51 protein-coding genes and 7 tRNA genes (2 of these 58 running past the window's edge) are annotated in these 57,671 nt (G+C 50.7%); 41 read left to right on the forward strand and 17 right to left on the reverse strand.

Translation table 11 applies throughout. From position 1 onward, the window contains the following. Nucleotides 1–468, reverse strand: partial view of a citrate synthase gene (gene gltA, locus ACJHX4_RS02520; protein ID WP_000785832.1) — the 5' portion only. Its footprint begins 816 nt before the window's first position; the window shows 468 of its 1,284 coding nt (coding positions 1–468); it begins with the start codon at nt 466–468; the stop codon falls past the left edge of the window. 205 nt (nt 469–673) lie between these two features. Continuing rightward, entirely contained in the window at nt 674–781 is a 108-nt protein-coding gene (locus tag ACJHX4_RS02525; RefSeq protein WP_001305582.1) for a hypothetical protein, read from the reverse strand. A 380-nt stretch (nt 782–1,161) separates the two neighbouring features. Between ACJHX4_RS02525 and sdhC the strand changes: the two genes are divergently transcribed. The 8 genes from sdhC (at nt 1,162) to sucD (ending at nt 10,929) form a co-directional block, all read left to right on the forward strand. Continuing rightward, complete coding sequence (gene sdhC, locus ACJHX4_RS02530; RefSeq protein WP_000263355.1) at nt 1,162–1,566, forward strand: succinate dehydrogenase cytochrome b556 subunit; 405 nt, start codon at nt 1,162–1,164, stop codon at nt 1,564–1,566. Further along, entirely contained in the window at nt 1,560–1,907 is a 348-nt protein-coding gene (gene sdhD, locus ACJHX4_RS02535; protein ID WP_000254365.1) for a succinate dehydrogenase membrane anchor subunit, read from the forward strand. Before sdhC ends, sdhD begins: the two co-directional genes overlap by 7 nt. Continuing rightward, on the forward strand, nt 1,907–3,673 hold the full coding sequence (gene sdhA, locus ACJHX4_RS02540) for a succinate dehydrogenase flavoprotein subunit (RefSeq protein WP_000775540.1): 1,767 nt from the start codon (nt 1,907–1,909) through the stop codon (nt 3,671–3,673). The genes sdhD and sdhA overlap by 1 nt, the downstream gene beginning before the upstream one ends. A 15-nt stretch (nt 3,674–3,688) precedes the next feature. Further along, the gene (gene sdhB, locus ACJHX4_RS02545) at nt 3,689–4,405 is read left to right on the forward strand and encodes a succinate dehydrogenase iron-sulfur subunit SdhB (protein ID WP_001235263.1); all 717 of its coding nucleotides are present in this window, start codon (nt 3,689–3,691) and stop codon (nt 4,403–4,405) included. Nucleotides 4,406–4,766: 361 nt separating this feature from the next. Then, on the forward strand, nt 4,767–7,568 hold the full coding sequence (gene sucA, locus ACJHX4_RS02550; RefSeq protein WP_001181475.1) for a 2-oxoglutarate dehydrogenase E1 component: 2,802 nt from the start codon (nt 4,767–4,769) through the stop codon (nt 7,566–7,568). A gap of 14 nt (nt 7,569–7,582) precedes the next feature. Beyond that, nucleotides 7,583–8,800, forward strand: coding sequence for a 2-oxoglutarate dehydrogenase complex dihydrolipoyllysine-residue succinyltransferase (odhB, locus tag ACJHX4_RS02555; RefSeq protein ID WP_000099866.1), 1,218 nt, complete (start codon nt 7,583–7,585; stop codon nt 8,798–8,800). Between the two features lie 93 nt (nt 8,801–8,893). Then, nucleotides 8,894–10,060: an ADP-forming succinate--CoA ligase subunit beta gene (gene sucC, locus ACJHX4_RS02560; protein ID WP_001048602.1), complete on the forward strand. Its 1,167-nt coding sequence runs from the start codon at nt 8,894–8,896 to the stop codon at nt 10,058–10,060. Continuing rightward, nucleotides 10,060–10,929 carry a succinate--CoA ligase subunit alpha gene (gene sucD / locus ACJHX4_RS02565; RefSeq protein ID WP_000025458.1) on the forward strand — a complete coding sequence of 290 codons (870 nt, stop codon included), beginning with the start codon at nt 10,060–10,062 and terminating at the stop codon, nt 10,927–10,929. Before sucC ends, sucD begins: the two co-directional genes overlap by 1 nt. 103 nt (nt 10,930–11,032) lie before the next feature. On the opposite strand, the gene mngR is transcribed toward sucD, so the two are convergent. Continuing rightward, nucleotides 11,033–11,755, reverse strand: a complete 723-nt coding sequence (mngR, locus tag ACJHX4_RS02570; protein ID WP_000509910.1) for a mannosyl-D-glycerate transport/metabolism system transcriptional repressor MngR — start codon at nt 11,753–11,755, stop codon at nt 11,033–11,035. 168 nt (nt 11,756–11,923) lie between these two features. On the opposite strand from mngR, the gene mngA reads away from it, so the two are divergent. The 23 genes from mngA to pnuC all read left to right on the forward strand — a co-directional run bounded on the left by mngA (nt 11,924) and on the right by pnuC (nt 31,347). Next, nucleotides 11,924–13,840, forward strand: a complete 1,917-nt coding sequence (gene mngA / locus ACJHX4_RS02575) for a PTS 2-O-a-mannosyl-D-glycerate transporter subunit IIABC (protein WP_001531490.1) — start codon at nt 11,924–11,926, stop codon at nt 13,838–13,840. Nucleotides 13,841–13,857: 17 nt separating this feature from the next. Beyond that, nucleotides 13,858–16,491, forward strand: coding sequence for a mannosylglycerate hydrolase (gene mngB, locus ACJHX4_RS02580; protein ID WP_000648958.1), 2,634 nt, complete (start codon nt 13,858–13,860; stop codon nt 16,489–16,491). Between the two features lie 197 nt (nt 16,492–16,688). Continuing rightward, entirely contained in the window at nt 16,689–17,882 is a 1,194-nt protein-coding gene (locus ACJHX4_RS02585; RefSeq protein WP_000725054.1) for a tetratricopeptide repeat protein, read from the forward strand. 1,542 nt (nt 17,883–19,424) lie between these two features. Next, entirely contained in the window at nt 19,425–20,993 is a 1,569-nt protein-coding gene (gene cydA, locus ACJHX4_RS02590) for a cytochrome ubiquinol oxidase subunit I (protein ID WP_000884361.1), read from the forward strand. A 15-nt stretch (nt 20,994–21,008) separates the two neighbouring features. Further along, nucleotides 21,009–22,148, forward strand: coding sequence for a cytochrome d ubiquinol oxidase subunit II (cydB, locus tag ACJHX4_RS02595; RefSeq protein ID WP_000568275.1), 1,140 nt, complete (start codon nt 21,009–21,011; stop codon nt 22,146–22,148). Nucleotides 22,149–22,162: 14 nt separating this feature from the next. Beyond that, entirely contained in the window at nt 22,163–22,276 is a 114-nt protein-coding gene (gene cydX / locus ACJHX4_RS02600; RefSeq protein WP_000270282.1) for a cytochrome bd-I oxidase subunit CydX, read from the forward strand. Beyond that, nucleotides 22,276–22,569: a cyd operon protein YbgE gene (gene ybgE / locus ACJHX4_RS02605; protein ID WP_000034597.1), complete on the forward strand. Its 294-nt coding sequence runs from the start codon at nt 22,276–22,278 to the stop codon at nt 22,567–22,569. The genes cydX and ybgE overlap by 1 nt, the downstream gene beginning before the upstream one ends. A gap of 149 nt (nt 22,570–22,718) precedes the next feature. After that, the gene (ybgC, locus tag ACJHX4_RS02610) at nt 22,719–23,123 is read left to right on the forward strand and encodes a tol-pal system-associated acyl-CoA thioesterase (RefSeq protein ID WP_001098384.1); all 405 of its coding nucleotides are present in this window, start codon (nt 22,719–22,721) and stop codon (nt 23,121–23,123) included. Beyond that, the gene (gene tolQ, locus ACJHX4_RS02615) at nt 23,120–23,812 is read left to right on the forward strand and encodes a Tol-Pal system protein TolQ (protein WP_000131310.1); all 693 of its coding nucleotides are present in this window, start codon (nt 23,120–23,122) and stop codon (nt 23,810–23,812) included. Before ybgC ends, tolQ begins: the two co-directional genes overlap by 4 nt. Nucleotides 23,813–23,815: 3 nt before the next feature. Beyond that, nucleotides 23,816–24,244 (forward strand): colicin uptake protein TolR, encoded by a 429-nt coding sequence (tolR, locus tag ACJHX4_RS02620; RefSeq protein WP_000090097.1) that lies wholly within the window; start codon nt 23,816–23,818, stop codon nt 24,242–24,244. A gap of 64 nt (nt 24,245–24,308) precedes the next feature. Then, nucleotides 24,309–25,619 carry a cell envelope integrity protein TolA gene (gene tolA / locus ACJHX4_RS02625; RefSeq protein WP_000030659.1) on the forward strand — a complete coding sequence of 437 codons (1,311 nt, stop codon included), beginning with the start codon at nt 24,309–24,311 and terminating at the stop codon, nt 25,617–25,619. Between the two features lie 132 nt (nt 25,620–25,751). Continuing rightward, nucleotides 25,752–27,044, forward strand: a complete 1,293-nt coding sequence (tolB, locus tag ACJHX4_RS02630; RefSeq protein ID WP_001295307.1) for a Tol-Pal system beta propeller repeat protein TolB — start codon at nt 25,752–25,754, stop codon at nt 27,042–27,044. A 34-nt stretch (nt 27,045–27,078) separates the two neighbouring features. After that, entirely contained in the window at nt 27,079–27,600 is a 522-nt protein-coding gene (pal, locus tag ACJHX4_RS02635; RefSeq protein WP_001295883.1) for a peptidoglycan-associated lipoprotein Pal, read from the forward strand. A 9-nt stretch (nt 27,601–27,609) separates the two neighbouring features. Next, nucleotides 27,610–28,401 (forward strand): cell division protein CpoB, encoded by a 792-nt coding sequence (cpoB, locus tag ACJHX4_RS02640; protein WP_000097576.1) that lies wholly within the window; start codon nt 27,610–27,612, stop codon nt 28,399–28,401. 164 nt (nt 28,402–28,565) lie between these two features. Next, nucleotides 28,566–28,641: transfer RNA gene (locus ACJHX4_RS02645), tRNA-Lys, on the forward strand. 35 nt (nt 28,642–28,676) lie between these two features. After that, nucleotides 28,677–28,752: transfer RNA gene (locus ACJHX4_RS02650), tRNA-Val, on the forward strand. Between the two features lie 2 nt (nt 28,753–28,754). Next, nucleotides 28,755–28,830: transfer RNA gene (locus tag ACJHX4_RS02655), tRNA-Lys, on the forward strand. A gap of 51 nt (nt 28,831–28,881) precedes the next feature. Continuing rightward, a tRNA-Val gene (locus ACJHX4_RS02660) sits at nt 28,882–28,957 on the forward strand. A 3-nt stretch (nt 28,958–28,960) separates the two neighbouring features. Next, nucleotides 28,961–29,036, forward strand: a tRNA-Lys gene (locus tag ACJHX4_RS02665). A gap of 48 nt (nt 29,037–29,084) precedes the next feature. Further along, nucleotides 29,085–29,160 (forward strand) — tRNA-Lys (locus ACJHX4_RS02670). A gap of 33 nt (nt 29,161–29,193) precedes the next feature. Next, nucleotides 29,194–29,269, forward strand: a tRNA-Lys gene (locus ACJHX4_RS02675). A 277-nt stretch (nt 29,270–29,546) separates the two neighbouring features. Next, a complete protein-coding gene (gene nadA, locus ACJHX4_RS02680) occupies nt 29,547–30,590 on the forward strand; it encodes a quinolinate synthase NadA (protein WP_000115261.1) in 1,044 nt (347 codons plus the stop codon). Between the two features lie 37 nt (nt 30,591–30,627). Beyond that, nucleotides 30,628–31,347: a nicotinamide riboside transporter PnuC gene (pnuC, locus tag ACJHX4_RS02685; RefSeq protein ID WP_000345405.1), complete on the forward strand. Its 720-nt coding sequence runs from the start codon at nt 30,628–30,630 to the stop codon at nt 31,345–31,347. Here pnuC and zitB read toward each other — a convergent pair. Further along, a complete protein-coding gene (gene zitB / locus ACJHX4_RS02690; protein WP_000951272.1) occupies nt 31,344–32,285 on the reverse strand; it encodes a CDF family zinc transporter ZitB in 942 nt (313 codons plus the stop codon). The two genes, pnuC and zitB, sit on opposite strands and share 4 nt — an antisense overlap. 113 nt (nt 32,286–32,398) lie before the next feature. Then, nucleotides 32,399–32,779: a YbgS-like family protein gene (locus ACJHX4_RS02695; protein ID WP_000784348.1), complete on the reverse strand. Its 381-nt coding sequence runs from the start codon at nt 32,777–32,779 to the stop codon at nt 32,399–32,401. 315 nt (nt 32,780–33,094) lie between these two features. On the opposite strand from ACJHX4_RS02695, the gene aroG reads away from it, so the two are divergent. Then, complete coding sequence (gene aroG / locus ACJHX4_RS02700) at nt 33,095–34,147, forward strand: 3-deoxy-7-phosphoheptulonate synthase AroG (RefSeq protein ID WP_001109194.1); 1,053 nt, start codon at nt 33,095–33,097, stop codon at nt 34,145–34,147. A gap of 166 nt (nt 34,148–34,313) precedes the next feature. Here the strand turns inward: aroG and gpmA are convergent, their stop codons facing one another. From gpmA to modE, 7 genes are all read right to left on the reverse strand, one after another. Then, on the reverse strand, nt 34,314–35,066 hold the full coding sequence (gene gpmA / locus ACJHX4_RS02705) for a 2,3-diphosphoglycerate-dependent phosphoglycerate mutase (protein ID WP_001295305.1): 753 nt from the start codon (nt 35,064–35,066) through the stop codon (nt 34,314–34,316). 202 nt (nt 35,067–35,268) lie between these two features. Then, nucleotides 35,269–36,309 (reverse strand): galactose-1-epimerase, encoded by a 1,041-nt coding sequence (gene galM, locus ACJHX4_RS02710; protein WP_000931396.1) that lies wholly within the window; start codon nt 36,307–36,309, stop codon nt 35,269–35,271. Next, nucleotides 36,303–37,451 carry a galactokinase gene (gene galK / locus ACJHX4_RS02715; protein ID WP_000053415.1) on the reverse strand — a complete coding sequence of 383 codons (1,149 nt, stop codon included), beginning with the start codon at nt 37,449–37,451 and terminating at the stop codon, nt 36,303–36,305. Before galK ends, galM begins: the two co-directional genes overlap by 7 nt. Nucleotides 37,452–37,454: 3 nt before the next feature. Continuing rightward, the gene (galT, locus tag ACJHX4_RS02720) at nt 37,455–38,501 is read right to left on the reverse strand and encodes a galactose-1-phosphate uridylyltransferase (protein ID WP_000191512.1); all 1,047 of its coding nucleotides are present in this window, start codon (nt 38,499–38,501) and stop codon (nt 37,455–37,457) included. A 9-nt stretch (nt 38,502–38,510) separates the two neighbouring features. After that, nucleotides 38,511–39,527, reverse strand: coding sequence for a UDP-glucose 4-epimerase GalE (gene galE / locus ACJHX4_RS02725; protein WP_001265440.1), 1,017 nt, complete (start codon nt 39,525–39,527; stop codon nt 38,511–38,513). Nucleotides 39,528–39,789: 262 nt separating this feature from the next. Further along, nucleotides 39,790–41,262, reverse strand: a complete 1,473-nt coding sequence (modF, locus tag ACJHX4_RS02730; RefSeq protein WP_000096849.1) for a molybdate ABC transporter ATP-binding protein ModF — start codon at nt 41,260–41,262, stop codon at nt 39,790–39,792. 67 nt (nt 41,263–41,329) lie between these two features. Further along, nucleotides 41,330–42,118 (reverse strand): molybdenum-dependent transcriptional regulator, encoded by a 789-nt coding sequence (modE, locus tag ACJHX4_RS02735; RefSeq protein WP_001147439.1) that lies wholly within the window; start codon nt 42,116–42,118, stop codon nt 41,330–41,332. 128 nt (nt 42,119–42,246) lie between these two features. Between modE and acrZ the strand changes: the two genes are divergently transcribed. From acrZ to modC, 4 genes are all read left to right on the forward strand, one after another. Continuing rightward, on the forward strand, nt 42,247–42,396 hold the full coding sequence (gene acrZ / locus ACJHX4_RS02740; protein ID WP_000891515.1) for a multidrug efflux pump accessory protein AcrZ: 150 nt from the start codon (nt 42,247–42,249) through the stop codon (nt 42,394–42,396). Between the two features lie 166 nt (nt 42,397–42,562). Continuing rightward, nucleotides 42,563–43,336 carry a molybdate ABC transporter substrate-binding protein gene (gene modA, locus ACJHX4_RS02745; RefSeq protein WP_000113014.1) on the forward strand — a complete coding sequence of 258 codons (774 nt, stop codon included), beginning with the start codon at nt 42,563–42,565 and terminating at the stop codon, nt 43,334–43,336. Continuing rightward, the gene (gene modB, locus ACJHX4_RS02750; RefSeq protein WP_000604037.1) at nt 43,336–44,025 is read left to right on the forward strand and encodes a molybdate ABC transporter permease subunit; all 690 of its coding nucleotides are present in this window, start codon (nt 43,336–43,338) and stop codon (nt 44,023–44,025) included. The genes modA and modB overlap by 1 nt, the downstream gene beginning before the upstream one ends. A 2-nt stretch (nt 44,026–44,027) precedes the next feature. Beyond that, a complete protein-coding gene (modC, locus tag ACJHX4_RS02755) occupies nt 44,028–45,086 on the forward strand; it encodes a molybdenum ABC transporter ATP-binding protein ModC (protein ID WP_000891663.1) in 1,059 nt (352 codons plus the stop codon). Here modC and ybhA read toward each other — a convergent pair whose 3' ends face one another. Beyond that, entirely contained in the window at nt 45,087–45,905 is an 819-nt protein-coding gene (gene ybhA / locus ACJHX4_RS02760; RefSeq protein ID WP_001295884.1) for a bifunctional pyridoxal phosphate/fructose-1,6-bisphosphate phosphatase, read from the reverse strand. 154 nt (nt 45,906–46,059) lie between these two features. Between ybhA and pgl the strand changes: the two genes are divergently transcribed. Continuing rightward, on the forward strand, nt 46,060–47,055 hold the full coding sequence (pgl, locus tag ACJHX4_RS02765) for a 6-phosphogluconolactonase (protein ID WP_000815435.1): 996 nt from the start codon (nt 46,060–46,062) through the stop codon (nt 47,053–47,055). A 40-nt stretch (nt 47,056–47,095) separates the two neighbouring features. On the opposite strand, the gene ACJHX4_RS02770 is transcribed toward pgl, so the two are convergent. Next, the gene (locus tag ACJHX4_RS02770) at nt 47,096–48,049 is read right to left on the reverse strand and encodes a LysR family transcriptional regulator (RefSeq protein WP_001295885.1); all 954 of its coding nucleotides are present in this window, start codon (nt 48,047–48,049) and stop codon (nt 47,096–47,098) included. 183 nt (nt 48,050–48,232) lie between these two features. Between ACJHX4_RS02770 and ACJHX4_RS02775 the strand changes: the two genes are divergently transcribed. The 3 genes from ACJHX4_RS02775 to ACJHX4_RS02785 all read left to right on the forward strand — a co-directional run bounded on the left by ACJHX4_RS02775 (nt 48,233) and on the right by ACJHX4_RS02785 (nt 53,238). Then, nucleotides 48,233–49,285 carry a 4-oxalomesaconate tautomerase gene (locus ACJHX4_RS02775; protein ID WP_000723652.1) on the forward strand — a complete coding sequence of 351 codons (1,053 nt, stop codon included), beginning with the start codon at nt 48,233–48,235 and terminating at the stop codon, nt 49,283–49,285. A gap of 75 nt (nt 49,286–49,360) precedes the next feature. After that, on the forward strand, nt 49,361–50,794 hold the full coding sequence (locus tag ACJHX4_RS02780; RefSeq protein WP_001036491.1) for an anion permease: 1,434 nt from the start codon (nt 49,361–49,363) through the stop codon (nt 50,792–50,794). Between the two features lie 182 nt (nt 50,795–50,976). Further along, on the forward strand, nt 50,977–53,238 hold the full coding sequence (locus tag ACJHX4_RS02785) for a hydratase (RefSeq protein WP_000593914.1): 2,262 nt from the start codon (nt 50,977–50,979) through the stop codon (nt 53,236–53,238). A 140-nt stretch (nt 53,239–53,378) separates the two neighbouring features. On the opposite strand, the gene ACJHX4_RS02790 is transcribed toward ACJHX4_RS02785, so the two are convergent. From ACJHX4_RS02790 to bioA, 3 genes are all read right to left on the reverse strand, one after another. Next, nucleotides 53,379–54,662 (reverse strand): putative acyl-CoA thioester hydrolase, encoded by a 1,284-nt coding sequence (locus tag ACJHX4_RS02790; protein WP_001091562.1) that lies wholly within the window; start codon nt 54,660–54,662, stop codon nt 53,379–53,381. Nucleotides 54,663–54,813: 151 nt separating this feature from the next. Next, on the reverse strand, nt 54,814–55,290 hold the full coding sequence (locus ACJHX4_RS02795; protein WP_000767411.1) for a kinase inhibitor: 477 nt from the start codon (nt 55,288–55,290) through the stop codon (nt 54,814–54,816). A gap of 58 nt (nt 55,291–55,348) precedes the next feature. Then, entirely contained in the window at nt 55,349–56,638 is a 1,290-nt protein-coding gene (gene bioA / locus ACJHX4_RS02800) for an adenosylmethionine--8-amino-7-oxononanoate transaminase (protein ID WP_001295886.1), read from the reverse strand. Between the two features lie 86 nt (nt 56,639–56,724). Here bioA and bioB point away from each other — a divergent pair, with 86 nt between their 5' ends. Continuing rightward, on the forward strand, nt 56,725–57,671 hold the 5' portion of the coding sequence (bioB, locus tag ACJHX4_RS02805) for a biotin synthase BioB (protein WP_000951213.1). 94 nt of this gene lie beyond the right edge of the window; only the first 947 of its 1,041 coding nucleotides appear in the window; its start codon is at nt 56,725–56,727; its stop codon lies off the right edge, out of view.

Raw genomic sequence — 57,671 nt, forward strand, 5'->3', positions numbered from 1 at the left:
ACGAGGATTGTTAACATCCAGCGAGTCGTGATAGAACGCTGCCAGCGCGCCGGTAATACCACACATGACTGCCATTGGATGCGAGTCGCGACGGAAAGCATGGAACAGACGGGTAATCTGCTCGTGGATCATGGTATGACGGGTCACCGTAGTTTTAAATTCGTCATACTGTTCCTGAGTCGGTTTTTCACCATTCAGCAGGATGTAACAAACTTCCAGGTAGTTAGAATCGGTCGCCAGCTGATCGATCGGGAAACCGCGGTGCAGCAAAATACCTTCATCACCATCAATAAAAGTAATTTTAGATTCGCAGGATGCGGTTGAAGTGAAGCCTGGGTCAAAGGTGAACACACCTTTTGAACCGAGAGTACGGATATCAATAACATCTTGACCCAGCGTGCCTTTCAGCACATCCAGTTCAACAGCTGTGTCCCCGTTGAGGGTGAGTTTTGCTTTTGTATCAGCCATTTAAGGTCTCCTTAGCGCCTTATTGCGTAAGACTGCCGGAACTTAAATTTGCCTTCGCACATCAACCTGGCTTTACCCGTTTGTTATTTGGCTCGCCGCTCTGTGAAAGAGGGGAAAACCTGGGTACAGAGCTCTGGGCGCTTGCAGGTAAAGGATCTATTGATGACGAATAAATGGCGAATCAAGTACTTAGCAATCCGAATTATTAAACTTGTCTACCACTAATAACTGTCCCGAATGAATTGGTCAATACTTCCACACTGTTACATAAGTTAATCTTAGGTGAAATACCGACTTCATAACTTTTACGCATTATATGCTTTTCCTAGTAATGTTTGTAACAACTTTGTTGAATGATTGTCAAATTAGATGATTAAAAATTAAATAAATGTTGTTATCGTGACGCAGATCACTGTTCGGGATAAAACCCGACAAACTATATGTAGGTTAATTGTAATGATTTTGTGAACAGCCTATACTGCCGCCAGGTCTCCGGAACACCCTGCAATCCCGAGCCACCCAGCGTTGTAACGTGTCGTTTTCGCATCTGGAAGCAGTGTTTTGCATGACGCGCAGTTATAGAAAGGACGCTGTCTGACCCGCAAGCAGACCGGAGGAAGGAAATCCCGACGTCTCCTGGTAACAGAAAGTTAACCTCTGTGCCCGTAGTCCCCAGGGAATAATAAGAACAGCATGTGGGCGTTATTCATGATAAGAAATGTGAAAAAACAAAGACCTGTTAATCTGGACCTACAGACCATCCGGTTCCCCGTCACGGCGATAGCGTCCATTCTCCATCGCGTTTCCGGTGTGATCACCTTTGTTGCAGTGGGCATCCTGCTGTGGCTTCTGGGTACCAGCCTCTCTTCCCCTGAAGGTTTCGAGCAAGCTTCCGCGATTATGGGCAGCTTCTTCGTCAAATTTATCATGTGGGGCATCCTTACCGCTCTGGCATATCACGTCGTCGTAGGTATTCGCCACATGATGATGGATTTTGGCTATCTGGAAGAAACATTCGAAGCGGGTAAACGCTCCGCCAAAATCTCCTTTGTTATTACTGTCGTGCTTTCACTTCTCGCAGGAGTCCTCGTATGGTAAGCAACGCCTCCGCATTAGGACGCAATGGCGTACATGATTTCATCCTCGTTCGTGCTACCGCTATCGTCCTGACGCTCTACATCATTTATATGGTCGGTTTTTTCGCTACCAGTGGCGAGCTGACATATGAAGTCTGGATTGGTTTCTTCGCCTCTGCGTTCACCAAAGTGTTCACCCTGCTGGCGCTGTTTTCTATCTTGATCCATGCCTGGATCGGCATGTGGCAGGTGTTGACCGACTACGTTAAACCGCTGGCCTTGCGCCTGATGCTGCAACTGGTGATTGTCGTTGCACTGGTCGTTTACGTGATTTATGGATTCGTTGTGGTGTGGGGTGTGTGATGAAATTGCCAGTCAGAGAATTTGATGCAGTTGTGATTGGTGCTGGCGGCGCAGGTATGCGCGCGGCGCTGCAAATTTCCCAGAGTGGCCAGACCTGTGCGCTGCTCTCTAAGGTCTTCCCGACCCGTTCCCATACCGTTTCTGCGCAAGGTGGTATTACCGTTGCGCTGGGTAATACCCATGAAGATAACTGGGAATGGCATATGTACGACACCGTAAAAGGGTCGGACTATATCGGTGACCAGGACGCGATTGAATATATGTGTAAAACCGGGCCGGAAGCGATTCTGGAACTGGAACATATGGGCCTGCCGTTCTCGCGTCTTGATGATGGTCGTATCTATCAACGTCCGTTTGGCGGTCAGTCGAAAAACTTCGGCGGCGAGCAGGCGGCACGTACTGCGGCGGCAGCTGACCGTACCGGTCACGCACTGTTGCACACGCTTTATCAGCAGAACCTGAAAAACCACACCACCATTTTCTCCGAGTGGTATGCGCTGGATCTGGTGAAAAACCAGGATGGCGCAGTGGTCGGTTGTACCGCACTGTGCATCGAAACTGGTGAAGTGGTTTACTTTAAAGCTCGCGCGACAGTGCTGGCGACTGGCGGGGCAGGGCGTATTTATCAGTCCACCACCAACGCCCACATTAACACTGGCGACGGTGTCGGCATGGCTATCCGTGCAGGCGTACCGGTGCAGGATATGGAAATGTGGCAGTTCCACCCGACCGGTATTGCCGGTGCGGGCGTACTGGTCACCGAAGGGTGCCGTGGTGAAGGCGGTTATCTGCTGAACAAACATGGCGAACGCTTTATGGAGCGTTATGCGCCGAACGCCAAAGACCTGGCGGGCCGTGACGTGGTGGCGCGTTCCATCATGATCGAAATCCGTGAAGGTCGCGGCTGTGATGGTCCGTGGGGGCCACACGCAAAACTGAAACTTGACCATCTGGGGAAAGAAGTTCTCGAATCCCGTCTGCCGGGTATTCTGGAACTCTCCCGTACCTTCGCTCACGTCGATCCGGTGAAAGAGCCGATTCCGGTTATCCCAACCTGTCACTACATGATGGGCGGTATTCCGACCAAAGTGACCGGTCAGGCGCTGACGGTGAATGAGAAAGGCGAAGATGTGGTTGTTCCGGGGCTGTTTGCCGTTGGTGAAATCGCTTGTGTATCGGTACACGGCGCTAACCGTCTGGGCGGCAACTCGCTGCTGGACCTGGTGGTATTTGGTCGTGCGGCAGGTCTGCATCTGCAAGAGTCTATCGCCGAGCAGGGCGCACTGCGCGATGCCAGCGAGTCTGATGTAGAAGCGTCTCTGGATCGCCTGAACCGCTGGAACAATAACCGTAACGGTGAAGATCCGGTGGCGATCCGTAAAGCACTGCAAGAATGTATGCAGCATAACTTCTCGGTCTTCCGTGAAGGTGATGCGATGGCGAAAGGGCTTGAGCAGTTGAAAGTTATCCGCGAGCGTCTGAAAAATGCCCGTCTGGATGACACTTCCAGCGAGTTCAACACCCAGCGCGTTGAGTGCCTGGAACTGGATAACCTGATGGAAACGGCGTATGCAACGGCTGTTTCTGCCAACTTCCGTACCGAAAGCCGTGGCGCGCATAGCCGCTTCGACTTCCCGGATCGTGATGATGAAAACTGGCTGTGCCACTCCCTGTATCTGCCAGAGTCGGAATCCATGACGCGCCGAAGCGTCAACATGGAACCGAAACTGCGCCCGGCATTCCCGCCGAAGATTCGTACTTACTAATGCGGAGACAGGAAAATGAGACTCGAGTTTTCAATTTATCGCTATAACCCGGATGTTGATGATGCTCCGCGTATGCAGGATTACACCCTGGAAGCGGAAGAAGGTCGCGACATGATGCTGCTGGATGCGCTTATTCAGCTGAAAGAGAAAGATCCCAGCCTGTCGTTCCGCCGCTCCTGCCGTGAAGGTGTGTGCGGTTCCGACGGTCTGAACATGAACGGTAAGAATGGTCTGGCCTGTATTACCCCGATTTCGGCACTCAACCAGCCGGGCAAGAAGATTGTGATTCGTCCGCTGCCAGGTTTACCGGTGATCCGCGATTTGGTGGTAGACATGGGACAATTCTATGCGCAATATGAGAAAATTAAGCCTTACCTGTTGAATAATGGACAAAATCCGCCAGCTCGCGAGCATTTACAGATGCCAGAGCAGCGCGAAAAACTCGACGGGTTGTATGAATGTATTCTCTGCGCATGTTGTTCAACCTCTTGTCCGTCTTTCTGGTGGAATCCCGATAAGTTTATCGGTCCGGCAGGCTTGTTAGCGGCATATCGTTTCCTGATCGATAGCCGTGATACCGAGACTGACAGCCGCCTCGACGGTTTGAGCGATGCATTCAGTGTATTCCGCTGTCACAGCATCATGAACTGCGTCAGTGTATGTCCGAAGGGGCTGAACCCGACGCGCGCCATCGGCCATATCAAGTCGATGTTGTTGCAACGTAATGCGTAAACCGTAGGCCTGATAAGACGCACAAGCGTCGCATCAGGCAACCAGTGCCGGATGCGGCGTGAACGCCTTATCCGGCCTACAAAAGAAATGCAGAAACCGTAGGCCTGATAAGACGCGCAAGCGTCGCATCAGGCAAACAGCGCCGGATGCGGCGTGAATGCCTTATCCGGCCTACAAAAGAAATGCAGGAAATCTTTAAAAACTGCCCCTGACACTAAGACAGTTTTTAAAGGTTCCTTAGCGGACGCAGAAAACACGACAAGTCCGCAACAAGTGAACCCCGGCACGCACATCAGATATGAAATGTGCGTGGTAGTATCCACGGCGAAGTAAGCATAAAAAAGATGCTTAAGGGATCACGATGCAGAACAGCGCTTTGAAAGCCTGGTTGGACTCTTCTTACCTCTCTGGCGCAAACCAGAGCTGGATAGAACAGCTCTATGAAGACTTCTTAACCGATCCTGACTCGGTTGACGCTAACTGGCGTTCGACGTTCCAGCAGTTACCTGGTACGGGAGTCAAACCGGATCAATTCCACTCTCAAACGCGTGAATATTTCCGCCGCCTGGCGAAAGACGCTTCACGTTACTCTTCAACGATCTCCGACCCTGACACCAATGTGAAGCAGGTTAAAGTCCTGCAGCTCATTAACGCATACCGCTTCCGTGGTCACCAGCATGCGAATCTCGATCCGCTGGGACTGTGGCAGCAAGATAAAGTGGCCGATCTGGATCCGTCTTTCCACGATCTGACCGAAGCAGACTTCCAGGAGACCTTCAACGTCGGTTCATTTGCCAGCGGCAAAGAAACCATGAAACTCGGCGAGCTGCTGGAAGCCCTCAAGCAAACCTACTGTGGCCCGATTGGTGCCGAGTATATGCACATTACCAGCACCGAAGAAAAACGCTGGATCCAACAGCGTATCGAGTCTGGTCGCGCGACTTTCAATAGCGAAGAGAAAAAACGCTTCTTAAGCGAACTGACCGCCGCTGAAGGCCTTGAACGTTACCTTGGCGCAAAATTCCCTGGCGCAAAACGCTTCTCGCTGGAAGGCGGTGACGCGTTAATCCCGATGCTTAAAGAGATGATCCGCCACGCTGGCAACAGCGGCACCCGCGAAGTGGTTCTCGGGATGGCGCACCGTGGTCGTCTGAACGTGCTGGTGAACGTGCTGGGTAAAAAACCGCAAGACTTGTTCGACGAGTTTGCCGGTAAACATAAAGAACACCTCGGCACGGGCGACGTGAAATACCACATGGGCTTCTCGTCTGACTTCCAGACCGATGGCGGCCTGGTGCACCTGGCGCTGGCGTTTAACCCGTCTCACCTTGAGATTGTAAGCCCGGTCGTTATCGGTTCTGTTCGTGCCCGTCTGGACAGACTTGATGAGCCGAGCAGCAACAAAGTGCTGCCAATCACCATTCATGGTGACGCCGCAGTGACCGGGCAGGGCGTAGTTCAGGAAACCCTGAACATGTCGAAAGCGCGTGGTTATGAAGTTGGCGGTACGGTACGTATCGTTATCAACAACCAGGTTGGCTTCACCACCTCTAACCCGCTGGATGCCCGTTCGACGCCGTACTGTACTGATATCGGTAAGATGGTTCAGGCACCGATTTTCCACGTTAATGCGGATGATCCGGAAGCCGTTGCCTTTGTGACCCGTCTGGCGCTCGATTTCCGTAACACCTTTAAACGTGATGTCTTCATCGACCTGGTATGCTACCGCCGTCACGGCCACAACGAAGCCGACGAGCCGAGCGCAACCCAGCCGCTGATGTATCAGAAAATCAAAAAACATCCGACGCCGCGCAAAATCTACGCTGACAAGCTGGAGCAGGAAAAAGTCGCGACGCTGGAAGATGCCACCGAGATGGTTAACCTGTACCGCGATGCGCTGGATGCTGGCGATTGCGTTGTAGCAGAGTGGCGTCCGATGAACATGCACTCTTTCACCTGGTCGCCGTACCTCAACCACGAATGGGACGAAGAGTACCCGAACAAAGTTGAGATGAAGCGCCTGCAGGAACTGGCTAAACGCATCAGCACGGTGCCGGAAGCGGTTGAAATGCAGTCTCGCGTTGCCAAAATTTATGGCGATCGCCAGGCGATGGCAGCCGGTGAGAAACTGTTCGACTGGGGCGGCGCGGAAAACCTCGCTTACGCCACGTTGGTTGACGAAGGCATTCCGGTTCGCCTGTCGGGTGAAGACTCCGGTCGCGGTACCTTCTTCCACCGCCACGCGGTGATCCACAACCAGTCTAACGGTTCCACTTACACGCCGCTGCAACATATCCATAACGGCCAGGGCGCGTTCCGCGTCTGGGACTCTGTACTGTCTGAAGAAGCCGTACTGGCGTTTGAATACGGTTATGCCACCGCAGAACCACGCACCCTGACCATCTGGGAAGCACAGTTCGGTGACTTCGCCAACGGTGCACAGGTGGTTATCGACCAGTTCATCTCCTCTGGCGAACAGAAATGGGGCCGGATGTGTGGCCTGGTGATGTTGCTGCCGCACGGTTACGAAGGGCAGGGGCCGGAGCACTCCTCCGCGCGTCTGGAACGTTATCTGCAACTTTGCGCTGAGCAAAACATGCAGGTTTGCGTACCTTCTACCCCGGCACAGGTTTACCACATGCTGCGTCGTCAGGCGTTGCGCGGGATGCGTCGTCCACTGGTCGTGATGTCGCCGAAATCCCTGCTGCGTCATCCGCTGGCGGTTTCCAGCCTCGAAGAACTGGCGAACGGCACCTTCCTGCCAGCCATCAGTGAAATCGACGAGCTTGATCCGAAGGGCGTGAAGCGCGTAGTGATGTGTTCTGGTAAGGTTTATTACGATCTGCTGGAACAACGTCGTAAGAACAATCAACACGATGTCGCCATTGTGCGTATCGAGCAACTCTACCCGTTCCCGCATAAAGCGATGCAGGAAGTGTTGCAGCAGTTTGCTCACGTCAAGGATTTTGTCTGGTGCCAGGAAGAGCCGCTCAACCAGGGCGCATGGTACTGCAGCCAGCATCATTTCCGTGAAGTGATTCCGTTTGGGGCTTCTCTGCGTTATGCAGGCCGCCCGGCCTCCGCCTCTCCGGCGGTAGGGTATATGTCCGTTCACCAGAAACAGCAACAAGATCTGGTTAATGACGCGCTGAACGTCGAATAAATAAAGGATACACAATGAGTAGCGTAGATATTCTGGTCCCTGACCTGCCTGAATCCGTAGCCGATGCCACCGTCGCAACCTGGCATAAAAAACCCGGCGACGTAGTCGTACGTGATGAAGTGCTGGTAGAAATCGAAACTGACAAAGTGGTACTGGAAGTACCGGCATCAGCAGACGGCATTCTGGATGCGGTTCTGGAAGATGAAGGTACAACCGTAACGTCTCGTCAGATCCTTGGTCGCCTGCGTGAAGGCAACAGCGCCGGTAAAGAAACCAGCGCCAAATCTGAAGAGAAAGCGTCCACTCCGGCGCAACGCCAGCAGGCGTCTCTGGAAGAGCAAAACAACGATGCGTTAAGCCCGGCGATCCGTCGCCTGCTGGCTGAACATAACCTCGACGCCAGCGCCATTAAAGGCACGGGTGTGGGTGGTCGTCTGACCCGTGAAGATGTGGAAAAACATCTGGCGAAAGCCCCGGCGAAAGAGTCTGCTCCGGCAGCGGCTGCTCCGGCGGCGCAACCGGCCCTGGCTGCACGTAGCGAAAAACGTGTGCCGATGACTCGCCTGCGTAAGCGTGTGGCAGAGCGTCTGCTGGAAGCGAAAAACTCCACCGCCATGCTGACCACGTTCAACGAAGTCAACATGAAGCCGATTATGGATCTGCGTAAGCAGTACGGTGAAGCGTTTGAAAAACGCCACGGCATCCGTCTGGGCTTTATGTCCTTCTACGTGAAAGCGGTGGTTGAAGCCCTGAAACGTTACCCGGAAGTGAATGCGTCTATCGACGGCGATGATGTGGTCTACCACAACTATTTCGACGTCAGTATGGCGGTTTCTACGCCGCGCGGCCTGGTGACGCCGGTTCTGCGTGATGTCGATACCCTCGGCATGGCAGACATCGAGAAGAAAATTAAAGAGCTGGCAGTTAAAGGCCGTGACGGCAAGCTGACGGTTGAAGATCTGACTGGTGGTAACTTTACCATCACCAACGGTGGTGTGTTCGGTTCCCTGATGTCTACGCCTATCATCAACCCGCCGCAGAGCGCAATTCTGGGTATGCACGCTATCAAAGATCGTCCGATGGCGGTGAATGGCCAGGTTGAGATCCTGCCGATGATGTACCTGGCGCTGTCCTACGATCACCGTTTGATCGATGGTCGCGAATCCGTGGGCTTCCTGGTAACGATCAAAGAGTTGCTGGAAGATCCGACGCGTCTGCTGCTGGACGTGTAGTAGTTTAAGCTTCACCTGCACTGTAGACCGACGTGGATAGGGGGTCGGTCTACGGTTTAAAAGATAACGATTACTGAAGGATGGACAGAACACATGAACTTACATGAATATCAGGCAAAACAACTTTTTGCCCGCTATGGCTTACCAGCACCGGTGGGTTATGCCTGTACTACTCCACGCGAAGCAGAAGAAGCCGCTTCAAAAATCGGTGCCGGTCCGTGGGTAGTGAAATGTCAGGTTCACGCTGGTGGCCGCGGTAAAGCGGGCGGTGTGAAAGTTGTAAACAGCAAAGAAGACATCCGTGCTTTTGCAGAAAACTGGCTGGGCAAGCGTCTGGTAACGTATCAAACAGATGCCAATGGCCAACCGGTTAACCAGATTCTGGTTGAAGCAGCGACCGATATCGCTAAAGAGCTGTATCTCGGTGCCGTTGTTGACCGTAGTTCCCGTCGCGTGGTCTTTATGGCCTCCACCGAAGGCGGCGTGGAAATCGAAAAAGTGGCGGAAGAAACTCCGCACCTGATCCACAAAGTTGCGCTTGATCCGCTGACTGGCCCGATGCCGTATCAGGGACGCGAGCTGGCGTTTAAACTGGGTCTGGAAGGTAAACTGGTTCAGCAGTTCACCAAAATCTTCATGGGCCTGGCGACCATTTTCCTGGAGCGCGACCTTGCGCTTATCGAAATCAACCCGCTGGTTATTACCAAACAGGGCGATCTGATTTGCCTCGACGGCAAACTGGGCGCTGATGGCAACGCACTGTTCCGCCAGCCTGATCTGCGTGAAATGCGTGACCAGTCGCAGGAAGATCCGCGTGAAGCACAGGCTGCACAGTGGGAACTGAACTACGTTGCGCTGGACGGTAACATCGGTTGTATGGTTAACGGCGCAGGTCTGGCGATGGGTACGATGGACATCGTTAAACTGCACGGCGGCGAACCGGCTAACTTCCTGGACGTTGGCGGTGGCGCAACCAAAGAACGTGTAACCGAAGCGTTCAAAATCATCCTCTCTGACGACAAAGTGAAAGCCGTTCTGGTTAACATCTTCGGCGGTATCGTTCGTTGCGACCTGATCGCTGACGGTATCATCGGCGCGGTAGCAGAAGTGGGTGTTAACGTACCGGTCGTGGTACGTCTGGAAGGTAACAACGCCGAACTCGGTGCGAAGAAACTGGCTGACAGCGGCCTGAATATTATTGCAGCAAAAGGTCTGACGGATGCAGCTCAGCAGGTTGTTGCCGCAGTGGAGGGGAAATAATGTCCATTTTAATTGATAAAAACACCAAGGTTATCTGCCAGGGCTTTACTGGTAGCCAGGGGACTTTCCACTCTGAACAGGCCATTGCATACGGCACTAAAATGGTTGGCGGCGTAACCCCAGGTAAAGGCGGTACTACCCACCTCGGCCTGCCGGTGTTTAACACCGTGCGTGAAGCTGTTGCTGCCACTGGCGCTACCGCCTCTGTTATCTACGTACCAGCACCGTTCTGCAAAGACTCCATTCTGGAAGCTATCGATGCAGGCATCAAACTGATTATCACCATCACTGAAGGCATCCCGACGCTGGATATGCTGACGGTGAAAGTGAAACTGGATGAAGCAGGCGTTCGTATGATCGGCCCGAACTGCCCAGGCGTTATCACCCCGGGGGAATGCAAAATCGGTATCCAGCCGGGTCACATTCACAAACCAGGTAAAGTGGGTATCGTTTCCCGTTCCGGTACGCTGACCTATGAAGCGGTTAAACAGACCACGGATTACGGTTTCGGTCAGTCGACCTGTGTTGGTATCGGCGGCGACCCGATCCCTGGCTCTAACTTTATCGATATTCTCGAAATGTTCGAAAAAGATCCGCAGACTGAAGCGATCGTGATGATCGGTGAGATCGGCGGTAGCGCTGAAGAAGAAGCGGCTGCGTACATCAAAGAGCACGTCACCAAGCCAGTTGTGGGTTACATCGCTGGTGTGACTGCGCCGAAAGGCAAACGTATGGGCCACGCGGGTGCCATCATTGCCGGTGGTAAAGGTACTGCGGATGAGAAATTCGCTGCTCTGGAAGCCGCAGGCGTGAAAACCGTTCGCAGCCTGGCTGATATCGGTGAAGCACTGAAAACTGTTCTGAAATAAATATCTGTAATAAGAAATAGCCCTCGCCGCTTCCCCCTACAGGAAGGGCGAAGGGCTGTCGGTTTCGACATGGTTGGCCATCTTATGATGGCCTTTTTTATGCTTATCGCGGCGATTTTCGCTGCGCTATCAGGGTAAATTTATAGTCATCAGTATTAAAAGCGTTGCGGCTATATTCAAACACCTGGCCATCAACTAAATATCCACGCGATACTTTTTCAAGAATCGGCTTAGTCTGGCTGATATTAAGCAGACGGCTCATCTCTTCCGTGGGCATCAGGGGAATTATCTCCTGTTCGCTACGATCGATAACCATCTTCTTCACTTCTTCAATAAAGTGATATTTCGAATTTTCCATGACCTGCCAGGTGAGATCCGGGAATAATGCAAGCGGCATCCAGGTTTCTTCCAGCGCCACCGGCTTTTGCTTGCGATAGCGCACGCGCTTCACATGCCACACACGATCCTGCTCGCTAATTTGCAGCTGCTGCTGAAGAAAATTGTCAGCCGGAATTACTTCAAATATCAGGACTTCACTATGTGTTTCGACGTGACGGTCCGACAGTTTTTCATCAAAACTGGTTAACTGAAAAATATCGTAATTGACCCGCTCTTCTTTGACGTAAGTCCCGCTGCCCTGGATGCTTTCGAGGATCTGCTGCTCGACTAACTGGCGCAAAGCCTGGCGCACCGTAACCCGGCTGACGCCAAACTCTGTTTGTAATGCCGATTCAGTGGGTAACGCATCGCCAGGTTTTAGCTCGCCGCACGTAATCTGCTCACGAATGCGATCGGCAATCTGCCGGTATAAGGGTTTGTGTCCCATTTCTAGTATCTCATTAATACGAATTTAGCCATTATGCTCGATAAATTCATCTTGTAAATAATACAAATTTAATACAAATAGTATCTTGTAAGTGAAAGTGATCACGTAAATGTATTGTTTTATCAGGCACACTTGCGCGACTATAAAAATGATCAAGTGAGAACCATGATGAACCTGACGACTCTGACCCACCGCGATGCGCTGTGTCTGAATGTGCGCTTTACCAGCCGTGAAGAGGCCATCCACGCGTTGACTCAACGTCTTGCTGCTCTGGGGAAAATTTCCAGTACTGAGCAATTTCTGGAAGAAGTGTATTGCCGTGAAAGCCTCGGCCCGACCGCCTTAGGTGAAGGGCTGGCCGTGCCGCATGGCAAAACTGCTGCGGTAAAAGAAGCGGCGTTTGCGGTCGCCACACTCAGCGAGCCGCTTCAGTGGGAAGGCGTGGATGGCCCGGAAGCGGTTGATTTAGTGGTATTGCTGGCCATTCCTCCCAATGAAGCAGGTACTACGCATATGAAACTGCTTACCGCGCTGACCACGCGCCTGGCGGATGATGAGCTCAGGGCGCGTATTCAGTCGGCAACGACGCCCGATGAATTGCTCTCGGCGCTGGATGACAAGGGGGACGCGCAACATACTGCCTCTTTTTCTTATGCGCCAACTATCGTCTGCGTAACGGCCTGCCCGGCGGGTATTGCTCACACCTACATGGCTGCGGAATATCTGGAAAAAGCCGGACGCAAACTCGGCGTGAATATCTACGTTGAAAAGCAAGGTGCTAACGGCATTGAAGAGCGTTTAACGGCGGAGCAACTCAATAGTGCAACCGCCTGTATTTTTGCGGCGGAAGTCGCTATCAAGGAGAGCGAGCGTTTTAACGGCATTCCCGCGCTTTCTGTGCCTGTTGCCGAGCCGATTCGCCATGCAGAAGCGTTGATTCAACAAGCGCTTACCCTCAAGCGTAGCGATGAGACGCGTACCGTACAGCAAGATACGCAACCGGTGAAAAGTGTCAAAACGGAGCTGAAGCAGGCACTGTTGAGCGGGATCTCTTTCGCCGTGCCGCTGATTGTCGCGGGTGGCACGGTGCTGGCGGTCGCGGTATTACTGTCGCAAATCTTCGGGCTACAAGATTTGTTTAATGAAGAAAACTCCTGGTTGTGGATGTACCGCAAGCTGGGCGGCGGGATGCTCGGGATTTTGATGGTACCGGTGCTCGCAGCCTATACCGCCTATTCACTGGCTGATAAACCGGCGTTAGCGCCAGGCTTTGCGGCAGGGCTTGCCGCCAACATGATTGGTTCCGGGTTTCTCGGCGCGGTCGTTGGCGGATTGATAGCCGGTTATCTGATGCGCTGGGTGAAAAATCATCTACGTCTTAGCAGTAAATTCAACGGATTCCTGACTTTCTATCTCTACCCGGTGCTCGGTACGTTGGGGGCGGGTAGTCTGATGCTGTTTGTAGTAGGGGAACCTGTCGCATGGATCAATAACTCGCTTACCGCCTGGCTGAACGGTCTGTCAGGAAATAACGCACTGTTGTTGGGCGCCATTCTCGGTTTTATGTGTTCCTTTGACCTTGGTGGGCCAGTGAACAAAGCCGCTTATGCATTCTGTCTGGGGGCAATGGCGAACGGCGTTTACGGCCCGTATGCCATTTTCGCCTCCGTCAAAATGGTTTCGGCATTTACCGTAACCGCTTCCACGATGCTCGCACCGCGCCTGTTTAAAGAGTTTGAAATTGAAACCGGGAAATCCACCTGGCTGTTAGGATTGGCAGGTATCACCGAAGGGGCGATCCCGATGGCGATTGAAGATCCGCTGCGGGTTATTGGTTCGTTTGTGCTGGGATCTATGGTAACGGGCGCTATCGTCGGTGCGATGAATATCGGCCTTTCGACACCCGGTGCCGGCATTTTCTCGCTCTTTTTACTTCATGATAATGGCGCGGGTGGTGTTATGGCGGCAATTGGTTGGTTTGGTGCGGCGTTGGTGGGGGCTGCAATCTCGACTGCAATTCTCCTGATCTGGCGGCATCATGCGGTAAAGCATGGAAACTATCTGACTGATGGCGTAATGCCATAAACAAAAAGGAAACGACGATGAAAGCGGTATCTCGCGTTCACATCACCCCGCATATGCACTGGGATCGGGAGTGGTATTTCACCACAGAAGAGTCTCGCATTCTGCTGGTCAATAATATGGAAGAGATCCTGTGCAGACTGGAACAGGACAACGAATACAAATATTACGTACTCGACGGGCAAACGGCGATCCTCGAAGATTATTTCGCTGTCAAACCGGAGAACAAAGATCGTGTGAAGAAGTTGGTCGAGGGCGGGAAATTAATTATCGGTCCCTGGTATACCCAGACCGATACCACGATTGTTTCTGCTGAATCCATAGTCCGTAATCTGATGTACGGAATGCGTGACTGCCTCGCGTTTGGCGAGCCGATGAAAATAGGTTATTTACCGGATTCCTTTGGCATGTCCGGGCAACTGCCACATATATACAATGGATTTGGCATTACCCGCACCATGTTCTGGCGCGGATGTTCTGAGCGCCACGGTACTGATAAAACCGAGTTTTTGTGGCAAAGCAGTGACGGTAGCGAAGTGACGGCGCAGGTGCTGCCGCTGGGCTACGCCATCGGTAAGTACTTACCTGCGGACGAAAATGGATTACGTAAACGCCTCGACAGTTATTTTGACGTGCTGGAAAAAGCGTCAGTAACCAAAGAAATTTTATTGCCGAATGGTCATGACCAGATGCCCTTGCAGCAAAATATCTTCGAAGTGATGGAGAAACTGCGCGAAATTTATCCTCAACGAAAGTTTGTGATGAGCCGCTTTGAAGAGGTATTCGAGCAGATTGAAGCGCAGCGTGAAAGTCTGGCCATCCTGAAAGGTGAATTCATCGATGGCAAATATATGCGCGTGCATCGCACCATCGGTTCCACGCGCATGGATATCAAAATTGCCCACGCACGCATTGAAAATAAGATTGTTAATCTGCTGGAACCGTTGGCAACGCTGGCCTGGACTTTAGGTTTTGATTATCACCACGGCTTGCTGGAGAAGATGTGGAAAGAAATTTTAAAAAACCACGCCCATGACAGCATCGGCTGCTGCTGCAGTGATAAAGTTCATCGCGAGATTGTCGCCCGCTTCGAACTGGCAGAAGACATGGCGGATAATCTAATTCGGTTCTATATGCGCAAAATAGCAGACAACATGCCGCAGAGCGACGCCGACAAACTCGTCCTGTTTAACCTGATGCCCTGGCCGCGTGAAGAAGTTATCAACACAACTGTTCGACTGCGCGGTAGCCAGTTTAATTTGCGAGACGGTCGCGGTCAGCCTGTGCCATATTTTATTCGACATGCCCGTGAGATCGATCCCGGCCTTATTGATCGGCAAATAGTTCATTACGGCAATTATGATCCCTTTATGGAGTTTGATATTCAGATCAGCCAAATTGTCCCTTCTATGGGGTATCGCACGCTCTATATAGAAGCGAATCAGCCTGGCAATGTGGTCACGCCAAAAAGTAAAACAGAGGGAATACTGGAAAATGCTTTCTGGCAAATTGCACTCAATGAGGATGGTTCACTTCGTCTGGTTGATAAAGATAGTGGCGTGCGCTATGACCGGGTGTTTCAAATTGAAGAAGGTTCCGATGATGGGGATGAATATGATTATTCGCCAGCAAAAGAAGAGTGGGCCATTACCTCAGCGAATGCGAAACCGCAATACGATATTATTCATGAAGCCTGGCAGAGTAGGGCCATAATTCGCTATGAAATAGCGGTGCCGCGTAATCTGTCAGAGCGTCGCGCAAAGCAATGTTCTGGCAGGGTAGGGGTGGAGACGGTGATCACTCTTAGCCATAACAGCAGACGCATTGATGCGGATATTAATCTTGATAACCAGGCCGATGATCACCGTATTCGTGTATTGATTCCCACGCCTTTTAACACAGATGTTGTTCTTGCGGATACGCAGTTTGGTTCATTGACGCGGCCAGTGAAGGATTGCGCAATGAATGTCTGGCAGCAAGAAGGCTGGAAAGAAGCGCCGGTTCCGGTATGGAATATGCTCAACTATGCTGTCTTACAGGAAGGGCGTAACGGCATAGCCGTTTTTAGCGAAGGATTACGTGAATTTGAAGTCATTGGAGAAGAGAATAAAACCTTTGCTATTACGTTGTTGCGTGGTGTGGGATTACTGGGAAAAGAAGATTTACTTTTAAGGCCAGGGCGTCCTTCAGGAATTAAAATGCCTGTGTCCGATTCACAATTACGCGGATCATTTTCCTGTCGTCTGAGTTTATTTAGTTATATCGGTACTCCCGTAACTGCCGGTGTAGCCCAGCAGGCACGCGCATGGCTGACGCCAGTTCAGTGTTATAACAAAATCCCGTGGGATGCGATGAAGCTTAATAAAGCCAAATTCAATGTGCCGGAAAGCTATAGTTTGCTGAAAATGCCACCAGTGGGATGTCTGATCAGCGCGCTAAAAAAAGCAGAAGACAGACAGGAATTAATATTGCGGCTGTTTAATCCGGCTGAATTGACAAGCTGTGATGCGACCGTCGCGTTTAGCAGGAAGGTGATGACGTGTACAGAAACCATGATGAATGAACGCTTTAATACAGAAAAAAATGAGGTTTTAAAAGAATTAGCTCTCTTTTTACCGGGACAGTCGCGGACATTTAGCTACCGAATAGTCTGAATGGTGTGTAATAAAGCAAACCACATGAAAAAACAGCGTTTCTCAGAAAGTTCAGGTCATCTCCGGATGGCCTTTTTGTTTCAAGGTGAGTGGGTGTTAATCTGAAAAGTGTACTTATTTCTTTTTTTTCACCTTTTAACACGATAATAATAACTGGGAAATTTCCACCTTACATTCATTAAAAAAAGGATTTATACATGAAGAAAATTGTTTTGCCAGTTGCTCTCGCGCTGTTGGGCATGAATGCAGGTGCTTATGCCGCCGATGTAAGCATTGATATTTTAAGTGCGACAGTGAAAGATAAACGCATTGAAGGGGCATCGGTGACGCTGCAACGCAATGGTGCACAATCTGTTTCTGGTATCACAAATACTTCGGGCAGCATTAGTTTGGGGACTTCATTTGCTGATAATAAAGATGCTCTATTAATCGTCAAAAAAGAGGGGTATTCCAATCTGGTGGTCAAATGTCCGTGCGCTGGCATGACTTATGCTATCAGTCCGGTGATGACGAATCTGGATGGCATGCGTGTAGTTTTGAGCTGGGGCGAAAAGCCTTTTGATCTTGATTCGCATTTGATCTTCCCTGGCGGACATATCTATTTTGATAGTAAAGAGGGAACTGATGCCAATCTGGATGTTGATGATACGGATAGCTATGGACCAGAAACTGTCACTATCAGCAAAAAGCATTTTGGTGAAAGTTACATCTATGCCGTGCAGGACTATAGCAATAAAGGGCTGCCCAACAGTAATTATCTCTCTGCCAGTAAGGCAAAAGTGTTTGTTTATGTAGGGAGCTCCCTGGTACGTAGTTATAGTGTCCCTGCAGGAAAACGAGGGAACATCTGGACCGTGTTTAAACTCAATCCAAACGGCGAGTTTGAAGATATCAACTCTGTTACCAGCGCCAATTTTAACGGCACCACATTAGACGTCAGGGATTTAGCCACTGTGATAATGCCTGCGACGGACTCTTCAGCTCCGGCTTCGCCTGCGATGCAAAACAGTGGAGATACTCAACTGGCAAGAAAATATAATCGCGAAGGTGAAGCTGTTTATAAAACCGGTCAACTTGAGCAAGCCATTCAACTCTTCCAACAGGCAACAGAATTAGACGGCAATTACGGACAGGCATTTAGTAACCTGGGTCTGGCGTATCAGAAAAATGGCAACATAGCGGAAGCAATTTGGGCAAATCGTAAAGCGATCTCGTTAGCGAGTGGGGTAAATGCGGCGACAACGCGCGCCAACTCCTATTATAACATTGCCAAAATTTATGAAACCTCGGGCCAGAATGCTGAAGCATTGCAGCATTATCAACTGGCGTATACGGAAAAAAATAAGCCTTCTTATGAAGAAGCTATTGCACGTGTAAAGACGAAAATGTAAATCAGCTGTATTTTGTGGGCATCTGATGATGCCCACTGTTTACGAAAATTTGATTTGCCTGTTACGCAGTTGCCTGGACCTGTGTGAGAGGCGCAAACTATTAACCATTTTTAATGTTAACTTCGGTCAAAAATATTATCTCAGGCTGAGTTGTTTCATTTTTTGAGGAGCAAGATCTTTATAATTGGCTGGCGCCTCTTCACGATGCCATTTCATAAAAATGAAAGTGGAGTCATGTTTTTTAATTTTATATGCTTGCTTTTTTTTGGGGTGAAATTATCCATCACTCACTGTTTTATTATCTTAAGGATGATGGAAATAGAATGTATTTTAATGATAATAAGACATATTCTTATGCTGCTTAATTACGATCTGTTTTTATATGATTAGGTGTCAATACGTTATATCACTCGATGTGTTACTGACGACTATTACTTTAATATTTAGTGATCATAGACACGGTTCTCCAGATTACTAAATTTCTGGCATCTGACAATATCATCATCTTCAAATAGTTAAATTAAGATTATTGCACTTCCAAAACAGATAAATTGAAGCAGTCTGGTAGATATTGCAGAACAACCTTGATTCCAACGGCGAAATCATGTTTATCCTCCAGGTTGCCGCCCATATGGAGCTGAATATCATTCAGTCCACGCTTGATGAGTCGATATCGCTATATCCATAGACAGGGTAGCTTTTTACACGAGAGTGTCCGGTGTTTTCTAACGGCTGGCAATCATTCCGTTTTGTTGTCTCGTATCACTGCTATAACAATTTCTCTTGATTTTCAATCTTTGAGCGAATCATTGAATACAGATCGGGAAATATTAATACCATATAAATTTATTTTGAAAATCCTTGTTCCATCTGACTATACCTAAGGTATCTATTTCTTCTTGTGATTATTACCAATGAAACAATAAGTGACGGATTTACAGTACGTTGCTCATAAAGACAACAATCAATTAACGTTGATAAAAATATGTTATGTAAAATGGCAACAAAGTAGCTACTCTAACTAACTAGTATTATAAAAAGTCGATAAGGCGGTTCTGTTAAATAAAATACTGGTTTTTTATCTATATATTTCCATGTGGGTAGTTTTACTGTGTTATTTTGCTACAATTTATTAACAACAAACCCATCAATGATTCATGATTTACGAGCGGTTAACATATCTGATTGATTTTGATATAAATCAATTTTTAATTCTTGAAAAAAATCTGCAAAACACGATAAATTGTTGTAGATCAAATTGGTGGGATCGTGACAATTTCGCTATAAATTGATCACTGTCGAAAAATGCAAATTTGCTCAATAAAAACCTGTTTATTGTAAGGATTTTGCAGCGTAATATAATTACGGGATAAATTTGGTTTATTCATTAACATATTTGTAACTTTTTTATCATTGTCTTTTCTTCTTTTGATGAAATGGCAACGATAGAGGCGAGCAAATAATTTTGTATTGGGGCATGCGTGTGACCCTTTCTAACGGGGTTCACTCTCGGAGTCTTCATGCGATGAGCAAGGAGTCATGATGTTAGATATAGTCGAACTGTCGCGCTTACAGTTTGCCTTGACCGCGATGTACCACTTCCTTTTTGTGCCACTGACGCTCGGTATGGCGTTCCTGCTGGCCATTATGGAAACGGTCTACGTCCTTTCCGGCAAACAGATTTATAAAGATATGACCAAGTTCTGGGGCAAGTTGTTTGGTATCAACTTTGCTCTGGGTGTGGCTACCGGTCTGACCATGGAGTTCCAGTTCGGGACTAACTGGTCTTACTATTCCCACTATGTAGGGGATATCTTCGGTGCGCCGCTGGCAATCGAAGGTCTGATGGCCTTCTTCCTCGAATCCACCTTTGTAGGTCTGTTCTTCTTCGGTTGGGATCGTCTGGGTAAAGTTCAGCATATGTGTGTCACCTGGCTGGTGGCGCTCGGTTCAAACCTGTCCGCACTGTGGATTCTGGTTGCAAACGGCTGGATGCAAAACCCAATCGCGTCCGATTTCAACTTTGAAACTATGCGTATGGAGATGGTGAGCTTCTCCGAGCTGGTGCTTAACCCGGTTGCTCAGGTGAAATTCGTTCACACCGTAGCTTCTGGTTATGTGACTGGCGCGATGTTCATCCTCGGTATCAGCGCATGGTATATGCTGAAAGGTCGTGACTTCGCCTTCGCTAAACGCTCCTTTGCTATCGCTGCCAGCTTCGGTATGGCTGCCGTTCTGTCTGTTATTGTTCTGGGTGATGAATCCGGCTACGAAATGGGCGACGTGCAGAAAACCAAACTGGCTGCTATTGAAGCCGAGTGGGAAACGCAACCTGCACCTGCTGCCTTTACTCTGTTCGGCATTCCTGATCAGGAAGAGGAGACGAACAAATTTGCGATCCAGATCCCTTACGCGCTGGGCATCATTGCAACGCGTTCCGTGGATACTCCAGTTATCGGTCTGAAAGAACTGATGGTGCAGCATGAAGAACGCATTCGTAACGGGATGAAGGCGTACTCTCTGCTCGAACAACTGCGTTCTGGTTCTACTGACCAGGCCGTTCGTGACCAGTTCAATAGCATGAAGAAAGATCTCGGTTACGGTCTGCTGCTGAAACGCTATACGCCAAACGTGGCTGATGCGACTGAAGCTCAGATTCAACAGGCAACCAAAGACTCCATTCCGCGTGTAGCGCCGCTGTACTTCGCGTTCCGTATCATGGTGGCGTGTGGCTTCCTGCTGCTGGCAATCATTGCGCTCTCTTTCTGGAGTGTCATCCGCAACCGCATTGGCGAGAAAAAATGGCTGCTGCGCGCCGCGCTGTACGGTATTCCGCTGCCGTGGATTGCTGTAGAAGCGGGCTGGTTCGTGGCTGAATATGGCCGCCAACCGTGGGCTATCGGTGAAGTGCTGCCGACAGCTGTGGCGAACTCGTCACTGACCGCAGGCGATCTCATCTTCTCAATGGTGCTGATTTGCGGCCTGTATACCCTGTTCCTGGTGGCAGAATTGTTCTTAATGTTCAAGTTTGCACGCCTCGGCCCAAGCAGCCTGAAAACCGGTCGCTATCACTTTGAGCAGTCTTCCACGACTACTCAGCCGGCACGCTAAGACAGGAGTCGTCAAATGATCGATTATGAAGTATTGCGTTTTATCTGGTGGCTGCTGGTTGGCGTTCTGCTGATTGGTTTTGCAGTCACTGACGGTTTCGACATGGGGGTGGGCATGCTCACCCGTTTCCTCGGTCGTAACGACACCGAGCGTCGAATTATGATTAACTCCATCGCACCACACTGGGACGGTAACCAGGTTTGGCTGATCACCGCAGGCGGTGCACTGTTTGCTGCCTGGCCGATGGTCTATGCCGCTGCGTTCTCCGGCTTCTATGTGGCGATGATCCTCGTACTGGCGTCTTTGTTCTTCCGTCCGGTCGGTTTTGACTACCGCTCCAAGATTGAAGAAACCCGCTGGCGTAACATGTGGGACTGGGGCATCTTCATTGGTAGCTTCGTTCCGCCGCTGGTGATTGGTGTAGCGTTCGGTAACCTGTTGCAGGGCGTACCATTCAACGTTGATGAATATCTGCGTCTGTACTACACCGGTAACTTCTTCCAGCTGCTTAACCCGTTCGGCCTGCTGGCAGGTGTGGTGAGCGTAGGGATGATCATTACTCAGGGCGCAACCTATCTGCAAATGCGTACCGTGGGCGAACTGCACCTGCGTACCCGTGCAACGGCTCAGGTGGCGGCACTGGTGACGCTGGTCTGCTTCGCACTGGCTGGCGTATGGGTGATGTACGGTATCGATGGTTATGTCGTGAAATCGACAATGGACCATTACGCAGCCTCTAACCCGCTGAATAAAGAAGTGGTTCGTGAAGCTGGCGCATGGCTGGTTAACTTCAACAACACGCCAATTCTGTGGGCTATTCCGGCACTGGGTGTGGTTCTGCCGCTGCTGACCATCCTGACTGCACGTATGGATAAAGCCGCGTGGGCGTTTGTTTTCTCCTCCCTGACGCTGGCCTGCATCATCCTGACTGCCGGTATCGCAATGTTCCCGTTTGTGATGCCGTCCAGCACCATGATGAACGCAAGTCTGACAATGTGGGATGCAACTTCCAGCCAGCTGACGCTTAACGTCATGACCTGGGTTGCGGTGGTTCTGGTACCGATCATTCTGCTCTACACCGCCTGGTGTTACTGGAAAATGTTCGGTCGTATCACCAAAGAAGATATTGAACGTAACACCCACTCTCTGTACTAAGTAAGGAGCTAAAAATGTGGTATTTCGCATGGATTCTGGGAACGCTTCTTGCCTGTTCGTTTGGGGTAATCACCGCGCTGGCGCTTGAGCACGTCGAATCAGGCAAAGCCGGTCAAGAAGACATCTGATGAGTAAGATTATCGCAACCTTGTATGCGGTAATGGACAAGCGCCCCCTGCGGGCGCTTTCCTTCGTGATGGCACTTCTGTTAGCAGGATGTATGTTTTGGGACCCATCACGTTTCGCCGCGAAGACCAGTGAACTGGAAATCTGGCATGGTTTACTGCTTATGTGGGCCGTCTGTGCTGGTGTGATTCACGGCGTGGGCTTTCGTCCGCAGAAGGTTCTCTGGCAAGGGTTTTTTTGCCCATTGCTTGCCGATATTGTTCTCATTGTCGGGCTGATTTTCTTCTTCTTTTAAATCAGAATTCTCTTTAAAAATTTATGGGCCGAGTCAGGCCCATAAATTTTTACGCTCCCTTAACTTGCCCTCATTCCCAAACCTCAATCGCGCGCGTATAGTAGCAGCGTTTAAAAGCTCTAACTTTTGTTGCATTACCGGGATGTAAAGTGAATACAACGCTGTTTCGATGGCCGGTTCGCGTCTACTATGAAGATACCGATGCCGGTGGTGTGGTGTACCACGCCAGTTACGTCGCTTTTTATGAAAGAGCACGCACAGAGATGCTGCGTCATCATCATTTCAGTCAACAGGCGCTGATGGCTGAACGCGTTGCCTTTGTGGTACGTAAAATGACGGTGGAATATTACGCACCTGCGCGGCTCGACGATATGCTCGAAATACAGACTGAAATAACATCAATGCGTGGCACCTCTTTGGTTTTCACGCAACGTATTGTCAACGCCGAGAATACTTTGTTGAATGAAGCAGAGGTTCTGGTTGTTTGCGTTGACCCACTCAAAATGAAGCCTCGTGCGCTTCCCAAGTCTATTGTCGCGGAGTTTAAGCAGTGACTGACATGAATATCCTTGATTTGTTCCTGAAGGCTAGCCTTCTGGTTAAACTTATCATGTTGATTTTGATTGGTTTTTCAATCGCATCCTGGGCCATTATTATCCAGCGGACCCGTATTCTTAACGCAGCGGCGCGCGAAGCCGAAGCGTTTGAAGATAAATTCTGGTCTGGAATCGAACTCTCTCGCCTCTATCAAGAGAGCCAGGGGAAACGGGATAATCTGAGCGGTTCGGAACAAATCTTTTACAGCGGCTTCAAAGAGTTTGTGCGCCTGCATCGTGCCAATAGCCATGCGCCGGAAGCCGTAGTGGAAGGGGCGTCGCGTGCGATGCGTATTTCCATGAATCGTGAACTTGAAAATCTGGAAACGCACATTCCGTTCCTCGGTACGGTTGGCTCCATCAGCCCGTATATTGGTCTGTTTGGTACGGTCTGGGGGATCATGCACGCCTTTATCGCCCTCGGGGCGGTAAAACAAGCAACACTGCAAATGGTTGCGCCCGGTATCGCAGAAGCGTTGATTGCGACGGCAATTGGTTTGTTCGCCGCAATTCCGGCGGTAATGGCTTATAACCGTCTCAACCAGCGCGTAAACAAACTGGAACTGAATTACGACAACTTTATGGAAGAGTTTACCGCGATTCTGCACCGCCAGGCGTTTACCGTTAGCGAGAGCAACAAGGGGTAAGCCATGGCCAGAGCGCGTGGACGAGGTCGTCGCGATCTCAAGTCCGAAATCAACATTGTACCGTTGCTGGACGTACTGCTGGTGCTGTTGCTGATCTTTATGGCGACAGCGCCCATCATCACCCAGAGCGTGGAGGTCGATCTGCCAGACGCTACTGAATCACAGGCGGTGAGCAGTAACGATAATCCGCCAGTGATTGTTGAAGTGTCTGGTATTGGTCAGTACACCGTGGTGGTTGAGAAAGATCGCCTGGAGCGTTTACCACCAGAGCAGGTGGTGGCGGAAGTGTCCAGCCGTTTCAAGGCCAACCCGAAAACGGTCTTTCTGATCGGTGGCGCAAAAGATGTGCCTTACGATGAAATAATTAAAGCACTGAACTTGTTACATAGTGCGGGTGTGAAATCGGTTGGTTTAATGACGCAGCCTATCTAAACATCTGCGTTTCCCTTGCTTGAAAGAGAGCGGGTAACAGGCGAACAGTTTTTGGAAACCGAGAGTGTCAAAGGCAACCGAACAAAACGACAAGCTCAAGCGGGCGATAATTATTTCAGCAGTGCTGCATGTCATCTTATTTGCGGCGCTGATCTGGAGTTCGTTCGATGAGAATATAGAAGCTTCAGCCGGAGGCGGCGGTGGTTCGTCCATCGACGCTGTCATGGTTGATTCAGGTGCGGTAGTTGAGCAGTACAAACGCATGCAAAGCCAGGAATCAAGCGCGAAGCGTTCTGATGAGCAGCGCAAGATGAAAGAGCAGCAGGCTGCTGAAGAACTGCGTGAGAAACAAGCGGCTGAACAGGAACGCCTGAAGCAACTTGAGAAAGAGCGGTTAGCGGCTCAGGAGCAGAAAAAGCAGGCTGAAGAAGCCGCAAAACAGGCCGAGTTAAAGCAGAAGCAAGCGGAAGAGGCGGCAGCGAAAGCGGCGGCAGATGCTAAAGCGAAGGCCGAAGCGGATGCTAAAGCTGCGGAAGAAGCAGCGAAGAAAGCGGCGGCAGACGCGAAGAAAAAAGCAGAAGCAGAAGCCGCCAAAGCCGCAGTCGAAGCGCAGAAAAAAGCCGAGGCTGCTGCTGCGGCGCTGAAGAAGAAAGCTGAAGCGGCAGAAGCAGCTGCAGCTGAAGCAAGAAAGAAAGCGGCAACCGAAGCTGCTGAAAAAGCCAAGGCAGAAGCTGAGAAGAAAGCGGCAGCAGAGAAAGCGGCAGCCGACAAAAAAGCAGCAGAAAAAGCGGCTGCTGAAAAGGCTGCAGCTGATAAGAAAGCGGCAGCAGAGAAAGCGGCAGCCGACAAAAAAGCAGCAGAAAAAGCGGCTGCTGAAAAGGCAGCAGCTGATAAGAAAGCAGCGGCAGAAAAAGCCGCCGCAGACAAAAAAGCGGCAGCGGCAAAAGCAGCAGCTGAAAAAGCCGCTGCAGCAAAAGCTGCCGCTGAGGCAGATGATATTTTCGGTGAGCTAAGCTCTGGTAAGAATGCACCGAAAACGGGGGGAGGGGCGAAAGGGAACAATGCTTCGCCTGCCGGGAGTGGTAATACTAAAAACAATGGCGCATCAGGGGCCGATATCAATAACTATGCCGGGCAGATTAAATCTGCTATCGAAAGTAAGTTCTATGACGCATCGTCCTATGCAGGCAAAACCTGTACGCTGCGCATAAAACTGGCACCCGATGGTATGTTACTGGATATCAAACCTGAAGGTGGCGATCCCGCACTTTGTCAAGCTGCGTTGGCAGCAGCTAAACTTGCGAAGATCCCGAAACCACCAAGCCAGGCAGTATATGAAGTGTTCAAAAACGCGCCATTGGACTTCAAACCGTAATCGCGATGTTGACTGTTCCGACGGTCAACATCAGGCACCGGTTGCCACGGGGTTCTGGTAGTTTTGTGTATTTTAGTTTGTTAACATTCTGCTAAATTATCGTGGGCCATCGGTCCAGATAAGGGAGATATGATGAAGCAGGCATTACGAGTAGCATTTGGTTTTCTCATACTGTGGGCATCAGTTCTGCATGCTGAAGTCCGCATTGTGATCGACAGCGGTGTAGATTCCGGTCGTCCTATTGGTGTTGTTCCTTTCCAGTGGGCGGGGCCTGGTGCGGCACCTGAAGATATTGGCGGCATCGTTGCTGCTGACTTGCGTAACAGCGGTAAATTTAATCCGTTAGATCGTGCTCGTCTGCCACAGCAGCCGGGTAGTGCGCAGGAAGTACAACCAGCTGCATGGTCCGCGCTGGGCATTGACGCTGTGGTTGTCGGTCAGGTCACTCCGAATCCGGATGGTTCTTACAATGTTGCTTATCAACTTGTTGACACTGGCGGCGCACCGGGTACTGTACTTGCTCAGAACTCGTACAAAGTGAACAAGCAGTGGCTGCGTTATGCTGGTCATACCGCCAGTGACGAAGTATTTGAAAAACTGACCGGTATTAAAGGTGCGTTCCGTACCCGTATTGCCTACGTTGTTCAGACTAACGGCGGTCAGTTCCCGTATGAACTGCGCGTATCTGACTATGACGGTTACAACCAGTTTGTCGTTCACCGTTCACCGCAACCGCTGATGTCTCCGGCGTGGTCACCAGACGGTTCTAAACTGGCTTATGTGACCTTCGAAAGCGGTCGTTCCGCGCTGGTTATTCAGACGCTGGCAAATGGCGCTGTACGTCAGGTGGCTTCATTCCCGCGTCACAACGGTGCACCTGCATTCTCGCCAGACGGCAGCAAACTGGCATTCGCCTTGTCGAAAACCGGTAGCCTGAACCTGTACGTAATGGATTTGGCTTCTGGTCAGATCCGCCAGGTAACTGATGGTCGCAGTAACAATACCGAACCGACCTGGTTCCCGGACAGCCAGAACCTGGCATTTACTTCTGACCAGGCCGGTCGTCCGCAGGTTTATAAAGTGAATATCAACGGCGGTGCGCCACAACGTATTACCTGGGAAGGTTCGCAGAACCAGGATGCGGATGTCAGCAGCGACGGTAAATTTATGGTAATGGTCAGCTCCAACGGTGGGCAGCAGCACATTGCCAAACAAGATCTGGCAACGGGAGGCGTACAAGTTCTGTCGTCCACGTTCCTGGATGAAACGCCAAGTCTGGCACCTAACGGCACTATGGTAATCTACAGCTCTTCTCAGGGGATGGGATCCGTGCTGAATTTGGTTTCTACAGATGGGCGTTTCAAAGCGCGTCTTCCGGCAACTGATGGACAGGTCAAATTCCCTGCCTGGTCGCCGTATCTGTGATAATAATTAATTGAATAGTAAAGGAATCATTGAAATGCAACTGAACAAAGTGCTGAAAGGGCTGATGATTGCTCTGCCTGTTATGGCAATTGCGGCATGTTCTTCCAACAAGAACGCCAGCAATGACGGCAGCGAAGGCATGCTGGGTGCCGGCACTGGTATGGATGCGAACGGCGGCAACGGCAACATGTCTTCCGAAGAGCAGGCTCGTCTGCAAATGCAACAGCTGCAGCAGAACAACATCGTTTACTTCGATCTGGACAAGTACGATATCCGTTCTGACTTCGCTCAAATGCTGGATGCACACGCAAACTTCCTGCGTAGCAACCCGTCTTACAAAGTCACCGTAGAAGGTCACGCGGACGAACGTGGTACTCCGGAATACAACATCTCCCTGGGTGAACGTCGTGCGAACGCTGTTAAGATGTATCTGCAGGGTAAAGGCGTTTCTGCTGACCAGATCTCCATCGTTTCTTACGGTAAAGAAAAACCTGCAGTACTGGGTCATGACGAAGCGGCGTATGCCAAAAACCGTCGTGCGGTACTGGTTTACTAAGAGAATTGCATGAGCAGTAACTTCAGACATCAACTATTGAGTCTGTCGTTACTGGTTGGTATAGCGGCCCCCTGGGCCGCTTTTGCTCAGGCACCAATCAGTAGTGTCGGCTCAGGCTCGGTCGAAGACCGCGTCACTCAACTTGAGCGTATTTCTAATGCTCACAGCCAGCTTTTAACCCAACTCCAGCAACAACTCTCTGATAATCAATCCGATATTGATTCCCTGCGTGGTCAGATTCAGGAAAATCAGTATCAACTGAATCAGGTCGTGGAGCGGCAAAAGCAGATCCTGTTGCAGATCGACAGCCTCAGCAGCGGTGGTGCAGCGGCGCAATCAACCAGCGGCGATCAAAGCGGTGTGGTGGCATCAACGACGCCGACAGCTGATGCTGGTACTTCGAATGCTGGCGCGCCGGTGAAAAGCGGTGATGCAAACACGGATTACAATGCAGCTATTGCGCTGGTGCAGGATAAATCCCGCCAGGATGACGCAATGGTGGCATTTCAGAATTTCATCAAAAATTACCCTGATTCAACTTACCTGCCAAACGCCAATTATTGGCTGGGTCAGTTAAACTACAACAAGGGTAAAAAAGATGATGCGGCGTATTATTTTGCTTCGGTAGTGAAAAACTATCCGAAGTCACCGAAGGCTGCAGATGCGATGTTTAAAGTCGGCGTCATCATGCAGGACAAAGGTGACACCGCAAAAGCGAAAGCCGTATACCAGCAGGTTATCAGTAAATACCCTGGTACTGATGGCGCTAAACAGGCGCAAAAACGTCTGAACGCGATGTAATGCATAACACACGACCAGAAGTCGCATTATTTCTGGTCGTGTCGTGCGAATCATAAGCAGTTGAGTGATCTACATCGAAATTTTTGTTGCGCTCAAGTCTGAAATCAGTAATATATGCCGCCGTTGCCACGGGATATCAAACAAACCGAAAGCAACGAAAAAGTGGGTCGTTAGCTCAGTTGGTAGAGCAGTTGACTTTTAATCAATTGGTCGCAGGTTCGAATCCTGCACGACCCACCACTAACATAGTTAGTTGTAGTATCCAGCGTAGTATCGGGTGATTAGCTCAGCTGGGAGAGCACCTCCCTTACAAGGAGGGGGTCGGCGGTTCGATCCCGTCATCACCCACCACCGGGTCGTTAGCTCAGTTGGTAGAGCAGTTGACTTTTAATCAATTGGTCGCAGGTTCGAATCCTGCACGACCCACCACTGATTACGGTGGGTTCGGTGGAAGTAGTTTGTAGTATCCAGCGCAGTATCGGGTGATTAGCTCAGCTGGGAGAGCACCTCCCTTACAAGGAGGGGGTCGGCGGTTCGATCCCGTCATCACCCACCACTCGGGTCGTTAGCTCAGTTGGTAGAGCAGTTGACTTTTAATCAATTGGTCGCAGGTTCGAATCCTGCACGACCCACCAATTTTAAACATTGGTTCCGAGTAGAAATCTTTCAGGTAACACCCGTATGGGTCGTTAGCTCAGTTGGTAGAGCAGTTGACTTTTAATCAATTGGTCGCAGGTTCGAATCCTGCACGACCCACCATCCTGAATGATTAAAGCAGCATAATCCCGCAAGGGGTCGTTAGCTCAGTTGGTAGAGCAGTTGACTTTTAATCAATTGGTCGCAGGTTCGAATCCTGCACGACCCACCAATGCAAAAAAGCGCCCTAAAGGCGTTTTTTTGCTATTCAGGCATCTCTCAATTTCAATTCTTGACCCTGATGACATACTCCGCGTTTGCTGCGTAAACAACTCTACGTCGGAGGAATAAGACGCAAAGTGTGGCATTCGGCATCTCATACGTAATTCGAGTGACTTTTCCCCACCATTCGACTATCTTGTTTAGTATATAAAACAAATTACGCCGATAATAGCGAATATCACGCTTAAGTCGGTTTTAACGTTAAGCCTGTAGAACGAGATGGTAAGATGAGCGTGATGTTTGATCCAGACACGGCGATTTATCCTTTCCCCCCGAAGCCGACGCCGTTAAGCATTGATGAAAAAGCGAATTACCGCGAGAAGATAAAACGTCTACTAAAAGAACGTAATGCGGTGATGGTTGCCCACTACTATACCGATCCCGAAATTCAACAACTGGCAGAAGAAACCGGTGGCTGTATTTCTGATTCTCTGGAAATGGCGCGCTTCGGTGCAAAGCATCCCGCTTCTACGTTGCTAGTCGCTGGGGTGAGATTTATGGGAGAAACCGCCAAAATTCTCAGTCCGGAAAAAACAATTCTGATGCCGACACTTCAGGCTGAATGTTCACTGGATCTCGGCTGCCCTGTTGAAGAATTTAACGCATTTTGCGATGCCCATCCCGATCGTACTGTCGTCGTCTACGCCAACACTTCTGCTGCGGTAAAAGCGCGCGCAGATTGGGTGGTAACTTCAAGCATTGCCGTCGAACTTATTGATCATCTGGATAGTTTGGGTGAAAAAATCATCTGGGCACCTGACAAACATCTGGGGCGTTACGTGCAAAAACAGACGGGCGCAGACATTTTATGCTGGCAGGGTGCCTGCATTGTGCATGATGAGTTTAAGACTCAGGCGTTAACCCGCTTGCAAGAAGAATACCCGGATGCTGCCATACTGGTGCATCCAGAATCACCGCAAGCTATTGTAGAGATGGCGGATGCGGTCGGTTCCACCAGTCAACTGATCGCTGCTGCGAAAACATTGCAACATCAGCGGCTTATCGTGGCAACCGATCGGGGCATTTTCTACAAAATGCAGCAGGCGGTGCCAGATAAAGAGTTACTGGAAGCACCAACCGCGGGTGAGGGCGCAACCTGTCGCAGCTGCGCGCATTGTCCGTGGATGGCCATGAATGGCCTTCAGGCCATCGCAGAGGCATTAGAACTGGAAGGAAGCAATCACGAGGTTTATGTTGATGAAAGGCTGCGAGAGAGGGCGCTGGTGCCGCTCAATCGTATGCTGGATTTTGCGGCTACACTACGTGGATAATTGATAATAAGGCGTCACATTACGCTTTGGGGGAACGATGGATTTTTTTAGTGTGCAGAATATCCTGGTACATATACCAATAGGGGCAGGCGGTTATGATCTCTCATGGATCGAAGCGGTAGGCACGATCGCCGGGTTGCTGTGTATTGGCCTTGCCAGTCTGGAGAAGATCAGTAACTACTTCTTTGGCCTGATCAACGTCACCTTGTTTGGCATTATTTTCTTTCAGATTCAGCTGTATGCCAGCCTGTTATTACAGGTGTTTTTCTTTGCCGCGAATATTTACGGCTGGTATGCGTGGTCGCGACAAACCAGTCAGAACGAGGCGGAGTTGAAAATTCGCTGGTTGCCATTGCCGAAGGCGCTAAGCTGGCTGGCGGTTTGCGTTGTTTCGATTGGTCTAATGACGGTATTTATCAATCCTGTGTTTGCATTTTTGACCCGCGTGGCAGTCATGATCATGCAAGCATTAGGATTACAGGTTGCGATGCCTGAACTACAGCCGGACGCTTTCCCGTTCTGGGATTCATGCATGATGGTGTTATCTATCGTGGCAATGATTCTGATGACACGTAAGTATGTGGAAAACTGGCTGTTGTGGGTGATTATTAACGTGATTAGCGTCGTTATTTTTGCACTTCAGGGCGTTTACGCCATGTCTCTGGAGTACATCATCCTGACCTTTATTGCCCTCAACGGCAGCCGGATGTGGATCAAAAGCGCACGCGAAAGAGGTTCACGTGCGCTGTCCCATTAATGATGATGATGTGAATGGCCAGACACCCCTCTATTCAGGTGGCAGTCTGGCCCATGACAAGGTTGATATTCCATCTGAATGGTGGCGTGCTCAATCTGATAGTGATCCATCAGGTAGTGTTGGATCTGATCCAACAAGGCATCGTGATCGTGTGGCGGGATCACCTGCACATGCAGCGTCATCACCGGCTTCTCGCCTACCATCCATACATGCACATGGTGCACATTGCGGACTTCCGGGATTTCCCGGCACAAGCGACGCTTCAGTTCAGCGATATCCAGCGATACCGGTGCACCTTCAAGTAATTCATTCACACTATCTTTCAACAGTCGCCACGCGCTACGCAGAACCAGAAGCGACACCAGTATTGAGAGAATGGGGTCAGCAGGTGTCCAGCCGGTCCAGATAATAATCAACGCGGCAATAATAGCCCCAACCGAACCCAGCAGGTCCCCGAGCACATGCAGTGCCGCTGCTCGCACGTTGAGGTTTTTCTCTTCGCTGCCGTGATGAAGTAACCAGAAAGAAAGTATATTTGCCAGCAGCCCAGCCACGGCAATTGCCATCATCATGCCGCCCTCGACCGGACGCGGAGTGCGGAAGCGTTCTATCGCCTCCCAGACAATCAAAATAGTAATCACCACCAGGGCGATGGCATTCACAAACGCCGCGAGCGTGGTCAATCTTAGCCAACCGAAAGTGTGGCGAATGGTGGGAGGACGACGGGAAAATTGCACTGCGAGTAGGGCGAAAAGCAGGGCGGCAGTATCGGTCAACATATGACCCGCATCGGCCAGCAATGCCAGAGAACCGGAAAGAAAACCACCAATGACTTCTACGAGCATAAACCCGGCAGTCACGCCGAAAGCATACAACAAGCGACGAGCATTATTATCTTCTGGCAGGTGTGAGGAAGTGTGTGAGTGTGAGTGCGCCATGACGAGTCATCCCTTAATTATTCTCACTTAACTTTATGACATCATACTGCTTTTAGAAGGGAAAAATTAAAAGGGAGAGACTACGCTCTCCCATTATTGGCTATTTCGCAGGGTTACTGCGTGGTACCGTCGGTTTTGGTATCGACATCATTGTTGATGCCATCACCGGTTTGGACTTTTTTATTGATATCCGGGCAGCGACCATCTTTGCACATGGTGTTCTTGTGCTCTTCATCTTTGGTCATGCCGTCATTGTTCATTGAAGAACCATCCGGATGCAGCATTGTGCCGCCAGAACCGGTATTTACCCCGTTATTGTCGACGTTATTTGGCGCGACATTTTCACGGGCATCAGGGGCTACCTGGCCCGCATCAGCGGCGGCGTTTGCCTGGCCGTTATTAGTTTGCGCTCCGCTATCGGCAGCCAGTGCGGCACCGCTGGCAAGGCTTAGAGTGGCAGTCAAAAATAGTGTGGCCAGTTTTGTCATTTTCATAGGATGCTCCTGTTATGGTCGTTATGTCGGATAACCTCTTCCAACAGTGCATTTGCAGGTGAATATAAGGCAATGGTTTAAGATTTCAGCCAGGCAAAGATACCCAGCAGAGAATCTTGAAATAATTAACAAACAAAGGAGTTACAGTTAGAAATTGTAGGAGAGATCTCGTTTTTCGCGACAATCTGGCGTTTTTCTTGCTAATTCCAGGATTAATCCGTTCATAGTGTAAAACCCCGTTTACACATTCTGACGGAAGATATAGATTGGAAGTATTGCATTCACTAAGATAAGTATGGCAACACTGGAACAGACATGAATTATCAGAACGACGATTTACGCATCAAAGAAATCAAAGAGTTACTTCCTCCTGTCGCATTGCTGGAAAAATTCCCCGCTACTGAAAATGCCGCGAATACGGTCGCCCATGCCCGAAAAGCGATCCATAAGATCCTGAAAGGTAATGATGATCGCCTGTTGGTGGTGATTGGCCCATGCTCAATTCATGATCCTGTCGCGGCTAAAGAGTATGCCACTCGCTTGCTGGCGCTGCGTGAAGAGCTGAAAGATGAGCTGGAAATCGTAATGCGCGTCTATTTTGAAAAGCCGCGTACCACGGTGGGCTGGAAAGGGCTGATTAACGATCCGCATATGGATAACAGCTTCCAGATCAACGACGGTCTGCGTATTGCCCGTAAATTGTTGCTTGATATTAACGACAGCGGTCTGCCAGCGGCGGGTGAGTTTCTCGATATGATCACCCCACAATATCTCGCTGACCTGATGAGCTGGGGCGCAATTGGCGCACGTACTACGGAATCGCAGGTGCACCGCGAACTGGCTTCAGGGCTTTCTTGCCCGGTAGGCTTCAAAAATGGCACTGATGGTACGATTAAAGTGGCTATCGATGCCATTAATGCCGCCGGTGCGCCGCACTGCTTCCTTTCAGTGACCAAATGGGGTCATTCGGCGATTGTGAATACCAGCGGTAACGGCGATTGCCATATCATTCTGCGCGGCGGTAAAGAGCCTAACTACAGCGCGAAGCACGTTGCTGAAGTGAAAGAAGGGCTGAACAAAGCAGGCCTGCCAGCACAGGTGATGATCGATTTCAGCCATGCTAACTCGTCTAAACAATTCAAAAAGCAGATGGATGTTTGTGCTGACGTTTGCCAGCAGATTGCCGGTGGCGAAAAGGCCATTATTGGCGTGATGGTGGAAAGCCATCTGGTGGAAGGCAATCAGAGCCTCGAGAGCGGGGAACCGCTGGCCTACGGTAAGAGCATCACCGATGCCTGCATTGGCTGGGATGATACCGATGCTCTGTTACGTCAACTGGCGAATGCAGTAAAAGCGCGTCGCGGGTAAAGTTTAATTGTCGGATGCGCTGTCAGAGTGGCGTATCCGATTAATCACCGTAGGCCTGATAAAACGCGCAGCGTCGCATCAGGCAATGCGCTCCATTGGTAGCAACGAAAAATAAAAAAGCCGACTCATTTTGCAGTCGGCTTTCTCATTTTTAAGCGAATGACGTTTACTTCGCTTTACCCTGGTTAGCAACCGCCGCTGCTTTCGCCGCGATCTCGTCAGCATTACCCAGATAATAGCGTTTCAGCGGTTTGAAGTTCTCGTCAAACTCATAAACCAGCGGCACGCCGGTCGGGATATTCAGCTCAAGAATCTCTTCTTCGCTCATGTTATCGAGATATTTCACCAGCGCACGTAACGAGTTACCGTGTGCGGCGATGATGACGCGCTCACCGCTCTTCATACGCGGCAGAATGGTTTCATTCCAGTAAGGGATCACGCGGTCAATGGTCAGCGCCAGGCTTTCCGTCAGTGGCAGCTCTTTCTCGCTCAGTTTCGCGTAACGCGGATCGTGACCCGGATAACGCTCATCATCTTTAGTCAGTTCCGGCGGAGTCACCGCAAAACCACGACGCCACTGTTTCACCTGCTCGTCGCCATACTTTTCAGCGGTTTCCGCTTTGTTCAGACCCTGCAATGCACCGTAGTGACGTTCGTTCAGTTTCCAGGATTTCTCAACGGGCAGCCATGCCTGATCCAGTTCGTCCAGCACATTCCACAGGGTATGAATAGCGCGTTTCAGCACAGAGGTGTAAGCAAAGTCAAAGCTGTAACCTTCCTCTTTCAGCAGCTTACCTGCTGCTTTTGCTTCGCTTACGCCTTTCTCAGACAGATCCACGTCGTACCAACCGGTGAAACGGTTTTCTTTGTTCCACTGACTTTCGCCATGACGAACCAGAACCAGCTTAGTTACAGCCATATACTTACTCCTCAAATCATCTTTTAATGATAATAATTCTCATTATATTGCCGTGACGAAGCAACAGCAATGCTTACGCATAACCATAGCGAAAATAGTGTCGCAGTGTAAGGTTGTTGTGAATATTGAGTTGCAAATATGTCGGTGTTTGCTGGTGATTTGAACAATATGAGGATAAAGCCCTCATGACGAGGGCTTAACATTACTGAGCAATAAACTGATATTCCGTCAGGCTGGAATACTCTTCGCCAGGACGCAGGAAGCAGTCCGGTTGCGGCCATTCAGGGTGGTTCGGGCTGTCCGGCAGAAATTCGCTTTCCAGAGCCAGCCCTTGCCAGTCAGCGTAAGGTTCGGTTCCCCGCGACGGTGTGCCGCCGAGGAAGTTGCCGGAGTAGAATTGCAGAGCCGGAGCGGTGGTGTAGACCTTCAGCTGCAATTTTTCATCTGCTGACCAGACATGCGCCGCCACTTTCTTGCCATCGCCTTTGGCCTGTAACAAGAACGCGTGATCGTAACCTTTCACTTTGCGCTGATCGTCGTCGGCAAGAAACTCACTGGCGATGATTTTGGCGTTGCGGAAATCAAAAGAGGTTCCGGCGACAGATTTCAGGCCGTCGTGCGGAATGCCGCCTTCATCAACCGGCAGATATTCTTCCGCCAGAATCTGCAACTTATGATTGCGCACGTCAGACTGCTCGCCGTCAAGATTGAAATAGACGTGATTAGTCATATTCACCGGGCAAGGTTTATCAACTGTGGCGCGATAAGTAATGGAGATACGGTTATCGTCGGTCAGACGATATTGCACCGTCGCGCCGAGATTACCCGGGAAGCCCTGATCGCCATCATCTGAACTCAGGGCAAACAGCACCTGACGATCGTTCTGGTTCACAATCTGCCAGCGACGTTTGTCGAACCCTTCCGGGCCGCCATGCAATTGGTTGACGCCCTGACTTGGTGAAAGCGTCACGGTTTCACCGTCAAAGGTATAACGGCTATTGGCGATGCGGTTGGCATAACGACCAATAGAGGCCCCCAGAAATGCGGCCTGATCCTGATAGCATTCCGGGCTGGCGCAGCCAAGCAGCGCCTCGCGGACGCTGCCATCGGAAAGCGGAATACGGGCGGAAAGTAAAGTCGCACCCCAGTCCATCAGCGTGACTACCATCCCTGCGTTGTTACGCAAAGTTAACAGTCGGTACGGCTGACCATCGGGTGCCAGTGCGGGAGTTTCGTTCAGCACTGTCCTGCTCCTTGTGATGGTTTACAAACGTAAAAAGTCTCTTTAATACCTGTTTTTGCTTCATATTGTTCAGCGACAGCTTGCTGTACGGCAGGCACCAGTTCTTCCGGGATCAACGCGACGATACAGCCACCAAATCCGCCGCCGGTCATGCGTACGCCACCTTTGTCGCCAATCACAGCTTTGACGATTTCTACCAGAGTGTCAATTTGCGGTACGGTGATTTCGAAATCATCGCGCATAGAGGCATGAGACTCCGCCATCAACTCGCCCATACGTTTCAGGTCGCCTTGCTCCAGCGCGCTGGCAGCTTCAACGGTGCGGGCGTTTTCAGTCAGGATGTGACGCACGCGTTTCGCGACGATCGGGTCCAGTTCATGTGCAACAGCGTTGAACTCTTCAATGGTGACATCGCGCAGAGCTGGCTGCTGGAAGAAACGCGCACCGGTTTCGCACTGTTCACGACGGGTGTTGTATTCGCTGCCAACCAGGGTACGTTTGAAGTTACTGTTGATGATGACGACAGCCACGCCTTTCGGCATGGAAACAGCTTTGGTCCCCAGTGAGCGGCAATCGATCAGCAAGGCATGATCTTTCTTGCCGAGCGCGGAAATCAGTTGATCCATGATTCCACAGTTACAGCCTACAAACTGGTTTTCTGCTTCCTGACCGTTAAGCGCGATTTGTGCGCCGTCCAGCGGCAGATGATAAAGCTGCTGCAATACGGTTCCGACCGCGACTTCCAGTGAAGCGGAAGAACTTAACCCTGCACCCTGCGGCACATTGCCGCTGATCACCATGTCCACACCGCCGAAGCTGTTGTTACGCAGTTGCAGATGTTTCACCACGCCACGAACGTAGTTCGCCCATTGATAGTTTTCATGCGCGACAATGGGCGCATCGAGGGAAAACTCGTCGAGCTGATTTTCATAATCGGCTGCCATTACGCGAACTTTACGGTCATCGCGTGGCGCACAGCTGATCACGGTTTGATAATCAATCGCGCAGGGCAGAACGAAACCGTCGTTGTAGTCGGTGTGTTCACCAATCAAATTCACGCGGCCAGGCGCCTGAATGGTGTGAGTGGCAGGGTAGCCAAATGCGTTGGCAAACAGAGATTGTGTTTTTTCTTTCAGACTCATTTCTTACACTCCGGATTCGCGAAAATGGATATCGCTGACTGCGCGCAAACGCTCTGCGGCCTGTTCTGCGGTCAGGTCTCGCTGGGTTTCTGCCAGCATTTCATAACCAACCATAAATTTACGTACGGTGGCAGAGCGCAACAGAGGCGGATAAAAGTGCGCGTGCAGCTGCCAGTGTTGATTCTCTTCGCCATTAAATGGCGCGCCGTGCCAGCCCATAGAGTAGGGGAAGGAGCACTGGAAGAGGTTGTCATAACGACTGGTCAGCTTTTTCAACGCCAGAGCCAAATCGCTGCGCTGGGCGTCGGTCAAATCGGTGATCCGTAAAACGTGGGCTTTGGGCAGCAGTAGCGTTTCGAACGGCCAGGCAGCCCAGTAAGGCACGACGGCTAACCAGTGTTCGGTTTCGACAACGGTACGGCTACCGTCTGCCAGCTCGCGCTGAACATAATCCACCAGCATTGGTGATTTCTGCCCGGCGAAATATTCTTTTTGCAGACGGTCTTCGCGCTCAGCTTCGTTAGGCAGGAAGCTATTTGCCCAAATCTGTCCGTGCGGATGCGGGTTAGAGCAGCCCATCGCCGCGCCTTTGTTTTCAAAGACCTGCACCCACGGGTATGTTTTCCCCAGTTCTGCGGTTTGCTCCTGCCAGGTTTTGACGATTTCCGTCAATGCCGCAACGCTCAGTTCTGGCAGCGTTTTACTGTGATCCGGTGAAAAGCAGATCACCCGGCTGGTACCGCGCGCGCTCTGGCAACGCATCAAAGGATCGTTGCTTTCTGGCGCATCTGGCGTGTCAGACATCAAGGCCGCAAAGTCATTAGTGAAAACGTAAGTCCCGGTGTAATCGGGGTTTTTATCGCCTGTCACCCGCACATTACCTGCGCAGAGGAAGCAATCTGGATCGTGCGCAGGTAACACCTGTTTGGCTGGCGTTTCCTGCGCCCCCTGCCAGGGGCGCTTAGCGCGGTGCGGTGAAACCAGAATCCATTGCCCGGTGAGCGGGTTGTAGCGGCGATGTGGATGATCAACGGGATTAAATTGCGTCATGGTCGTTCCTTAATCGGGATATCCCTGTGGATGGCGTGACTGCCAGTGCCAGGTGTCCTGCGCCATTTCATCGAGTGTGCGCGTTACGCGCCAGTTCAGTTCACGGTCGGCTTTGCTGGCGTCCGCCCAGTAGGCCGGAAGGTCGCCCGCGCGACGTGGTGCAAAATGATAGTTAACCGGTTTGCCGCAGGCTTTACTGAAGGCATTAACTACGTCCAGCACGCTGCTGCCTACGCCTGCGCCGAGGTTGTAGATGTGTACGCCTGGCTTGTTCGCCAGTTTTTCCATCGCCACGACGTGACCATCTGCCAGATCCATTACGTGGATGTAATCGCGCACGCCAGTGCCGTCTTCGGTCGGATAATCGTTACCAAAAATCGCCAGTGAGTCGCGACGGCCTACAGCAACCTGGGCAATGTACGGCATCAGGTTATTCGGAATGCCTTGCGGATCTTCGCCCATATCACCCGACGGATGCGCGCCAACCGGGTTGAAGTAGCGCAGCAGGGCAATGCTCCAGTCCGGTTGGGCTTTTTGCAGATCGGTAAGGATCTGTTCCACCATCAGCTTGCTTTTGCCGTAAGGACTTTGCGGTGTGCCGGTCGGGAAGCTTTCAACATATGGAATTTTGGGCTGATCGCCATAAACGGTGGCGGAGGAGCTAAAGATAAAGTTTTTGACGTTAGCGGCGCGCATGGCGCTAATCAGGCGCAGAGTACCGTTGACATTGTTGTCGTAATATTCAAGCGGTTTTTGTACCGATTCGCCAACGGCTTTCAGCCCGGCGAAGTGGATCACGGTGTCGATAGCGTGATCGTGCAGGATCTCGGTCATCAACGCTTCGTTACGGATATCGCCTTCAACAAACGTTGGATGTTTGCCGCCTAAACGCTCGATAACAGGCAGTACGCTGCGCTTACTGTTACAGAGGTTATCAAGAATGATGACATCATGACCGTTTTGCAGTAATTGCACACAGGTATGACTTCCAATGTAACCGCTACCACCGGTAACCAGAACTCTCATAATTCGCTCCATTAGGCTTATGGTATGAAATAACCATAGCATAACAAAGATGCGAAAAGTGTGACATGGAATAAATTAGTGGAATCGTTTACACAGGAATTTAGCCGTTTTTTATGCGCGATTAAGTGATTATAAAACAGCGGCTTTATGAATGATTGCGCTTTTTATCTGAAAAAAAAGACGCGGTTTCATGCCTGGATGCGTCAAACCGTTGGCCGGATAACACGTTTACGCCGCCTCCGGCACGGTCAGCATTACCGACTCAATTTATTTTTGTCAGCACATAGCGATAGAGTCCACCGTCCGGCACGAACTCAAGACGATGGGTAATACAGGCAGGCGCATCTTCAGCGTGGTGCGAAACAAACAACAATTGCGTTTCACCTTCGCTAATCAGCACATCAACAAAACGGCGGATAAGCTGGCGATTGAGCGGATCAAGCCCCTGTAGTGGTTCATCGAGAATAAGCAACGTCGGATGTTTCACCAGTGCGCGGACAATCAGCGCCAGACGCTGCTGTCCCCAGGAAAGACTATGGAAAGGAGCGTCAGCCGTGCGTTTATCAATGCCGAGAATATCCAGCCACTGCTGCACCAGTTTTTGCTGGCGATCCGAAACGGCCTGATAAATGCCAATCGAATCAAAATAGCCAGAAAGAATCACATTACGCACAGTAGTGCTGACCCGGTAATCCAGATGCAAACTACTGCTGACGTAACCGATATGCTTTTTGATATCCCAGATGGTTTCGCCGCTGCCGCGACGTCGTCCGAAAAGCGTCAAATCGTTGCTGTAACCTTGCGGATGATCGCCAGTAATCAGGCTTAATAACGTCGATTTTCCCGCGCCATTTGGCCCGACAATTTGCCAGTGTTCGCCTGGATTCACCTGCCAGCTAAGGTTATTAAGGATGGGGCGTTCGTTATAAGAAACCACGCCATTGTTCAGCACAATGCGCGGTTCGTTGGCGGGTAAGGCGTGACGTGCTGAAGGTTCATCCGGCTCCGGCATTTGCACACCTTCAAGCAGTTCGCTATGCGCCAGTTGCGCAACGAGTGCTTGTTGGAGCAGTTCTTCTTTAGCGCCAGTTTCCGCTAACGTGCAATCCGCCAGCACGCCAGCAAACTGGACAAATTCCGGGATCTCATCGAAGCGATTGAGCACCAGTACCAGAGTAATACCGGACTGATGTAACGAGGCGAGTAGCTCAGCCAGATGCTGACGTGAGGCAACATCCAGGCCATCAAACGGTTCATCAAGGATCAACAAGTCAGGCTCCGACATCAGCGCCTGACACAGCAGGGTTTTTCGCGTCTCGCCAGTGGAAAGGTATTTAAAGCGTCGGTCGAGGAGGGCGGTAATACCGAACTGCTGCGCCAGTTGCATGCAACGCGAAGTATCCTTTACTTCATCCTGAATGATCTCAGCCGTGGTACGCCCGGTGTCATCTTCGCCAGGACTAAGCATATCGGTGTTATTCCGCTGCCATTCGTCGCTGACGAGCTTTTGCAATTGCTCGAAGGAGAGACGAGTGATGTGGGAAAACTGGCTTTGCCGTTCACCTTTCAAAAGCGGAAGTTCCCCCGACAGCGCGCGGGCCAGCGCCGATTTCCCGCTTCCATTCGAACCGACAAACGCCCAACTATCACCCGCGTTTAACGTTAGCCGAGGCAATTGCAGCGTTTTTGTGTCGCCAAGACGAAACGTGCCTTGCAAAATTTGCAACGATGACATTTTATATCCCATTTTGTGCAGCGATTACTGACAGGGATACGTGTTTCATAACAAATTGTCAACACGCTTAGCACAGCGTGGCGATAATCACGCTGTCGGCATTAAAGTAGGCCGTGACATTCTGCCCTTGCTGAAGAGAAGTCGCTTCATTTACCGGCACTGTGGCGCACAGTGTTTGCCCGTCGGGTAGCGCCATTAATACTTCGCACTGCTCTGCGCCGCGCTCAATATGACTAATAATACCCGGTAATTGGTTGTCAGCGTTTTGCGCGACCGCCTCGTCCTGAGTAATACCTACCCACGGCGCTTTTAGCAATATCAACACTTCTTTGCCTTCATCCAGCCCCAGACGCGCGCCGCTTTGTGCGGTAATTGCGACTTTCAGGCGTGTTTTTCCATCAGCCAGTAAGACATCAACATGCTGTTGAACGTCATCATGATCGCGAGCGGTGATGGTACCGAACCACTGGTTACGGGCGCTGGTTTGCAGTGAAAAACGTGAGATCGCGGCCAGCAGGCTGTTCAGCGGCAGGGCGTCATCGTCACTTAACACATCAAAGGCTTTTTGCTGGATTTGCGCCAGTAAGTCATAGAGTTGAATCAGTCGCTGACCATAGCGGGTCAGTACTGCGCCGCCTCCACCTTTACCGCCTGTTGCGCGCTCAACCAGAATATGCTCACTTAACTGATTCATCTCGTTAATGGCATCCCAGGCGCTTTTATAGCTGATACCGGCATCTTTCGCTCCCTGGCTAATGGAACCGGAAAGCGCAATGTGTTTTAGTAGCGAAATGCGGCGCGGGTCGGCGAATAATTTTTGTTGGAGCTTAAGGGTGAGAAGGATTTCGGCCTGCATAACAATGTCCTGGCAAAAGTCTTATTGTGACGGAAAACGAACGCCACGCAAAGCTGACCGCATAAAAGGGGAGTGCTTTTCTGTGCTTAGCGGTTAGAATAGTCTCATGACTATATCTGGAGTTGACCATGTTAGAGTTATTAAAAAGTCTGGTATTCGCCGTAATCATGGTACCTGTCGTGATGGCCATCATCCTGGGTCTGATTTACGGTCTTGGTGAAGTATTCAACATCTTTTCTGGTGTTGGTAAAAAAGACCAGCCCGGACAAAATCATTGATTCCCTGAATGCCCGCTTAGTCGGGCATTTTCTTTTTCTCAACTTCCTGCTTTTTCTGCCGATATTTTTTCTCATCTACCTCACAAAGGTTAGCAATAACTGCTGGGAAAATTCCGAACTTGCCGTTATATTGACGCCTACATAACGTTAGATTAAGGGGTTACCAATGGCTCGTAAATGGTTGAACTTGTTTACCGGGGCGGCACTCTCTTTCGCTGTTGCTGGCAATGCACTGGCAGATGAAGGGAAAATCACGGTGTTCGCCGCCGCATCACTGACTAACGCAATGCAGGACATTGCTACGCAGTATAAAAAAGAGAAAGGCGTGGATGTGGTTTCTTCTTTCGCTTCGTCATCTACTTTGGCCCGTCAGATTGAAGCGGGTGCGCCTGCGGATCTGTTTATTTCTGCCGATCAGAAATGGATGGATTATGCGGTTGATAAAAAAGCGATCGATACGGCTTCGCGCCAGACACTGCTCGGCAATAGCCTGGTCGTTGTAGCACCGAAAGCCAGCGAGCAGAAAGATTTCACCATCGACAGCAAAACCAACTGGACTTCGCTGCTGAATGGCGGTCGCCTCGCGGTTGGTGATCCGGAACATGTCCCTGCTGGCATTTATGCGAAAGAAGCACTGCAAAAACTGGGCGCATGGGATACGCTTTCCCCGAAACTGGCTCCGGCGGAAGATGTTCGTGGCGCGCTGGCGTTGGTCGAACGCAATGAAGCGCCGCTGGGTATTGTTTACGGTTCTGACGCAGTTGCCAGCAAAGGGGTAAAAGTGGTTGCCACCTTCCCGGAAGATTCACATAAAAAAGTGGAATATCCGGTTGCTGTTGTGGAAGGGCATAACAATGCGACAGTGAAAGCATTTTATGATTATCTGAAGGGGCCGCAGGCTGCGGAAATCTTTAAACGTTACGGATTTACAACCAAGTAATGATACTGACCGATCCAGAATGGCAGGCAGTTTTATTAAGCCTGAAAGTTTCTTCCCTGGCTGTGCTGTTTAGCCTGCCGTTTGGGATCTTTTTTGCCTGGTTACTGGTACGTTGCACGTTTCCGGGCAAAGCTCTGCTCGACAGCGTACTGCATCTACCGCTGGTGTTACCGCCCGTGGTCGTCGGTTACCTATTATTAGTTTCGATGGGACGGCGCGGATTTATCGGTGAACGTCTGTATGACTGGTTTGGTCTTTCTTTCGCGTTTAGCTGGCGTGGTGCGGTTCTCGCTGCCGCTGTCATGTCTTTTCCGCTGATGGTGCGGGCGATTCGTCTGGCGCTGGAAGGTGTTGATATCAAACTGGAGCAGGCCGCAAGAACACTGGGGGCCGGGCGCTGGCGCGTTTTCTTTACTATCACGTTACCGCTGACCTTACCGGGAATTATTGTTGGTACGGTACTGGCATTCGCTCGTTCGCTCGGTGAATTTGGCGCAACCATCACCTTTGTGTCGAACATTCCTGGTGAAACGCGGACCATTCCTTCTGCCATGTATACCCTGATCCAGACCCCTGGCGGGGAAAGTGGCGCGGCGAGACTGTGTATTATTTCTATTGCGCTGGCGATGATCTCCCTGTTGATTTCAGAATGGCTGGCCAGAATCAGCCGTGAGCGGGCGGGGCGCTAATCATGCTGGAACTGAATTTTTCCCAGACGTTGGGCAACCATTGCCTGACGATTAATGAAACGCTGCCCGCCAATGGCATCACCGCTATTTTTGGTGTCTCTGGTGCCGGAAAAACCTCGCTGATTAACGCCATCAGTGGGCTGACACGTCCGCAAAAAGGGCGGATTGTCCTCAATGGTCGGGTACTAAATGACGCCGATAAAGGTATCTGCCTGACGCCAGAAAAGCGTCGCGTAGGCTATGTGTTTCAGGATGCGCGGCTGTTTCCGCATTATAAAGTGCGTGGCAATTTGCGCTACGGCATGGCGAAAAGCATGGTCAATCAGTTCGATAAGCTGGTGGCGCTTTTAGGCATTGAACCGTTGCTTGATCGTTTACCAGGCAGCCTGTCCGGAGGCGAAAAACAGCGCGTGGCGATTGGTCGGGCTTTGCTGACAGCACCGGAATTGCTGTTGCTGGATGAACCGCTGGCATCACTGGATATTCCGCGTAAACGCGAACTGTTGCCTTATCTGCAACGTCTGACGCGGGAAATCAACATTCCGATGTTGTATGTCAGCCATTCGCTGGATGAGATCCTCCATCTGGCAGACAGAGTGATGGTACTGGAAAACGGTCAGGTGAAAGCCTTTGGCGCGCTGGAAGAAGTCTGGGGTAGTAGCGTGATGAATCCGTGGCTACCGAAAGAGCAACAAAGTAGCATTCTGAAAGTGACAGTACTTGAGCATCATCCGCATTACGCGATGACCGCGCTGGCGCTGGGCGATCAGCATTTGTGGGTCAATAAGCTGGACGAACCGCTGCAAGCTGCGCTACGCATCCGCATTCAGGCTTCCGATGTCTCACTGGTTTTACAACCGCCGCAGCAAACCAGCATTCGTAACGTATTGCGGGCAAAAGTTGTTAATAGTTATGACGACAACGGCCAGGTGGAAGTGGAGCTGGAAGTCGGCTGTAAAACGCTGTGGGCGCGTATCAGCCCGTGGGCCAGGGATGAACTGGCGATCAAACCTGGCCTGTGGCTGTATGCGCAAATTAAAAGTGTGTCGATAACCGCCTGATTAAATCAGGTGGCTATAAATGAACTGGGCAATGCTGTCGGTGGTGTTATCACCAATCACAATGTTGGCGCGCGCTTTTACTGCGTCATCGGCGTTGCCCATCGCCACGCCTGTACCAGCGGCTTCCAGCATACTAATATCATTGAAGTTATCGCCGAACGCCACGACGTTTTCCATCGACCAGCCTTGCGCCTCAACCCATTTCGTCAAACGTTTACCTTTGCTGTTGCCGCCGCGTGCAATATCAACCTGATCGTGCCAGGACCATTCACACTCCAGTCCCAGTTCATGTTCGACATGCTTACCAAAATGCTGCAATTGCGGCAGGTCATCGTGCGTCAGGGCGAACTTCCATACGGCGTTAACTTGTTGCGCCGTTTCAGCCAGAGAAGCGACTTGTGTGAAAGTCGGACGCTGTTCCGGCGGCAGGGTTTGCGCCCAGTTAGACGTGCGAATGACATGTCCGGTCGGGTGCTCATAGACCATCGCATCATCCACATACATCAGACCGTGAATGTGGTGTTCATTCAGCATCTCAATGAGTTGCAGGGCTTTATTAACGGGCATTGGGTCCGCTTCCAGCACGGTTTTTGCATGATAATCATACAAATAGGTGCCATTACAGCAAATAGCAGGTGTATCCAGCGCCAGCGCCTGATAAAAAGGATGAATAGCGACGTGATGGCGACCTGTGACGATGATTAATCGATAGCCTGCTTCGCGAGCGCGGGCCAGGGCTTCTATCGATGATGGAAGCAGGGTCTTTTTCGGGGTCAATAAGGTGCCGTCTAAGTCGAGAGCAATCACGCGTGTGGTCATGGCGTATTCCAGATTAAGGTTAAGAATTTTCGTCTGCGCGAATGGTACACCGATACCACTATCGGACAAAATTCTGCGTTTTAATTCAGCATTCACCGCCAAAAGCGACTAATTTTAGCTGTTACAGTCAGTTGCTAAATGCAAAGGAGCATTCATGAAGCAAACAGTTTATATCGCCAGCCCTGAGAGCCAGCAAATTCACGTCTGGAACCTGAATCATGAAGGCGCACTGACGCTGACACAGGTTGTCGATGTGCCGGGGCAGGTGCAGCCGATGGTGGTCAGCCCGGACAAACGTTACCTCTACGTTGGTGTCCGTCCGGAGTTTCGTGTTCTGGCGTATCGTATTGCACCGGATGATGGCGCGCTGACCTTTGCTGCAGAGTCTGCGCTGCCGGGTAGCCCGACGCATATTTCCACCGATCACCAGGGGCAGTTTGTCTTTGTCGGTTCTTACAATGCGGGTAACGTGAGCGTAACGCGTCTGGAAGATGGCCTGCCAGTGGGCGTCGTCGATGTGGTCGAGGGGCTGGACGGTTGCCATTCCGCCAATATCTCACCGGACAACCGTACGTTGTGGGTTCCGGCATTAAAGCAGGATCGCATTTGCCTGTTTACGGTCAGCGATGATGGTCATCTGGTGGCGCAGGACCCTGCGGAAGTGACTACCGTTGAAGGGGCCGGCCCGCGTCATATGGTATTCCATCCAAACGAACAATATGCGTATTGCGTCAATGAGTTAAACAGCTCAGTGGATGTCTGGGAACTGAAAGATCCGCACGGCAATATCGAATGTGTCCAGACGCTGGATATGATGCCGGAAAACTTCTCCGACACCCGTTGGGCGGCTGATATTCATATCACCCCGGATGGTCGTCATTTATACGCCTGCGACCGTACCGCCAGTCTGATTACCGTTTTCAGCGTTTCGGAAGATGGCAGCGTGTTGAGTAAAGAAGGCTTCCAGCCAACGGAAACCCAGCCGCGCGGCTTCAATGTTGATCACAGCGGCAAGTATCTGATTGCCGCCGGGCAAAAATCTCACCACATCTCGGTATACGAAATTGTTGGCGAGCAGGGGCTACTGCATGAAAAAGGCCGCTATGCGGTTGGGCAGGGGCCAATGTGGGTAGTGGTCAACGCGCACTAACCGCTGATTTAACCGGCGCAGTCTCTCCTGCGCCGGTGTATTAACCTATCTCCTGTAACGCATGTCTCTGGCGTTCGACGATATTGGTCCACAAATTGTCTTTATCGTCAGTCCACAAATTAATCAGCAAGGCAAAAAAGCGTTCAGCTGCCGGAGAAAGCACGGCATCTTTGCGGCGAATAATCCCCAATGTCCGACGTATAACGGGTTCCACCAGTGGGATACCAATAATCGAAGAATAGGGCGCATGGGGCATTGCCAGACCAGGAAGCGCCGAAATCCCCAGTCCCGCCTCCACCAGCCCTAATGACGTCGAAAGATGACGCACTTCGTAAAACCAGTCCAGCTTCCAGGGCTTGTCGGCTAGCTGTTGTTCTATCAACAGTCGGTTGCCGCTGGAGGAGCGTACGCCAATCATTTTGTAACCCACTAACTCCTGCCATTCTACAAGCTGCTTTTTGGCCAATGGATGGTCACGCCGACAGGCCAGCACGAACGGCTCGTTGACCAGTGGGGTAAAATCAATGGATGAATTTGTGACGTTGTTCATGTTTATGCCAAAGTCTGATTCGTTACACAGCACCGATTCCATGCAATTATTCGTGCCTTGTTCCAGAATCCGCACTTTAATATTGGGATACAGCTCATTAAATTTACCGATTGCCAATGGTAAAAAATAAAATACCGCGGTCGGAATACACGCTAACGTCACCATACCTCGATGATAAGCATTCATGTCGCGAATACTAAAAAGCGTTTCATCGAATTTTTTTATTAATTCCCGCGCCTCCGGGAGCAACCTTTTTCCTGCTTTTGTTAACGTAACCTTGCGAGTTGTACGCTCAAATAGTTGAATGTGTAAATCTTCCTCCATCTTTTTTATTCTTCGCGTTAATGCAGGTTGCGTAATATTGAGTAATTTAGCAGCATTGTTAAATGAACTGGACTCTGCCAGTATGACAAATGCCTTCATACTTGATAATTCATGCTTCATTATTACTCCGGAAAATGGAAGCGACGATTTTGGGTGACTGGCAGTTAAAAATTTTAACTGCATTTAGCCAACTTAAATTAATGAAAAAATGTTATTAATCGTTGAGCTAAAGTCATTAGAGATGCTTTGCCCTTAATGTAACCATATCGCAATAAGTTATGTTTTTAAATTGAGGGCATTATTATGAAAAAAATACCCTGCGTGATGATGCGAGGTGGAACCTCGAGGGGCGCGTTCCTGTTAGCGGAACATCTACCCGAAGATCAAACGCAGCGCGATAAAATATTGATGGCAATTATGGGTTCCGGTAACGATCTGGAAATTGACGGTATTGGCGGCGGTAATCCGCTGACCAGTAAAGTCGCCATTATTAGCCGCTCCAGCGATCCGCGTGCAGATGTCGATTATCTGTTTGCTCAAGTTATCGTCCATGAGCAACGTGTCGATACCACGCCTAACTGCGGCAATATGCTGTCTGGCGTTGGGGCATTCGCCATTGAAAATGGTTTGATTGCAGCGACTTCGCCAGTTACCCGCGTACGTATCCGCAACGTCAATACGGGTACGTTCATCGAAGCTGATGTGCAAACGCCAAATGGTGTTGTCGAGTACGAGGGTAGCGCCAGAATTGACGGCGTACCGGGTACTGCCGCACCGGTTGCGCTCACTTTCCTGAATGCCGCCGGAACGAAAACCGGAAAAGTCTTCCCGACGGATAATCAGATTGATTATTTTGACGATGTCCCGGTGACCTGTATCGATATGGCGATGCCAGTTGTCATTATTCCTGCTGAATATCTGGGAAAAACAGGCTATGAATTACCGGCAGAGCTGGATGCCGACAAAGCATTATTAGCCCGCATTGAATCTATCCGTCTACAAGCGGGTAAAGCAATGGGTTTAGGCGATGTCAGTAATATGGTTATCCCTAAACCTGTACTTATTTCTCCAGCGCAGAAAGGCGGGGCAATTAATGTGCGTTATTTTATGCCGCATTCTTGCCATCGCGCTTTGGCGATAACCGGTGCTATTGCTATTTCCAGTAGTTGTGCATTGGAAGGTACCGTCACCCGACAAATCGTCCCTTCTGTAGGATACGGCAATATCAATATTGAACACCCCAGTGGTGCGCTCGACGTTCATTTAAGTAATGAAGGTCAGGATGCCACGACGTTACGCGCATCTGTTATTCGGACGACCAGAAAAATATTTTCCGGTGAAGTTTATCTTCCCTGAAAAATTTTGTTGTCGTGATAATGACAATCAATAAAGGAATTCTGTATGAGTCATACAGAAAGAACAGGATATTAAATGAATAAGAAATCGTTATGGAAGCTAATTCTGATATTAGCAATCCCATGTATTATTGGCTTTATGCCAGCTCCGGCAGGATTAAGCGAACTGGCGTGGGTGCTTTTTGGTATTTACCTGGCGGCCATTGTGGGGCTGGTTATCAAGCCTTTCCCGGAACCTGTCGTACTGTTAATTGCCGTCGCCGCATCGATGGTAGTGGTGGGTAACTTATCAGGTGGGGAATTTAAAACCACCGCTGTATTAAGCGGTTACTCTTCCGGTACCACCTGGCTGGTGTTTTCTGCGTTTACTTTAAGCGCCGCGTTTGTAACCACAGGCTTAGGTAAACGTATTGCCTATCTGCTGATTGGTAAAATTGGTAGCACTACCCTGGGTCTGGGTTACGTTACGGTATTTCTCGATCTGGTACTGGCTCCGGCAACACCGTCTAACACCGCGCGTGCGGGCGGCATCGTGTTACCGATCATCAACAGCGTGGCAGTGGCTTTGGGATCAGAACCGGAAAAAAGTCCGCGTCGTGTTGGACATTACCTGATGATGTCCATTTACATGGTCACCAAAACCACCAGCTATATGTTCTTTACCGCAATGGCGGGGAACATTCTGGCGCTGAAAATGATCAACGACATTCTGCACCTGCAAATTAGCTGGGGTGGATGGGCGTTAGCCGCCGGATTGCCGGGCATCATTATGCTGCTGGTCACCCCGCTGGTGATTTACACCATGTATCCACCAGAAATTAAGAAGGTGGATAACAAAACCATCGCTAAAGCGGGCCTTGCCGAACTGGGACCGATGAAAATCCGCGAAAAAATGCTGCTCGGTGTCTTTGTGCTGGCGCTGCTGGGCTGGATTTTCAGTAAGTCTCTGGGGGTTGATGAATCCACCGTGGCAATCGTTGTTATGGCAACTATGCTGCTGCTGGGTATCGTTACCTGGGAAGACGTGGTTAAAAATAAAGGCGGCTGGAATACCTTAATCTGGTACGGCGGTATTATCGGCTTAAGCTCCTTATTATCGAAAGTTAAATTCTTCGAATGGTTAGCTGAAGTCTTTAAAAATAACCTGGCATTTGATGGTCACGGGAACGTTGCTTTCTTCGTTATTATTTTCCTCAGCATCATCGTGCGTTATTTCTTCGCTTCTGGTAGTGCCTATATCGTTGCCATGTTACCGGTATTTGCCATGCTGGCGAATGTCTCCGGCGCACCGTTAATGTTAACCGCGCTGGCACTGTTGTTCTCTAACTCCTATGGCGGCATGGTTACTCACTATGGCGGCGCGGCAGGTCCGGTCATCTTTGGCGTGGGTTACAACGATATTAAATCCTGGTGGTTGGTCGGTGCGGTACTGACGATATTAACCTTCCTGGTGCATATCACCCTCGGCGTGTGGTGGTGGAATATGCTGATCGGCTGGAACATGCTGTAAATATACTCGTCATACTTCAAGTTGCATGTGCTGCGTCTGCGTTCGCTCACCCCAGTCACTTACTTATGTAAGTGACTGGGGATTCACTCGCTTGTCGCCTTCCTGCAACTCGAATTATTTAGAGTATATCCATTTATTATCTTTCTGCGCACTTTCCGGTGCGCAGATATCTGGAGCATTTGATGATCAAGTTATCTGAAAAAGGCGTGTTTCTCGCCAGTAATAACGAAATAATTGCCGAAGAACATTTCACCGGCGAAATTAAAAAAGAAGAAGCCAAAAAAGGCACTATTGCCTGGTCTATTCTCTCTTCTCATAATACGTCCGGAAATATGGATAAACTTAAAATTAAGTTTGATTCATTAGCCTCTCACGATATTACCTTTGTTGGTATTGTACAGACCGCTAAAGCGTCCGGTATGGAACGTTTCCCGCTGCCGTATGTGCTGACCAACTGCCATAACTCACTCTGCGCCGTCGGCGGCACCATTAACGGTGATGACCATGTTTTTGGTTTATCGGCGGCCCAGCGTTATGGCGGTATTTTTGTGCCACCGCATATTGCGGTCATCCATCAATATATGCGTGAAATGATGGCTGGCGGCGGCAAAATGATCCTCGGATCAGACAGCCACACCCGTTACGGCGCATTAGGGACAATGGCAGTCGGTGAGGGCGGCGGCGAGCTGGTAAAACAACTGCTTAATGACACCTGGGATATCGACTATCCGGGCGTGGTTGCGGTGCATCTGACCGGAAAACCTGCGCCGTATGTGGGGCCGCAGGATGTGGCGCTGGCTATCATCGGTGCCGTGTTCAAAAACGGTTACGTCAAAAACAAAGTGATGGAGTTCGTAGGTCCCGGTGTTGCAGCGCTCTCTACCGATTTCCGTAACAGCGTTGACGTGATGACCACTGAAACGACCTGTTTAAGTTCTGTCTGGCAAACCGATGAAGAAGTCCATAACTGGCTGGCGCTGCACGGTCGCGGCCAGGATTACTGCCAACTTAACCCTCAACCAATGGCGTACTACGATGGCTGCATCAGCGTTGATTTAAGCGCCATCAAACCAATGATTGCGCTGCCATTCCACCCGAGCAACGTGTATGAAATCGACACGCTGAACCAGAACCTGACCGACATTCTGCGTGAGATTGAAATTGAGTCCGAACGCGTGGCGCACGGTAAAGCCAAACTCTCGCTGCTGGATAAAGTGGAAAATGGTCGCCTGAAAGTGCAGCAGGGGATTATCGCGGGCTGTTCTGGCGGTAACTATGAAAACGTCATCGCGGCGGCGAATGCGCTGCGCGGTCAATCCTGCGGCAATGACACCTTCTCGTTAGCGGTTTACCCGTCATCACAGCCGGTGTTTATGGATCTCGCCAAAAAAGGTGTGGTCGCAGATTTGATTGGCGCAGGCGCAATCATCAGAACCGCGTTCTGCGGCCCATGCTTTGGCGCGGGCGATACGCCAATCAACAACGGTTTGAGTATTCGCCACACCACGCGTAACTTCCCGAACCGCGAAGGCTCTAAGCCAGCTAATGGGCAGATGTCAGCGGTGGCGTTGATGGACGCTCGTTCTATCGCTGCGACTGCGGCAAACGGTGGCTATTTAACCTCTGCCAGCGAACTCGATTGCTGGGACAACGTGCCGGAGTACGCCTTCGATGTAACGCCGTATAAAAATCGCGTCTATCAAGGCTTTGTGAAAGGGGCGACCCAGCAACCGCTGATTTACGGACCGAACATTAAAGACTGGCCGGAATTGGGTGCGCTGACTGACAATATCGTCCTCAAAGTGTGCTCGAAGATCCTCGACGAAGTGACCACCACCGACGAACTGATTCCTTCCGGTGAAACCTCTTCTTATCGTTCAAATCCGATTGGTCTGGCGGAGTTTACCCTGTCACGCCGCGATCCAGGTTATGTTGGCAGAAGTAAAGCGACTGCTGAGCTGGAAAATCAGCGTCTGGCGGGGAATGTCAGCGAGATGGCAGAGGTGTTTGCGCGCATTAAGCAGATTGCTGGTCAGGAACATGTTGATCCGCTGCAAACTGAAATTGGCAGCATGGTCTATGCGGTGAAACCAGGCGATGGTTCTGCGCGTGAACAGGCGGCGAGTTGTCAGCGTGTGATTGGCGGTCTGGCGAATATTGCCGAGGAGTACGCGACTAAACGCTATCGTTCTAACGTCATCAACTGGGGGATGTTACCGCTGCAGATGGCGGAAGCGCCAACCTTTGAAGTGGGGGATTACATTTACATCCCTGGCATTAAAGCGGCGCTGGATAATCCTGGAACGACGTTTAAAGGTTATGTGATCCATGAAGATGCACCGGTAACGGAAATCACGCTCTATATGGAAAGTCTGACTGCCGAAGAACGCGAGATTATCAAGGCGGGTAGTTTGATTAACTTCAATAAAAACCGTCAGATGTAAAAAGCGCCATGTGAATGTAGGTCGCATCCGGCACTTATTGTCGGATGCGATGCTGGCGCATCTTATCCGACCGACAAATCGTATCGAACTGTAGGCCGGATAAGGCGTTTACGCCGCATCCGGCACATAGTTAACAGCTCCTACTTCTTCGCCTCTGCAACCACTTTGCTACCCACGCCGCGGTTATTGTATTCCCACATGCGGTTGTAGTTAGTGTCATTCAGATTGCGTTGTACTTCGTCGTTATCATCAACGCTGCCGGTGTTACCCGCAAACGGGCGATTAGAGATCACCGCATCAGCCCACGGTTTGGCTGTGTTAAAACCTTCGTTGATGGCGCTATCACGGATCACTACCTGACCGTTGGTATTGGCATCAACATCCAGCGAGCGGCCCAGTTGCGCCACGCCATCACCGGAAGCATTGAAACGGCTGTTTACGGCGAGGAAACCGTAGTAAATGTTGGACAGCGTAGCCGGTGCAAACACATACGCTTCTTGCTGGGTACGGGAGTTCACCACGCGGAATTCGGTGTTATCGAACACCACTGCGCCGCGACCAGAAACGATATCCACATCCCCTTCAATATAGCTGTTGGTCACCAGCGTACGCGGCTGGCGATTCGTTTCCAGACGGTTCTGCACACCGCTGTTGGTGACAAAGAAGGTGTTCTGACGACCGAGAATGTTGACGTTATTGATCTGCACTTTGTCGCCATCAGTACGCAGTGCCACCGCCGGATGGTTACCCGCATCTACGCTATCGCCCAGCGTGTTTTCGATGGTCAGGTTTTGCAGTTGCAGGCCATTGTTTTGTGACCAGAAGACCGCAGAGCAGAGAACACCGATACTGTCGCTGCGTTTACTCTGGCAGCTATCGTACATATACCACGCCGGTTTACCTGGCATATATTTGCCGCGCGGGTTGACGTCGTGACGCCAGTCGGCAGGGCTCATGCCACCATCAAGGGAAAGCCCAATCTTCACATCAATCGGTTTTTCACCTGTACCGTACAGAGTAATTCCACCCGGAGCGGCAGGGACATACACCGTTCCCTGATACTCACCAGGCATCACGGCAATATACTGGCGCTTGTTGGTACGCTTGATAATTGCCGCATCTACCGCCGCCTGAATCGTGGTATGCGTTACACCTTGAGTACCCGCCGGGCCGACAACAAAGTCAGGTTGCGCAGGCAGGGTAATCGGGGAAGGATTCCACGCTGCCGCACCTGGTGTCAGGGATGCAAAATAGTGTTGAGCATCGAAATTCTGCGCTTCTTTTGCCGACAGAATCGGGCGAGAAGAGGTACCAGGCGCGGTTTGATCAGAAGGACGTTGATCGGGCGGTGTTGAGCTACAGGCGGTCAGCGTCACGCCAAAAGCCAATGCCAGCGCCAGACGGGAAACTGAAAATGTGTTCACAGGTTGCTCCGGGCTATGAAATAGAAAAATGAATCCGTTGAAGCCTGCTTTTTTATACTAACTTGAGCGAAACGGGAAGGTAAAAAGACAAAAAGTTGTTTTTAATACCTTTAAGTGATACCAGATGGCATTGCGCCATCTGGCAGAGTGATTAACTAAACATCGCAGTAATCGAGGCACTCGCCAGAGAGTGAAAATGAACGTTAAACCCGACCATCGCGCCGCTGGCACCTTCATCGACATCAATACGTTCTACATCCAGCGCGTGAACGGTAAAAATGTAGCGATGGGTTTCGCCTTTCGGCGGCGCTGCGCCATCGTATCCGGTTTTACCAAAGTCGGTACGCGTCTGCAAAACGCCGTCTGGCATTGCTACCAGACCAGATCCAAACCCTTGCGGTAATACGCGGGTATCCGCGGGTAAATTAACAACTACCCAGTGCCACCAGCCGGAGCCAGTTGGCGCATCCGGGTCGTAGCAGGTGACAACAAAACTTTTCGTTCCCACAGGAACATCATCCCACGCCAGATGCGGTGAAATATTATCGCCATCGTAACCCATGCCGTTAAAGACATGACGATGCGGCAGCTTATCGCCATCGCGTAAATCATTACTGATGAGTTTCATGAGCCCTCCTTTCTTGTTTGCAGAAAGTGTAGCCAGAAACCCTCACGCTGACTTCCCGTTATTGGCAAAAAAATGTTTCATCCTGCACCGCACGATTAACCGCTGCGGTCAGACGCTGCAACTGTTGCGGGAGAATAATATAGGGCGGCATCAGGTAAATCAGTTTGCCAAAAGGCCGGATCCAGACACCCTGTTCGACAAAGAATTTTTGCAGCGCTGCCATATTCACCGGACGAGAGGTTTCGACCACGCCGATTGCCCCCAGTACGCGCACATCGGCAACCATTTCGGCGTCACAGGCGGGGGCAAGTTGCTCGCGTAGCTGCGCTTCAATAGCCGCCACCTGATGCTGCCAGTCGCCAGATTCGAGAATCGCCAGGCTGGCGTTTGCTGCTGCGCAGGCCAGCGGATTGCCCATAAAAGTTGGCCCATGCATAAAGCAGCCGGCTTCGCCGTTACTGATGGTTTCCGCAACCTCGCGCGTGGTGAGCGTGGCGGAAAGGGTCATTGTGCCGCCGGTTAAGGCTTTACCGAGACACAAAATATCCGGCGCGATTTCTGCATGTTCACAGGCAAACAGTTTGCCGGTACGACCAAATCCGGTGGCGATCTCGTCGGCAATCAGCAAGATACCTTCGCGATCGCACATTTTGCGGATTCGTTTTAACCATTCCGGATGGTACATGCGCATCCCGCCTGCGCCCTGGACAATCGGTTCAATGATCACCGCCGCGATTTCATGACGATGCGCCGCCATCAGGCGGGCAAAGCCCACCATATCGCGCTCATCCCATTCGCCATCCATGCGGCTTTGCGGGGCGGGAGCAAACAGGTTTTCTGGCAGATAGCCTTTCCACAGGTTGTGCATTGAGTTGTCCGGATCGCACACCGACATCGCGCCAAAGGTATCGCCATGATAACCATTGCGGAAGGTTAGAAAACGCTGGCGCGCTTCGCCTTTGGCCTGCCAGTACTGCAACGCCATTTTCATCGCCACTTCTACCGCTACGGAGCCGGAGTCCGCGAGAAAAACGCACTCCAGTGGTTGCGGCGTCATTGCCACCAATTTGCGGCACAGCTCAATGGCGGGCGCATGGGTGATACCGCCAAACATCACATGCGACATAGCATCAATTTGCGACTTCATCGCCGCATTAAGCTGCGGGTGATTGTAACCGTGGATCGCCGCCCACCAGGACGACATACCGTCAACCAGGCGTCTGCCGTCAGACAAAATTAGCTCGCAACCTTCGGCGCTTGCCACCGGATAAACCGGCAGCGGGGAGGTCATGGATGTGTATGGGTGCCAGATATGGCGTTGGTCAAAGGCAAGATCGTCCGTTGTCATAATCGACTTGTAAACCAAATTGAAAAGATTTAGGTTTACGAGTCTACACCGAATTAACAACAAAAAACACGTTTTGGAGAAGCCCCATGGCTCACCGCCCACGCTGGACATTGTCGCAAGTCACAGAATTATTTGAAAAACCGTTGCTGGATCTGCTGTTTGAAGCGCAGCAGGTGCATCGTCAGCATTTCGATCCTCGTCAGGTGCAGGTCAGCACTTTGCTGTCGATTAAGACCGGAGCTTGTCCGGAAGATTGCAAATATTGCCCGCAAAGCTCGCGCTACAAAACCGGGCTGGAAGCCGAGCGGTTGATGGAAGTTGAACAGGTGCTGGAGTCGGCGCGCAAAGCGAAAGCGGCGGGATCGACGCGTTTCTGTATGGGCGCGGCGTGGAAGAATCCCCACGAACGCGATATGCCGTACCTGGAACAAATGGTGCAGGGGGTAAAAGCGATGGGGCTGGAGGCGTGTATGACGCTGGGCACGTTGAGTGAATCTCAGGCGCAGCGCCTGGCGAATGCCGGGCTGGATTACTACAACCACAACCTCGACACCTCGCCGGAGTTTTACGGCAATATCATCACCACGCGTACCTATCAGGAACGCCTCGATACGCTGGAAAAAGTGCGCGACGCCGGGATCAAAGTCTGTTCAGGCGGCATTGTGGGCTTAGGCGAAACAGTAAAAGATCGCGCCGGATTATTGCTGCAACTGGCAAACCTGCCAACGCCGCCGGAAAGCGTACCAATCAACATGCTGGTGAAGGTGAAAGGCACGCCGCTGGCGGATAACGATGATGTCGATGCCTTTGATTTTATTCGCACCATTGCAGTTGCGCGGATCATGATGCCGACCTCTTACGTACGCCTTTCTGCCGGACGCGAGCAGATGAACGAACAGACTCAGGCGATGTGCTTTATGGCTGGCGCAAACTCGATTTTCTACGGTTGCAAACTGCTGACCACGCCGAATCCGGAAGAAGATAAAGACCTGCAACTGTTCCGCAAACTGGGGCTAAATCCGCAGCAAACTGC

The sequence above is a fragment of the Escherichia sp. WS2035 genome, from assembly GCF_046487065.1.
Taxonomy (GTDB): Bacteria; Pseudomonadota; Gammaproteobacteria; order Enterobacterales; family Enterobacteriaceae; genus Escherichia; species Escherichia coli.

Excerpts from the sequence above, each read along its gene's own strand:
- ybgE (WP_000034597.1), top strand. The coding sequence starts at position 22,276 with ATGAGTAAGATTATCGCAACCTTGTATGCGGTAATGGACAAGCGCCCC.
- mngA (WP_001531490.1), top strand. The coding sequence starts at position 11,924 with ATGAACCTGACGACTCTGACCCACCGCGATGCGCTGTGTCTGAATGTG.
- odhB (WP_000099866.1), top strand. The coding sequence starts at position 7,583 with ATGAGTAGCGTAGATATTCTGGTCCCTGACCTGCCTGAATCCGTAGCC.
- galT (WP_000191512.1), bottom strand. The coding sequence starts at position 38,501 with ATGACGCAATTTAATCCCGTTGATCATCCACATCGCCGCTACAACCCG.
- cydX (WP_000270282.1), top strand. The coding sequence starts at position 22,163 with ATGTGGTATTTCGCATGGATTCTGGGAACGCTTCTTGCCTGTTCGTTT.
- sdhA (WP_000775540.1), top strand. The coding sequence starts at position 1,907 with ATGAAATTGCCAGTCAGAGAATTTGATGCAGTTGTGATTGGTGCTGGC.
- ACJHX4_RS02525 (WP_001305582.1), bottom strand. The coding sequence starts at position 781 with ATGCGTAAAAGTTATGAAGTCGGTATTTCACCTAAGATTAACTTATGT.
- sucA (WP_001181475.1), top strand. The coding sequence starts at position 4,767 with ATGCAGAACAGCGCTTTGAAAGCCTGGTTGGACTCTTCTTACCTCTCT.
- nadA (WP_000115261.1), top strand. The coding sequence starts at position 29,547 with ATGAGCGTGATGTTTGATCCAGACACGGCGATTTATCCTTTCCCCCCG.
- modC (WP_000891663.1), top strand. The coding sequence starts at position 44,028 with ATGCTGGAACTGAATTTTTCCCAGACGTTGGGCAACCATTGCCTGACG.
- ACJHX4_RS02785 (WP_000593914.1), top strand. The coding sequence starts at position 50,977 with ATGATCAAGTTATCTGAAAAAGGCGTGTTTCTCGCCAGTAATAACGAA.
- galK (WP_000053415.1), bottom strand. The coding sequence starts at position 37,451 with ATGAGTCTGAAAGAAAAAACACAATCTCTGTTTGCCAACGCATTTGGC.
- cydA (WP_000884361.1), top strand. The coding sequence starts at position 19,425 with ATGTTAGATATAGTCGAACTGTCGCGCTTACAGTTTGCCTTGACCGCG.
- sucD (WP_000025458.1), top strand. The coding sequence starts at position 10,060 with ATGTCCATTTTAATTGATAAAAACACCAAGGTTATCTGCCAGGGCTTT.
- sdhB (WP_001235263.1), top strand. The coding sequence starts at position 3,689 with ATGAGACTCGAGTTTTCAATTTATCGCTATAACCCGGATGTTGATGAT.
- ACJHX4_RS02585 (WP_000725054.1), top strand. The coding sequence starts at position 16,689 with ATGAAGAAAATTGTTTTGCCAGTTGCTCTCGCGCTGTTGGGCATGAAT.
- sucC (WP_001048602.1), top strand. The coding sequence starts at position 8,894 with ATGAACTTACATGAATATCAGGCAAAACAACTTTTTGCCCGCTATGGC.
- acrZ (WP_000891515.1), top strand. The coding sequence starts at position 42,247 with ATGTTAGAGTTATTAAAAAGTCTGGTATTCGCCGTAATCATGGTACCT.
- tolR (WP_000090097.1), top strand. The coding sequence starts at position 23,816 with ATGGCCAGAGCGCGTGGACGAGGTCGTCGCGATCTCAAGTCCGAAATC.
- aroG (WP_001109194.1), top strand. The coding sequence starts at position 33,095 with ATGAATTATCAGAACGACGATTTACGCATCAAAGAAATCAAAGAGTTA.
- ybhA (WP_001295884.1), bottom strand. The coding sequence starts at position 45,905 with ATGACCACACGCGTGATTGCTCTCGACTTAGACGGCACCTTATTGACC.
- pal (WP_001295883.1), top strand. The coding sequence starts at position 27,079 with ATGCAACTGAACAAAGTGCTGAAAGGGCTGATGATTGCTCTGCCTGTT.
- cydB (WP_000568275.1), top strand. The coding sequence starts at position 21,009 with ATGATCGATTATGAAGTATTGCGTTTTATCTGGTGGCTGCTGGTTGGC.
- pnuC (WP_000345405.1), top strand. The coding sequence starts at position 30,628 with ATGGATTTTTTTAGTGTGCAGAATATCCTGGTACATATACCAATAGGG.
- ACJHX4_RS02795 (WP_000767411.1), bottom strand. The coding sequence starts at position 55,290 with ATGAAACTCATCAGTAATGATTTACGCGATGGCGATAAGCTGCCGCAT.
- sdhD (WP_000254365.1), top strand. The coding sequence starts at position 1,560 with ATGGTAAGCAACGCCTCCGCATTAGGACGCAATGGCGTACATGATTTC.
- ACJHX4_RS02780 (WP_001036491.1), top strand. The coding sequence starts at position 49,361 with ATGAATAAGAAATCGTTATGGAAGCTAATTCTGATATTAGCAATCCCA.
- tolB (WP_001295307.1), top strand. The coding sequence starts at position 25,752 with ATGAAGCAGGCATTACGAGTAGCATTTGGTTTTCTCATACTGTGGGCA.
- zitB (WP_000951272.1), bottom strand. The coding sequence starts at position 32,285 with ATGGCGCACTCACACTCACACACTTCCTCACACCTGCCAGAAGATAAT.
- modF (WP_000096849.1), bottom strand. The coding sequence starts at position 41,262 with ATGTCATCGTTGCAAATTTTGCAAGGCACGTTTCGTCTTGGCGACACA.
- ACJHX4_RS02695 (WP_000784348.1), bottom strand. The coding sequence starts at position 32,779 with ATGAAAATGACAAAACTGGCCACACTATTTTTGACTGCCACTCTAAGC.
- galE (WP_001265440.1), bottom strand. The coding sequence starts at position 39,527 with ATGAGAGTTCTGGTTACCGGTGGTAGCGGTTACATTGGAAGTCATACC.
- sdhC (WP_000263355.1), top strand. The coding sequence starts at position 1,162 with ATGTGGGCGTTATTCATGATAAGAAATGTGAAAAAACAAAGACCTGTT.
- gpmA (WP_001295305.1), bottom strand. The coding sequence starts at position 35,066 with ATGGCTGTAACTAAGCTGGTTCTGGTTCGTCATGGCGAAAGTCAGTGG.
- mngR (WP_000509910.1), bottom strand. The coding sequence starts at position 11,755 with ATGGGACACAAACCCTTATACCGGCAGATTGCCGATCGCATTCGTGAG.
- modE (WP_001147439.1), bottom strand. The coding sequence starts at position 42,118 with ATGCAGGCCGAAATCCTTCTCACCCTTAAGCTCCAACAAAAATTATTC.
- mngB (WP_000648958.1), top strand. The coding sequence starts at position 13,858 with ATGAAAGCGGTATCTCGCGTTCACATCACCCCGCATATGCACTGGGAT.
- ACJHX4_RS02770 (WP_001295885.1), bottom strand. The coding sequence starts at position 48,049 with ATGAAGCATGAATTATCAAGTATGAAGGCATTTGTCATACTGGCAGAG.
- pgl (WP_000815435.1), top strand. The coding sequence starts at position 46,060 with ATGAAGCAAACAGTTTATATCGCCAGCCCTGAGAGCCAGCAAATTCAC.
- modA (WP_000113014.1), top strand. The coding sequence starts at position 42,563 with ATGGCTCGTAAATGGTTGAACTTGTTTACCGGGGCGGCACTCTCTTTC.
- modB (WP_000604037.1), top strand. The coding sequence starts at position 43,336 with ATGATACTGACCGATCCAGAATGGCAGGCAGTTTTATTAAGCCTGAAA.
- ACJHX4_RS02775 (WP_000723652.1), top strand. The coding sequence starts at position 48,233 with ATGAAAAAAATACCCTGCGTGATGATGCGAGGTGGAACCTCGAGGGGC.
- bioA (WP_001295886.1), bottom strand. The coding sequence starts at position 56,638 with ATGACAACGGACGATCTTGCCTTTGACCAACGCCATATCTGGCACCCA.
- cpoB (WP_000097576.1), top strand. The coding sequence starts at position 27,610 with ATGAGCAGTAACTTCAGACATCAACTATTGAGTCTGTCGTTACTGGTT.